The sequence below is a fragment of the Rhizobium sp. Leaf371 genome, assembly GCF_001424045.1.
GTDB lineage: Bacteria > Pseudomonadota > Alphaproteobacteria > Rhizobiales > Rhizobiaceae > Ferranicluibacter.
This window is the reverse complement of record NZ_LMQB01000024.1, coordinates 397233-454903: the sequence shown is the minus strand read 5'-3', so window position 1 is coordinate 454903 and position 57671 is coordinate 397233. Positions and strand designations below refer to the sequence as shown.

Sequence of the window (57671 nt, the reverse complement as noted above, 5' to 3'; positions counted from 1 at the left end):
ACCATCTGACCGCCGGACTTGTCCTGCTTCCACCACCATTGCGGCGGCGGGGTCGAGTCCAGCCAATAGCCGGACAGCAGCTGCGCAGGGTTATCGGCCAGAAGCGCGCGGGCTTCCTCGACCGTATCGAGATAGCGCCAGTGATAGCCGACAGCCGTCACGAGGTTCTTTTCCGCGATGCCCGCCGCAATCTCTTCGGCGAGGGCGATATCGAGCGACACCGGCTTTTCCACGAAAAACGGGATGCCCTGCGCGATCAGATCACGCTCCGGATCGCCATGGGCAAAGGGCGGCACGCAAATGTAGACGGCGTCCACCGCTGCGTTCGCCAGCATGTCGCGGTGGTTGGCGAAGGATTTCGCACCGAAGCGACGGGCCGCCGCGTCGGCACGGGCCGCGTCCGGATCGGCGAAGGCGACCAGTTCGACATCCTGGAAGCTCGCGAGAATGTCGAGATGGCGGTGGGCAATGCCCCCGACGCCGATAAAGCCGAGGCGGGTCTTTTGCATGGAGCGGTCCTTTTGCAGGGATGGGTTCGGCGTGAGGAACGGCCGGTAGACGGAGGCGGTTTCCGCGGCCATTCGCGCGGCGGAAAAGTGGCTGCGAAAATGGTCACGTCCGGACTGCCCGACCATCGCACGTTTTGCGGGGTCGTCGAGCGCCTGAAGGACGGTTTCGGCAAGCGAAGCCGGTTGACCCGGTTCGGCGAAGAACGGGTGCTCGTCGCCGAGCGCTTCCAGGGTGCCGCCGATCCGCGTGGCGACCACGGGCACACCGGCCGACATCGCCTCCAGCACGGCGAGCGGCAGGCCCTCGAACAGGGAGGGCAGAACGAAGAGATCGGCGATCGTCATGAGATCGGCGATGTCGTCGCGGTGCCCGAGGAAACGGACGCAGGCGGCAATGCCCATCTCGCCCGCCAGGTCTTCGACCCGAATCCGCTCTTCACCGGAGCCGACCAGAAGAAGAGCAACCATGGGGTGACGGTGCGCGATCGTGGGCATGGCGCGGATCAGCGAGGCGTGATCTTTCTGGGCGGAGAAGCGGGCGACGGAGAGAAGAACCGTCCGCCCGGCAAGGCCGAGGGTTGCGCGCATCCGGTCACGCGTCACGGCGGGTTCGAGCGGGAAGATACCGTTGCGAACGACGGTCATGCGCGACGGGTCGATATGACCGTCGGCATAGGTCTTCCGCGAGGCTTCCGACACGACGATGTGGTGGGCGAGACCGGCGGTTTCCGTGCGGTACTGCGCCTGCTGGTCCGGGTCGGTCAGGAGATAGGGCAGATGCTCCGTCCGGATGACGGGAATGCCGCCTGCGACGCCGGCGGCCGCAAGCCCGTGTCCTTCCCAGCCGATGCCGGCATGGACATGCAGCAGGTCGATATCCGCGTGTTCGAGCCAAGCCCCCAGTCGATCGTCGGGCGGCAGATCCTTGACGGCGAGCCCCTGTCTTGCCGCCTTGGTCAGGAATTGGCCGGCGCTTTCCGGATCGGCAAGCAGGATCACGTCATGATCCGCCGACAGACCGCGGGCGAGCGCCAGCATATGCTCGCCGAGGCCCGATGGGTCGCGGCTGTCCGTTGCAAGGACGATGCGCGGGCGTCTTGCGGGCTGATCAGGCATGGGGTGCCGGTTGACCCTGTGTCCGCGCGGCGTGCTGGCCGGCTACTTCGGGCGAAAGCGGCGCTGGCCCGCCCATCGTGTGCTCGATCAGCATGCGCATCTGTCGCGCCGTGTCGTCCCACGAGGAGCGGGCCAGAAGCGCGTCCACCGTCTCCAACCAGGAATCGGAAGACTGCCGCAGAGCCAAGGCCTTGGCGCAGGCGTCGATGAAGCTTGCCGCATCATCGCCAATGAAAACGCCGGGCACGTCGCCATAACTGCGGACCACGTCGGTGATGGGCGTGCTGACGACCGGCCGGCCGGCGGCAAGATATTCCGGCGTCTTGGTGGGGCTGATGAACCGCGTCGCCTCATTCAGCGCGAAGGGCATCATCGCCACGTCCCAGCCGGAGAGATAGGACGGCAATTCGGCGTAGCTCTTCTGCCCGAGATAATGAAGATTGTCAGCGCGCGGGAGGTCGTCCTGCGCGATCTTTACCACCGGGCCGAGAAAGACGAACGACCATTCCGGTCGCGCGGCGGCGATGTCGCGAATGAGACCGAGGTCGAGCCGTTCATCGATCACGCCGTAAAAACCGAGTTTCGGACCCTTGATGGCGGCCTGATCGGTTGGTGCCGACTGACCTTCGCGGGCGGTCCGGAAATGGTGGGCATCGACGCTCGATGGGAACGCATGGAGATTGTCGTGGCGGTCGCGCTTTGCCTCGTAGAGGCTGTAGCCACCCGTGAAGACGACATCGGCCCTGGCCAGCAATGCCTGCTCCATGGCCTTCAACTGCGGTGGCGCGAACTTGAAATTCGCCAGTTCGTCCATGCAGTCGTAGACAACGGCCGCCGCGTCCACATGGCGCGCAAAGGCAAACATCAGCGGCGTATAGAACCAGAGGATCGGCTGTCGGCCGCCGTGCAGCGCCAGGAGATCGTCAAGCAGATGTGCGAGCGCGGCTTCGCGCTGTGCTTCGCTCCATCCGTGCGGCACGCGGGGACGGATGGCTTTGACCGCGGTGCCGGCAAAGGGGTGAATTTCGAGATAGGCCAGATGATGATCGGTCGGGATGAACTCTTCGAAGAAAAACACCTGCCGATCGGCAGAGAACCGCTGCATCAGGTGCTGCGGCCGCTGGAGAACGAAATCCCAGCGCAGATGAGAGAAACAGACGATCGGTGCGTCGGTGCAATAAATGCCCTCCGAAACCTTTGAAAACGCACCCAGTAAATTCATCGAGCTCCCTTCCGTCAAGCTTGCAGGAAACTGTGCGACCCTCTCTCGGTTCCGTGGCGAAGCGCTCTTTTTTCGTAAGTCTCCGATATCAGAGATTCCAGCTTCCGGACGGTGTGCGGCCAGGTCCATTGGGCCTGAACGATGGTGCGTGGCGTGAAAGCCGCCGGGTTTTCCAGCATGTCGGCGATGGCCAGATGGAAGTCTTCCGCCGTCGCCGTTCGGCCGGTCTCGGGCGTGATGTATTGACGGCCGCAGGAGAGGGCGCTGTTGGCAAGAACCGGAAGGCCCGCCAGCATGTATTCCGTGAGGATGGCCGGGGCGCCGTCATCGACACCGCAGACGACACCGATGCGCGCCGCGTTCATCAGGCGGTTCACCTCTTTAAAGGGAACGCCGGGCGGCTCGATGAGATCGACCGAGATGCCCCGCTCCGCGATCTGGCGCCGAAAGTCATCGATCATTTCCCCGTAACCGCAGACGCAGAGCGCCCGCACCGAGCGTCGAAGCCTCGCCATGGCGTCGAACAGAATGTCGTGGCGCTTGTAGCCCTGCGCCGCGGCGACATAGATGATGTCGTAGGTTTTCGGAAGGTTTAGCGGATAGAAGGTCGTGTCCGAGGCGAATTCGGGACCGACCGGCAGGATGGCCGTCGCCATATCCGGATGCCGTTCGCGCACGACGTCGGACTGCCATTGTGCGCCGGTGAGGACGAGATCGAAATGTCGGCTCACCTCTGGCGGAATGCGCAGGGCCGGCGCGTCGATCGAATTGTAAATCTTGACGCTGTCGCGGCAGGCCAGAAGGATCTCCTCGCTGACCCCGAGACCCCAGACGCAGAGAATGTGCGGCGCGCCGAAGGCTGCGATATGTCCGAGCATGTCGTTGGACGCGAAGGGCGCCTCCGGGCCGTTCATGCGGAAGACCCGGCGCGTCAGATGGGGGCTCGCGCCGCTGCGCGTCTCCGGCGGGTGGCTGCCGCGCCAATGCGTCCAGATCTCGGCACAGTCAACCAGGCCCGATTTGAGGCAGGCGAGAGGCAGACGCTCGATGTAGCCGCCATCGACCGCGACTGCCTCACGATCCGAAACGATCTGCGGTCTGGCGCCCCGCCGGCCCGATATCCAGGCGTCGCGTGCTTCCTCCACCGTGGGCAAGGCGCCGTCGTCAGACGGCCCGTCCTGGAAGTCGCTGATGACGACGATGCGCCGCGCTGTCATGGCCTGCCTGTCATGAACGGGACTGTCTTCCTGCCTCGGGTTTTTGCTTGCGGCGCCGTATCAATTCGTGACACAGGCCCGACGCGGGCCGCCATAGGGCTGGTAGGTGTCATCGGAGACGCGATAGGACGAATAGCGCTGCTGGCACTGGCGGACATGATCGTCGGTCACCGGATCCGATGACGACATCCGGCCGATGTCGTCGGTGGAGGCGACGTCCATATAGGGTGACATGCAGGTTTTCCGCTCGCCGCTATAAGCACTGTAGCTGTTGTCCTCGGGGCTATAGGAGCGGTACCGGCGCTCGCACCAGGTCTGGTGCTCGGGATTGCTTGCAGCCTGGCTTGCGGCGGTCGCGATGTCCGTCTCGGAGACGGGCGTGCCTGGCTCCGTCTGGTCGATCTCGGCTGACGCGTTGGCCATTGCAACAACAGGCTCTGCAACGGCAAGGCTCTCCGAGGATGCAAGATCGACAGGCGGTGCGGCGGGCGCGCGATCAACGCTGCGCTCGGCCGTCTCGACCCGCTTCGGCTCGGAGGTCCAGAGGTCGGGTGCGTTGAGATTGGCAAGCGCTTCCGTCGCGGGCTTCGCCATCAAGGCGGAAGCGCTCAGGAAACCGGCAATGAAGAGCGTCATGGCGACGGTGAGGAAGAAAGCGAGCGTGGCCGTGGCTTTCATGATGATGCTCCTGACATGCAAAGAAAACGTGGCGATCCTTGAGAGAATCTGCCCGTCAACGCATGTTGCGGCGGAGTGTTCCGACAGCTTTCGCGTGTCGAAAACATCAGATCTGCGTGGTATGAGATATGTGCCGGCGGTCCGCCGCGTTTCTGTGCCGTGGCGGAGATGAAAAGCGGCTGCTCAGACGCTTTTCATATAGAGCACGATCGACGTCGCCATGCTGCTAACCGTCGCCAGCACGACGATGCAGACGAGGACGCCGAAGATGATTTTCGCCCGGCGGGAAGGCGGGGCGTCGTGGTCGAGATCGTGTTGAGGCATGTCCTATCTTTGCCGATGACGCCGCTTGCCGTCAATGGCAGGCGGCGTCATCGCATCGCGACGGATTGGCGCATCTGAGCCTCAGGCGCGCCATCGCAGCAGGATCGTCGAGAGCGGCGGCAGGGTCAGCGACAGGGACTGCGGCTTTCCATGGGCGGGATGATGCTCCGTCCAGGCCTCGACGTTGCCAAGGTTGGAGCCGCCATAGACCCCGGCATCGCTGTTGAACACCTCTTCCCAACGGCCCTCGGTGGGGACGCCGATCCGGTAGCCGTGGCGGGGCACCGGTGTCATGTTCGAGACGGCGAGGATCATCGAGGTTCTGTCCTCGCTCAGGCGCAGCATGCCGAAGATCGAGTGCTCGGCATCGTCCGACACCGCCCAATCGAAGCCCTGGGGATGCAGGTCGCCATATTGCAGGGCCGGCTCCGCGGCATAGAGACGGTTGAGATCGCCCACGAGCCGCTGGATGCCCGCATGTTCAGGCCGGTCGAGCAGATCCCAGACGATCGAGCCGTCGTGGTTCCATTCGGTTTCCTGTGCAATCTCGCCGCCCATGAACAGCAGCTTCTTGCCGGGATGCGCCCACATGAAGCCGAAATAGGCGCGGAGATTGGCGCGCTTCTGCCAGGCGTCGCCCGGCATCTTGCCCAGCATCGAGCCCTTGCCATGCACGACTTCATCGTGGGACAGCGGCAGCATGAAGCGCTCGGAATAGGCATAGACCATGCCGAAGGTCATCTGTCCGTGATTGTAGCGCCGATAGACCGGATCATCCTGCATGTAATGCAGCGTGTCGTGCATCCAGCCCATGTTCCATTTGAAATCGAAGCCGAGGCCGCCGTTCTCGACCGGCTGCGTCACACCCGGCCATGCGGTCGATTCCTCGGCGATCATCAGCACGTTCGGGCAGCGCTGGTGGACGATGCTGTTGAGGTGCTTGAAGAACTCGACGGCTTCGAGGTTCTCCCGACCGCCATGTTCGTTGGGGATCCACTCGCCGGCATCGCGGCTGTAGTCGCGGTAGAGCATGGAGGCGACGGCGTCCACGCGCAGCGCATCGACGTGATATTCCTCCAGCCATTCGAGCGCGCTGGCGATCAGGAAGCCCTTCACCTCGTTGCGCCCGAAATTGTAGATCAGCGTGTTCCAATCCTTGTGGAAACCTTCGCGCGGATCTTCATGCTCGTAGAGCGCGGTGCCATCGAAACGGGCAAGGCCCCAGACATCGGTCGGGAAGTGGGCGGGCACCCAGTCGAGAATGACGCCGATCCCGGAAGCGTGGCACCGATCGACGAAATAGGCAAAATCCTCCGGCGTGCCGTAGCGCCCGGTCGGCGCGAAAAGGCCGAGCGGCTGATAGCCCCACGAGCCGCCAAAGGGGTACTCCATGATCGGTAGAAGCTCGATATGGGTGAAGCCGAGGCGGGCGGCATAGGGGATCAGGCGCTGGCTGAACTCGATCCAGTCCAGCGACCGGTTTCCGTCCTCGGCGATCCGCAGCCAGGATTCGAGATGGACCTCATAGACCGATATGGCCGCTTCCCCGTCGCGGATCTCGGTCTTCCGGCGCATCCAGTCGTCGTCTGTCCAGGGGAAAGGCGAGGCGGAGGCGACGATGGAGGCGGTGGCGGGGGCTGCCTCGCTTGCGCGTGCGATCGGGTCCGCTTTCTGGGCGAGCACATTGCCGGCGGCATCGATGATCTCGAACTTGTAGCGTTCGCCCTTGCCAAGGCGCGGAATGAAAATCTCCCAGACGCCGGCGGAGGGGCGCAGCCGCATCGGATTGCGACGTCCGTCCCAGGCGTTGAAATCGCCGACGACCGAGACGCGCCGTGCGTTCGGTGCCCAGACGGCGAACCGCACGCCCTCGACGCCCTCGACCTCCGTCACCCGCGCGCCGAAGGTCCGGCCAAGGCTGTAATGTGTGCCCTGCGAGAAGAGGTGCAGGTCGAGATCGCCGAGCAGCGGGCCGAAGGCATAGGGGTCCTCCGTCTCCTGCACAGCTTCCGGCCAGGTGATCCGGAGCCGGTAGTGGGGCAGATCGGTCAGCGCCGCAAACAGGCCGCCGGGATGCACGAGGTCGAGACTCGTGGCCACCGCGCCGCTCGTCGGGTCGAGCAGTTCGATCCGAACGGCGCCCGGCATCAGGACGCGCACGATGGTCCGGTCTGCATGGGGGTGAGCGCCGAGCACGGCAAAAGGATCGCCATGGCGGCCCTCGACGAGAGCGGTGATGGCATCGTGGTCGATACCCTGGAGAAGATCGAGGCGTTCCAGCATCAGGAATTACTTTCCGAAAGTCTGCGGACGATGGCCGAGAAGCCAGCGAGCGGGATGGGCAGCCATTTCGGCCGGTTGCGGGCTTCGTAGGCGATTTCGTAAGCCGCCTTTTCCAGAAGGAAGAGGTCGAGGATGCGTGTCCGTATCGTCTCGGACATGCGCAGATCGCCGGATGTTTCGGTGACGGCAAAGTAGCTTGAGAGGAAGGTTTCCTCGGCCTTTTCGATGAAGGCGCGAATGAGCGCGCTTCGCCGATCGTCGCTCGGTTCGGAGATGGCTTCGTGGTCGAGTTCGGCCGTTGCAGCGAGATAACTCAGCGACCGCAACAGGCCTGCCACGTCGCGAAGCGGGTTGGCCTTCGCACGACGTTCGTCGAGATCGCGGGCCGGCTCGCCTTCGAAGTCGATGATATAGGCATCGGCCTCCGCAACGAGGATCTGCCCGAGGTGGAAATCGCCGTGATTGCGGATCATCTGCGTGTCCGCAGCGGCATCGGCCAGCGCTCCGATAGAGGCGAGCAGGGCCTCTCTCCCCTCGACCAGCTTTGCGATCTCGTCGCCAAGGGCCGGGTCGACATCGCTGTGGGCACGGTCGAGGATGGTGAGGCCTTCCGAAATCTGGCCGACCACCTGGCGGCGCAGGGCCTCGACATCGCCTGTGCCGGCATGAAGCGGGGAAAAGGCCTCGTCTTCGGTCGGTTTCGCCAAGGCGACATGAAGTTCGCCAAGGCGTGTTCCGACATTGGAGACGAAGTCCATCAGCGGCGAGAACAGGCCCTCCTGCACATCGGTGGACGCGATATCGCTGACCGAGGTCAGCGTGTCGTCGATCGTGCGGCGCAGGGTGTCGAGCATCCAGGTCCAGGCGTCGCCCTGATTGCGGATGGCGCCCTGGATGATGATCAGCGTCGATCGCGTGCCATCGGGCGCGATCCGGGCGATCTCGCCGAGGAGAGGCGCGGTGTTGGCATAGCCAACGCCGGTCAGGTAGCGCGTCATCTCCACTTCCGGGTGGATGCCCGGAAAGATATGGCGGATGAGCTTGATCATCGCGACATCCCCGACGATCAGGGAACTGTTGGACTGTTCGGCCGACAGCCAGTGGATCGGCAGGTCGTCGCGGACATCGATACCATCGAGCTCATCGCTTCCGACGAACTCCAGCGTGCCGCTGCGGCCCGAGATCTGCGTGCGCTCGCGGAGCCCCTTGAGCACGCCGCGGGCGAAGGCTTCGACCGCGAAGCCGTCGGTCAGGAAGCCGACACGGCGTCCCTGGCGAATTCGCGTCAGCGCCAGCTGCTGGGCAAGGGCCGGCGGGTTCGTATCGTCCCAGGAAATCGCCAGCGGCAGCATGTAGGTTTCGGTGTGCCCTTCGAGTTCCGCCTCGAGTTCGCCGAGCAGGATATCGTGCGGGAAGCCCATCGGCACGGCGCTGACGATCGTCGCGCTGTGCAGCGTCTCGCCCTTCGAGCCGAACCAGCGGCGCTTGGCGAGGTAGGACGGAAGCACGTCGCGCGACAGCACGTTCGACAAGCGTGGCTCGTCCACCACCTCCAAAAGGTCTCGGCGCAGAACCATGGTGGCAAAGTCGGGCAGTTGCTCCGGCGGGTCGTTGCGCCAGGTCGGACCATCGGCTTCGGCCACGAGTTGGAACCAGAAGAAGCCATAGGGCGGCAGCGTCAGGAGATAGGTCAACTGGCCGATGGGCGGAAACGGCGACATGCCTGTCAGTTCGATGGGCACGCGGTTCTCGAATTCGGAGAGATCGAGCTCCACGGCCTGGGGCAGGCGCGAAAGATTGAAGACGCAGAGGATCGTGTCGCCTTCATATTCCCGGAGATAGGCGAGGATCTTGCGGTTGCCCGGCTTCAGGAATCGCTGCGTGCCGCGACCGAAGGCGATGTGCCGACGCCGAAGCGCCAGCATGTGCCGCGTCCAGTTGAGCAGCGAATGGGCATCGGCCGATTGCGCCTCGACGTTGACGGCCTCGTAGCCATAGAGCGGATCCATGACCGGGGGCAGGACAAGACGGGCCGGGTCGGCGCGGGAAAAGCCGCCATTGCGATCCGGCGACCACTGCATCGGCGTGCGCACGCCGTCGCGATCGCCGAGATAGATATTGTCGCCCATGCCGATCTCGTCGCCGTAATAGATGACGGGCGTGCCGGGCATGGAAAGGAGCAGCGCGTTCATCAGTTCGACGCGGCGGCGATCGCGCTCCATCAGGGGTGCCAGGCGGCGGCGGATGCCGAGATTGATGCGCGCGCGGCGGTCCGCGGCATAGATGTTCCAGAGATAGTCCCGCTCTGCATCCGTCACCATTTCGAGCGTCAGTTCGTCATGATTGCGCAGGAAGATCGCCCACTGGCAATTGTCCGGAATGTCCGGCGTCTGGCGCATGATGTCGGTGATCGGGAAGCGATCTTCCTTGGCGATCGCCATGTACATGCGCGGCATCAGCGGAAAGTGGAACGCCATGTGGCACTCGTCACCGCTGCCGAAATACTCATTCGTATCTTCCGGCCACTGGTTGGCCTCGGCCAGCAGCATGCGGCCGGGATGGCTGGCATCGAGTGCGGCGCGGATCTGCTTCAGGATGTCATGGGTTTCCGGCAGATTCTCGTTGTTGGTTCCCTCGCGCTCGATCAGATAGGGGATGGCATCCAGCCGGAAGCCGTCGATGCCGGTTTCCAGCCAGAACCGCATGACGGACAGCAGCTCCTCCATGACGCGTGGATTGTCGAAATTCAGGTCCGGCTGATGGGAATAGAAGCGGTGCCAGTAATAGGCGCCGGCGACCGGGTCCCAGGTCCAGTTGGATTTCTCGGTGTCGAGGAAGATGATGCGCGTCTCGGGAAATTTCTGGTCCGTGTCCGACCAGACGTAGAAATCGCGCTCCGGCGATCCGACCGGCGCATTGCGGGCACGCTGGAACCAGGGGTGCTGGTCCGATGTGTGGTTGATGACCAGCTCGATGATGACGCGGATGCCCCGCTCATGGGCGGCCTCCACGAAGGCGCGAAACTCGTCCATCGTGCCGTAATCCGGGCTGACATCGCCGTAGTCGGCAATATCGTAGCCATCGTCGCGCCGCGGCGACGGGAAAAAGGGCAGAAGCCAGATCGCGGTGACGCCGAGCGAGGCGATATGATCGAGCTTCTCCTGCAGGCCTTGGAAATCGCCGATGCCGTCGCCGTTTCCATCGTGGAACGACTTGATGTGCAGCTGGTAGATGATCGCATCCTTGTACCAGAGCGGATCAGCGGATCCGCTTTCGGCGTGCGTCTGCTGGCGCGTGTCGGTGCCGTCCTGCACGTGGTCGGTGAGCATATCCATAAGCCTTCCTCCCTATCGAACGCGCCAGATGCCGAACGGCATCGACGGCTCGAGACGGATGTGTTGTATTTTGCCCGTCCAGGTGAAGGGCCGGTCGGCAATGAGGTCTTCCATGGGAAGCGATCCGTTGTCGGGAAGGTTCCAGGACCAGAGCGGCACGTCGACATCCGCTTCCTGCGCTGCATGCGGATCGAGACTGATGGCGATGAGCAGGACGTTCTCGCGGCCGGCACTGGCCTTTTCGAAGAACATGACATTGTCGTTCCAGGCCGGAAGCAGCGTCAGGCCGAGATGCGAATGCAAGGCCGGGTTCTCGCGGCGGATGCGATTGAGCAGCCCGATTTCGCCCTTGATATGGCCCGGGCGGTCGTAGTCCCAGGCGCGGATCTCGTACTTCTCGCTATCGGCGTATTCCTTGCGCTTGGCGTCCGGCCGGCCTTCGCAGAGCTCGAAGCCGTTATAGACGCCCCAGAGGCCCGACAGCGTCGCAGCAAGAGCTGCCCGGATGAGATAGGCCGAACGCGGTGCGTTCTGCAGGAAGTCCGGGTTGATGTCGTGGGTGTTGACGAAGAAATGCGGACGGAAGAAGTCTTTGGGCTCCTGCGTCGTGATCTCCCGCATGTACTCCTCCAGCTCCCACTTCGCATTTCGCCAGGTGAAGTAGGTGTAGGACTGGGAGAAGCCGACCTTCGCCAGCCGGTACATGACCTTCGGCTTGGTGAAGGCTTCCGAAAGGAACACGACCTCGGGATGGCGACCGCGAATGTCGGCGATCAGCCATTCCCAGAAGGGAAACGGCTTGGTGTGGGGATTATCGACGCGGAAGAGCTTGACGCCCTGATCGACCCAGTGCTGGACCACATCGCGCAACGTTTCCCACAGCGAAGGGACCGCGTCCTTCGCATAGAAATCGACATTGACGATGTCCTCGTATTTCTTCGGCGGGTTTTCCGCATAGCGAATGGTGCCATCCGGGCGCCAGTCGAACCAGCCGGGGTGATCTTTCAGCCAGGGATGGTCCGGTGAGGCCTGTATGGCGAGGTCGAGGGCGATTTCGAGCCCGTGATCTACCGCAGCCGAAACGAGCCGGCGAAAATCCTCGGGGGTGCCGAGTTCCGGATGGATCGCATCATGGCCGCCGGCCGGCGAGCCGATCGCATAGGGGCTGCCGGGATCGTTCGGGCCGGGGGTCAACGTGTTGTTGCGACCCTTGCGGTTCGTCGCGCCGATCGGGTGGATCGGCGGAAAATAGAGAACGTCGAAGCCCATCTCGCGAATGGCGGGAAGCCGGCCGATGACGTCGTCGAAGGTGCCATGACGGTCGGCATCGCCGCTCTGAGACCGTGGGAAAACCTGGAACCAGCTGGCGAAACCCGCACCCTTGCGTTCGGCATCGACGGGCATGACGGGGGAACGGACGCTGAAGGGCCGGCGATCAGCCCGCGCCATCAGCGCGAAGGTTTCGGGTGCAAGCAGCAGCCTCGTCTTCGCTTCGGCGTCGCCGTCGGCAAGGGTCGCGAGAAGCGTTTTCAGCTCCGGCTGGACGCGCTGCGGCCCGTTTTCGGCGGCGGCCTTGATCAGGTTGATGCCTTCCTGGATCTCCAGCGTCAGATCGAGATGGGCTTCGTGTTTCTTGCCGAGTTCATAGCGGAAGATCGCATAGGGATTGCGCCAGGCCTCCACGACATATTCGTGGCGGCCCATCCGCTTGAGGATGAATTCCGCCTTCCAGCGATCGTTGACGACCAATTGCATGGGGACCTCGGTCCACGCCTGCGTATCGACCGGGCGCCAGAGCAGAACGGCGGCCAGCGGATCGTGGCCGTCGCCGAAGATATCGGCTTCGACCTTCACGACATCGCCGACGACGCGCTTGACCGGGAAGCGGCCCTCGTCCACGGCGGGGACGACCTTTTCGATCGCAAGCCGCGGTGTTGCAGCGGCGGCGCGGGCGTCGATCGCGGCACCCGCCATCAGGATCGGGTTTGAGGCCGAACCTTCGAAGATGCGGAGTTCGCCGGGAGCAAGCCGCACATCGGCATCGAGCGCGCGTTCCGGCCGCGCGGCATCGCAAAGGGGCAGGAAGGCGGACGCCGCTTCCCGGATCGCGTTGAACGGCACGGCGGCACTGCGGCGAAGATCGCGGTTGCAGACGATGACGCGGACCGTCTCCGCCTGCCGCAGGTCTGCATGATCGCCTTGAACGAGAGCACTCACGGTCGTCGCACTGCTGGAGATCAGCGTCGGCGTGCCGCGAGACGGCATCGCAGCGGCCAGTTGGTCGTTGATGGCGCGGATGCTCGCGGTGATATCAAAGGCGCCGTGGGCTTTCATGCCGGACATGCCGCTGCCCTGGCCATGCATCGGATCGAGCGGCGTTGCTGCTCCGAATTCGAAACCCATCGGGACGAGAAGACCCTGTCCGACGGTAGCGGACAGCGCAAGCGTTCGGATCGCCCTGCGCTTCAGGATCTCGCTGCTCTCGGTGCCATGCGCGATTCGTTTTGCAAACGGGGCTTCGGGAAAGGCGATCTGGTAGGCGAAATCGCGTTGCAACGCGTATTCGTCGAGAAGCCAGCGATCCTGCAGGTTCCACCAGGCGAGCGACGAAAAGCTGCCTTCGAAGCCTGCGGCGGCCAGCCCCTTGCGGTCGTCGAACGGCGTTCCCGGCGTCCATGCGAGGAAGCGGACCTGCGGCTGACGCCGGTGAACCTCCGAGATCAGCCGGTGCCAGGCGTCGGCCGGGAAAGCCGTGAGGCCGACGCAGCGGAAGCCGGCGATACCGGCCTTGGCAAGCATCAGGAGGCGTTCCGTCCATGTCGCGATGAGCGCCGCTTGCGACGTTTCGTTCTCTGTGGAAACCGCGCGACTGCCGGAAACCGTTGGCGAGATGCGCGGATCGACGGGCGCGCCGGCGTCCGGTTCGCGATCCGCTTCGCGCCCGACGACGATGTCCAGCATCAGGGAGAGGCCATGTCGCCCTGCGGCGTCGACCAGGGATGAGACGCCCCGTTCGACACTGTCGCCAAGCCCGAGGCCGGGGTTCAGCCTTTCGAAGCTGGCGGTGACGAACAGGCTGGTCGCGTCGCCCTTCTCAAACAGGGGAGCGGAAAGGACGGTGTCGAAACCAAGCGTTGCGGCATGCGCAAAGGCCGCGTCCCACGCCTCCATTCCCCGCAGTTGCAGAGGGTGGATGTAGTAGATCCGCGGCGGCGTGATGACAGGTGTGTCTGCTTCGGCAAGCGAATGAACATTCATGGGCTGTCTCGCGTTGTTTCATCGAGAACCTTCCAAGCCCCGAGCTTGTTCCACGTCGTCTTGCCGAACATGGCAAACGACGGCGCCGCTCGCGTGCGAAATGCCGGCTACGATCGCGGCCGTTCCTCTTCCATGACCGTGGAAATGGCGAGGAGAAGCGGTGCTTCCGACAAGGCTTCGAGCGTACCGGATAGCTTAGGCTTCCAGTTCGGATAGCTGTCGCTCGTTCCCGGAATATTCGTCGGATTCGTCTCGCCGGTCATGTCGGCAAGGCGCACGGCTGCCAGCGCCGAAGCGGTTTTCGCGATGAAGCGGTGGGCATCGACGACAAGCCCTGTCAGGGCCTGATCGGGCGCAGAGCCGGATGGAAGGCGCGTCGGCTGCTCGATGCCGGCCTCGTCCAGTGCGCGGGCAAGGTCCTTCCGCTCGGCTTTCCGCTCTTCCTGGTGGGCCTGCGTGATATCGGGCGGCAGGATGCCGTGGTCGGCACGGGTGGCGATGTCGGCGCCACGCCACCAGCCGGCCATGGTCTGGTGATCATGGGTGGAGATGCAGGCAAGCGATAGCGCCGGATAGGCCTCCGCCGGCTTGAAGCCGTCCTCCGTCCGCTCGTAGGACAGGATGCGGTAGGAAAGGATGCGTGCTTCCGTGAGGTCGTCCTGCAGTCCGTCCGGGAGCACGCCGAGATCTTCGCCGATGACGAGGCATTCGTGCTGTCTGGATGTTTGCGAGAGAATGTCGAGGAGATCCTTCTCCGGATAGGCGACATAGGCGCCGCCATCCGGCTTGAGATCGAGCGGCACGAGGAACAGGCGGCGGAGGGCTGCGGCGTGATCGATGCGAATGGCGCCGGCATAGCGCATGGCTGCGACCACCATACGCTGATAAGGCGAAGGATCGCCGCTGGCGATGGCGGCCGGCTGAAAGGCGGCGAGATGCCAGTCCTGGCCGTCTGCGGCGAAGGGGTCCGGCGGGCTGCCGACGGTCGCGCTGGAAACATAGAGATCGCGCTCGCCCCAGGTCGCCGCACCGTCGAGCGCTTCGCCGACGGCGAGATCGAGATAGAGGCCGATCCGCATGCCTGCGGCTTTCGCCGCTTTCGCTGCGCCATGGAGCTGGCAATGCGCCAGCCATTGCAGCCACATATGGAAGCGGATCTCGTCCTCATGAGCATGCGCGAATGCCACGACATCCGGGCTCTCGGGGTCCTTGAAACGCTCCGGCCAGCCATGCCACCCGGCGCCGAGCCCGCGATCGGACATGGTGGACGACAGAGCTTCGAACAGGGCGTGCAGACGCAGAGGGGTGCCCTCGCGGTCGATGAAGTCCTCGAAAGTCTCCGGTCCGGTTTCGTCGGTCTTTTCCGGCGCCCATTCGGTCCAGATATTGCGCAGCGCCTCAAGCTTCAGGCTGCAGACGCCGACGTAATCGACCAGCGGCGTCTCTCTCAGGCCGGCTGCCCTGCGCTCGATTTCAGGGTCGGCTTCATATCCCGGAACGAGATCGACGGCGATATAGAGAGGGTTGAGGCGCTGTCGGCTGGAGGGCTCATAGGGGCTGCAGCGATCGGGATCGGCCAGAAACGGGGCGTGCAGCGGGGTCAGTCCGATGAAGTCGGCGCCGAGCGGGCCGAAGAGGTGTGCGACGTCGCAGAGATCCTGAAAATCGCCGATGCCCCAATTGCGCGACGAGCGCAGGCCGTAGGGTTCCAGGGTGACCCCCCAGACGCGGTTGTTTTGAAGGAAGGGCGGAAGGTAGGATGCAGGCAGGGGCTCTGACGGGGCGGATCTTTGCTTCGACGCCGTCATGCCCGATGGCGCGGCGCTGTCGGGATCGACGTTCAATGCTGCGAGGATCTTCGTCTTCGTCTCGGTGGAGACCGTGACATCATGTCCGTCGGGGCTCGGTCGCGTTTCGCCGATACCGTGCCGGCGTGCAAACTCGTCGATCGTCTCTCGCGTCATGGATGTCGTCGCCTCTCGCGGAAGTCCTGATAGGGTGTGAGGGAGACCTATGGCGGTCCGACCGGATGGCAAACGGCGACCGGGTGTTTTGGAAGGCCTGTTGCCGGGTCGCTTTGTCGCGGCGGCGGAGCCTGCGCGAACCGCACGCCCGTGCGATCACAGGCTCCTCCGTTGGTGGCCGCGATCAGATCTTTGCCGATTGGCCGGACTGTTTCAGCGAGGCGAAGGTGATGTCGCGCAGATTCGCGTCCAGCCAGCCGCCCATTGCCACCTCTCCGTCGAGATTGGCGCGCAGCGCGGGGGGGCGCATTGGGGAGCCGCCGAGTTCGGCCACCGTGATCTGCGACTTGTAGGCTAAGAGCAGCCAAACCATGGGACGTGCGTTACGTTCCCGAGAGAACGACAGGGCAGGCCATGAGGCCGGCTGAGAAAGCCTCAGTGGCTGGTCGCTGCCTTGGCCTGGCGCATGGCGGCCAGATATTTCTCGCCCGGACGCGAGGCCATGGCGGCGACCTTGATGCGGGTCTGTTCGCGATGGGCCTCGGCCCGCTGACGGGCGGCTTCGCCCTGCGCGATCAGGATCCGGACGCTTTCGCGCAACTCGATCTGCTTATCCATCGCATACCTCATGCTGCTGCGAGATCGGCAACCTCGCCGAACTGGATGATCAGGCGGGGCTCGCTCATGTCGCCGGACTCTTCGTCCACCTTGACGGCATAAGCTGCCACGCCCGGAAAGCGGGCGGACATCGAGGTCGCGATCTTTTCCGCGCTGACCGCGTTCGACGCCTGGCGCATCTCGCCCGGAGCAACGCCGCCACGAACTTTCTTAAAGGGCATGACGATGAACTTTTCTGCTGTTGCCATCTCGATCGTCTCCTGATTTGTTCTCTAAATGTTCTATTTTTTGTCGGAAGTCAAGCGCCGCCGTCAGGTTGTCTTCGGAACCTGGCTCGAAACCCGGCTTGGAACTTTGGCGGCGATCATCCGTTGCAGCTTCGGCATGCCGAAACGGTGTCGGATCGGCATCGCCGCTCATGTGACCGTCGTCCGACCCCGCCGACGACGAGGATGTCGAGAACCGATCCTCCGAGCTCCCAGACCCAGACCCACATCAGACAAGGAACAGAACCCATGGACCAGTCCGTAAAATCGCGCCGCAAGGCTGACCTGAAGACCCCGACAGGACTTTCGCAAGAGGGCGTGAAGGATATTTCCGGCGGTGCATCGGCGCTTCTAGCCGACGTCTTCGCGCTCTATCTGAAGACGAAGAATTTCCACTGGCATATGTCCGGCGCGAATTTTCGGGACTATCATCTGTTGCTCGACGATCACGGCGCCGAATTGCTGGCGATCACCGACCCGCTGGCCGAGCGCGTTCGCAAGCTTGGTGGATCGACCCTGAAGTCGATCGGCGACATTTCGCGCCAGCAGCGGATCAAGGACAACGATGCCGATTTCGTTCATCCGCATGAGATGCTCGCCGAACTGCGCGACGACAATGGCGCTCTGGTGCAGAGCATGCGGGAACTTCACGACGTCTGCGACGAACATAGTGACGTCGCAACCGCGAGCCTGCTCGAAAACTGGATCGACGATGGCGAGAAGCGCGTCTGGTTCCTGTTCGAGATCCTACGGGGCACGAATGCGCGGTAAGGGCTCGAAGCCCTCCGACATGAGAAGGCGCAGGCCTTGCAGCCTGCGCCCCTCATTCCGGATTGTCGGCCACGCCTGGCTGACGGATATTCAGATCCTGCCGTCTTTCAGGCGCGACAGAAGATACTTGCCATAGGTGCTCTTGCCGAGCTTCTTGCCCAGCACTTCCAGCTGGTTGGCGTCGATGAAGCCGTTGAGATAGGCGATCTCTTCCGGGCAGGCGATCTTGAAGCCCTGGCGACGCTCCAGCGTGGCGACGAAGTCACCGGCGTCGAGCAGGCTGTCGGGCGTTCCCGTATCGAGCCACGCATAGCCGCGGCCCATGAGTTCGACATTCAGGTCGCCACGTTCGAGATAGGCCTTGTTGACGTCGGTGATCTCGAGCTCGCCGCGCGGGGAGGGCTTGAGATTGGCTGCGATCTCGATGACGTCGCTGTCGTAGAAATAGAGGCCGGTGACGGCCCAGTTGGACTTCGCCGCCTCGGGCTTCTCCTCGATCGAGAGTGCCTTCATGCTCTTGTCGAACTCGACCACGCCGTAGCGCTCGGGATCGGCGACATGGTAGGCGAACACGGTCGCGCCTTCGGTCCGGGCACTTGCGCGTGCGAAGAGGTCGGTGATGCCGTGGCCGTAAAAGATGTTGTCGCCGAGGATGAGGCAGGACGGATCCGAGCCGACGAAATCCGCGCCGATGATATAGGCCTGCGCAAGACCATCGGGCGAGGGCTGTTCGGCATAGGTGAGGTTGATGCCCCAGGCGCTGCCGTCACCCAGCAGGCGCTGGAAGTTCGGCAGATCGACCGGGGTCGAGATGATCAGAATGTCCTTGACGCCGGCCAGCATCAGCGTGGACAGCGGATAGTAGATCATCGGCTTGTCATAGACAGGCATCAGCTGCTTGGATGTGACGAGCGTCATCGGATGCAGTCGCGTGCCGCTGCCGCCGGCGAGAATAATACCCTTCATCGAAATACTCCTGATAAAATCATGCCTCGAGGATGCGGGCGACGACGATTTCGGTTGCCGGGCGCCAGTCCTGCAGGGTGACGCCGTGGGTGGATGAGAGCTTGCTGCCGTCGAGCCGGGAATTGGCCGGACGCTTCGCCGGCGTCGGATAGGCGCTCGACGGGATGGGGTTGACCGTCGCGGACGGGCCGTCGCGTTCGGCCGACAGGCGGAAGATCTCGGTGGCGAATTCCGCCCAGCTGGCCCGACCGGCATTGGTCAGGTGGAACGTGCCGCGCAAAGCGGCGTCGTCGCTCTTCAGCAGGTTGCCGGCGACGGTAAGAACGGCATCCGCGATGTCGAGCGCCGAGGTCGGGCAGCCCACCTGATCGGCAACCACGTTCATTTCGTCGCGATCGGCTGCGAAGCGCAGCATCGTCTTCACGAAGTTCTTGCCATAGGGGCTGTGCACCCAGGCGGTGCGCAGGATGGCATGGTTCGGCGTGGCCGCCGCCACCGCCTGTTCACCGGCCAGCTTGGAGCGGCCGTAGGCACCGATCGGGGCGACCGGGTCGCTCTCGACATAGGCACCGGTCTTTGTGCCGTCGAACACGTAGTCGGTCGAGATGTGCACGATCGGAATGCCGAGACCGGCTGCCGCCTTCGCCAGAGCACCTGCGGCCTCGCCGTTGATCACCGTGGCGAGCGCTTCCTCGCTTTCGGCCTGGTCCACGGCCGTATAGGCGGCCGCGGAGATGATGATGTCGGGTCGTACCGCCGCAATCGCGGGGCCCAGGGTTTCGGGCGCGGCGAAGTCCACCTCCGGACGCCCGAAGGTGACGATGGCGATATCAGGATGCTCAGCGGCCCGCTCGATGATCGAGCGCACGACCTGCCCCTCCTTGCCGGTGACGAGATACTTCAGGGCCATCACGACGCCTTCGGTTGCGTCTGGATGAGACCGAGGCGGCCGCCGTCATAGCCGTCGCGCAGCGGCTTCCACCACCATTCGTTCTCCAGATACCAGCGCACCGTCTTTTCGATGCCGGTGTCGAAATTCTCGAGCGCTTTCCAGCCCAGTTCCGTTTCCAGGCGCGTCGCATCGATGGCGTAGCGGGCGTCGTGACCCGGACGGTCGGTGACGTGCTCGATCAGCTGGGCATGCGGTGCGCCCTGCGGACGAAGCGTGTCCATGAGTTCGCAGACGCGGTGGACGACGTCGATGTTGCGCCGCTCGTTGCGGCCGCCGACATTGTAGGTCTCGCCGACCTGACCGCGTTCGGCAATCAGATCCAGCGCGCGGGCGTGGTCCTCGACATAGAGCCAGTCGCGGATATTGGCGCCGCTGCCATAGACCGGCAGCTTCTTGCCGTGCATCGCATTGAGGATGATCAGCGGGATCAGCTTTTCCGGGAAATGGTAGGGGCCGTAATTGTTCGAGCAGTTGGAGACGACGATCGGCAGGCCGTAGGTGCGCTGCCAGGCCTTGGCCAAGTGGTCGGACGAGGCCTTGGAGGCCGAATAGGGCGAGCTCGGATCGTAGGGCGTCGTTTCCGTGAAGAGACCTTCGTCGCCGAGCGAGCCATAGACCTCATCGGTGGACACGTGAAGGAAACGAAAGGCGTCCTTCGCGTCGGCGTCCAGCGTGTTCCAATAGGCGCGGGCGGCTTCGAGCATCGTGAAGGTACCGATCACGTTGGTCTGCACGAAGTCGGCCGCACCGGTGATCGAGCGGTCGACATGGCTCTCGGCGGCGAGATGCATCACCCGATCCGGGCGGAACGTGTCGAAGGCTTCCTGGATCGCGCTGCGATCGCAGATATCGGCCTGCAGGAACCTGTGGTTCGCCTGGTTGCTGATGCTGTCGAGAGAGGTCAGCGTGCCTGCATAGGTGAGCTTGTCGATCGTCAGGACCTCGTAGCCCTTTTCGAGGACGAGATAACGAACCACGGCCGAACCGATGAACCCGGCACCTCCGGTAACAATAACGCGCATAATGATCGGTTCCTGACTGGTTTTACGAGTTGGCGTTCGCGCCGGTGTAGATGAAGCTTTCCTTCAGGTCCGCAAGCATCGGCTGAAGAGTGTCCTTCTTCGAGAGAACGGGCGTCTTGGCGACATCGGGCCAGACGATGCCGATGGCCGGATCATCCCAGCGAAGTCCGCGGTCGTGTTCCGCGCTGTAGTAGTCCGTCACCTTGTAGCTGACCTCGGTGGCCGGGACCAGTGTGCAGAAACCATGCGCAAAACCGGCGGGGACCCACAGCTGATGGCCGTTCTGCGCCGTCAGCTCGGCGCCGACATACTGACCATAGGTCGGCGAACCCACGCGGATATCGACTGCGACGTCGTAGATCGCGCCCGCGATGCAGCGCACCAGCTTGCCCTGGGCGCGCGGCTCCAGCTGGAAGTGCAGTCCGCGCACCGTGCCGGCATCTGCCGAAAGCGACTGATTGTCCTGACGGAACTCGACCTTGGCTGCCTGTTCCTCGAACAGGGACTGTCGAAACGTTTCCATGAAGTAGCCCCGGTCGTCACCGATTTTGTTCGGCTTGATCAGGACCACGTCGGAAATCGAGAGGCGCTCAAAATTCATGCGGATTTCCATCTGTCGTTGCTAATATACTTCTATCTGTCGGCGTCACTTGTATCAATCGGACTGTGCATCTTTCAAGACACCCATCCGAAACAGACAGATGCAAGAGATGAGCCATTTCGAAATCGCGCCGATCCAGCCGCGTCTTCGCCCACCAGATGACCATCGAAGACCGGATTGCGCGTTCCGCGTCGCCATGCGGCTGCACTTTTCGACAGCAATGGTCAGCAAGCGGCAAGGTCGCCGCTTCATGGTCGTTTTCCCGTGGGAGAGATTGCGGGCTGCGCTATAGTTTGGCGCGACGTGATTGGAAGAAAGCCGCTGACATGCCGCATCGCAGGGACGCTCGCAACAAGCCGACAGAGGGCAGGAAGGGGCGTGTGACGGAAAGCGCGACCGCTGCCGCGGCAGGGGATCTGGAAGAAGAGCAGTCGCTCGGCCAGCAACTGCGAATGATGCAGCAGGCCTTCGTCGCTTCGCCGTCGCGGCGGATCATCCTTCTTCTGGCTGCCGGCCTTCTCACCGTCATCATTGCCATTGCCATCGGTCAGATCTTCCTCAACCGATGGTACAAGCCATTCTACGACACGCTGGAGCGGCGCGACCTGCCGGCCTTCCTCAGCCAATTCGTCGTCTTCGGTCAGATCGCCGGCGTGATCCTCGTGCTCAACGTCATCCAGACCTGGCTCGGTCAATGGATCAAGATCAAGTTGCGGGAGGGCCTGACGCGGGACCTGATCACAGAATGGATGAAGCCGACGCGGGCCTTTCGTCTTGCCAATGCCGGCTCGCTCGGCATCAACCCGGACCAGCGCATCCATGAGGATGCACGACATCTGACGGACCTGACGGCCGGGCTCGGCATCGGGCTCGTCCAGTCCGGCATTCTTCTCGTCAGCTTCATCGGCGTGCTCTGGTCGCTTTCTGCCGGTTTCGTTTTCCGGTTCGAGGGCTATTCCATCGCCATTCCCGGCTACATGGTCTGGGCCGCCATTCTTTACGCCGGCGTCGCCTCCTGGCTGAGCTGGCTGGTCGGGCGGCCGCTTGTGAAGCTGAACGGCGAGCACTACCAGCGCGAGGCGGCGCTGCGCTTCTCGCTCATGCGCGTCAACGAGCATATCGAGGCTGTCTCGCTCTCGGGCGGGGAGGCGAACGAGAAACGCCGGATCGAGCGCGATCTCGCCTCCGTCCTGGAGATCAGCCGTGGCCTGATGTTTGCGATGACGCGCCTCACCTGGGTCACGGCGGGCTATGGCTGGGTCACGGTGATCGCACCGATCGTCATCGCCGCGCCGGTCTTCTTCGCCGGAAATCTGTCCTTCGGCGGACTGATGATGGCCGTCGGCGCCTTCAACCAAGTGCATGCTTCGCTGCGATGGTTCGTCGATAACATCGAGGCCGTGGCCGACTGGCGCGCGACCCTCCTGCGGGTCTCGGCCTTCCGCTCGGCCATGCTGATGACCGACGACCGCTACGAGAACGACAAGCGGATCGTCTATGCCGAGCCGAATGCCGGCAGCATCGTCATGGACGATCTCGCGGTGGCGTCGCCCTCCGGCAGCGTCAAGCTTGCCGATGCGCATGTCGAGATCAAGCCGGGAGACCGGGTGCTGATCACGGCAAGGACCGATGTCGACAAGAGTTCGTTCTTCCGCGCAGTCACCGGTCTCTGGCCCTGGGGCCGCGGGCGGCTTGCGCTGCCGCCGCAGGACAGCATGGCGTTCATCCCGCGCGCGCCCTATTTCCCGCCGGGAAGCGTGGCGGAAACCCTGATCCATCCGGCAGCATCCGACCGTTTCCCGCGCGAGCAGCTTGCATCCGTGCTGACGCGTCTCGGGCTCGATCGTTTCGTCGCTGCGCTCGATCAGTCGCTGCAGTCTCAGGTGAAGCCGACGGAGGCGGAGTTGCGTCTGCTCGCCATCGCCCGGCTCGGCCTCCACAAGCCGCGGTGGATCGTCATCGAGGAGGTGCTCGATACGCTCGATCCGGAAACCTATCAGCGCGTCGTCACCTTCTTCACGGTGGAGACGGCGAAAGCCGCGATCGTCAATATCGGCCGGATGCAGCCGAACGATGGGTTCTTCAAGCGCGTGCTGCATCTCGAAAACGATCCCGGTGGCAAGACGTTGAAGCGACTTCAGCCGCACAGCCTGCGGACGCGCGGGACGCATCGGGACGGTTGACGGGCTTTTTCGCGCGCCATTAAGGGGACATTGGCGAATTCGCGTTATGCCGGAACGAGGGACCCGAAAGGGCAAACGTCACGGTATCCGCGTCTCTGGCGGATCGGGGGAGGCTCGACGTGGAAGGACCGCTGCAGCATCGCTTCTCCCTCGTGGTCGCCACCCTCGGGCGCGTCGAGGAGATCGAGCGGCTTCTGGTCTCCCTCGTTGCGCAGCAGCGTCGGGATCTCGAAGTGCTGTTCGTCGATCAGAATGGCGATGAACGGCTTGCGCCGCTGCTGGCGCGGTTCTCCAGCGATATCGACATCGTTCACATCCGCTCGACCGAGACGGGTGTCTGTCGCGCGAGAAACCGCGGTGCGACCGCTGCCCGCGGCGCATGGCTGATGTTTCCGGACGACGACTGCTGGTATCCCATCGATTTCTTCCGGTCTCTGGACACCCTGATCGCTTCGGTGCCGGCAGATATCTATAGCGGCCGCCCGACGGACGAGGATGGCCGGACGATCATGGGGCGGTTCGCCGGGGATAGCGTGACGCTGACCCGGGACACGGTCTGGGACACGCTGATGGAGTGGATCGTCGTGGTGCGACGTCCGGTGTTCGAGCGCGCAGGCGGGTTCGATATGGCTCTCGGGCCGGGGTCGGGCACGATCTGGGGCGCGCACGAGATCCAGGACATGGTGCTGAAATGCCTGGAGACGGGGGCGACCGGGCGGTATTTTCCGACGCTGAACGCCCATCATCCCGAAGATCACGGCGATCGGCGCACGCTCGACCATGCGCAGAAGATGTATCGATATGGCGCCGGGCTCGGTTATGTGCTCCGCCGCCATGGCTATGCGATGAGACGCGTTCTGCCGGAATTGCTACGCCCGCTCGCAGGGATCGTCGTCCACGGGTTGAAACGCGATTGGGCCATGGCGCGCCGATCGCGGCATCTCTTTCTCGGGCGCCTGCAAGGATGGCGCACGGCACCGCCCCGAAAGGCCGAGCGATAGGCGGTTTTCGAGCCCATCCGTCCCTCGATTTGACGAGGCAAGATCTCGATGAGCGGGATCGAATATTAACCGGGTTTCGCCTAGACTGCCGAGCCCCGCACGGATGTGCATCCAATCAACGGAACCGAACGCGCAATGTCTGCCGCCAGCTTGGATACCATCCGGATACCGCACCCTGCAGGCCGGCCCGTTACGTTCGAAAACACCGTCGGCCTTTTCACACCGGCGCAAGGTGCGGTCACGCGTGCGGCGGTGCTGTTCGTCAGCCCGTGGGGACTGGAAGAACTGTGCGTGCACCAGGCCTGGCGCGAGCTTGCCGACAGCCTTTCGGCTGCCGGTATTGCCAGTCTGCGCTACGATCATCCCGGCACGGGCGATGCGTTGGATGTTTCCGAGCCCTCGGGCCTCGATCCCTTCGTGACGACGGCGATGGCCGCGGCGGGATGCCTGCGCGATCTCGTCGGGTTCGACCATCTGGTGGTGGTGACGCAGGGGTTCGGTGCCTTGCCGGTCTCAGCGCTGCTGCAGGCGCAGGGCTCCATGTTGCCACCAGCAGGCGTCGCTTTTCTCGCGCCCGTCACCAACGGGCGACGCTATCTGCGCGAGCTTTCGCTCTGGTCCAAGGTCGTCGACGAAGCGCTGGGTCTGCCACAGGGAAGCGGCGGATCGGGCACGTCCATTGCCGGGCTGGTCATGGAGGTGAGCGTTGCCGCCGCGGTGCGCCGTGCGGATGCCAAAGCCTTCAAGCCTTCCGCATCGACACGCTTTTTCATCGCGGAACGCGCGCAATCCGACACCGACGCTGCCTTGTCCCTCCAGTTGCAGGACGCGGGCGCGGATGTCACCCGCGTGGATTTCGAGGGCTATTCCAACCTCGTATCGAACCCGATCATCGCGGAGACGCCGGTTGCGGTCTTCAAGGCGCTGACCGCGTGGATCCTCGGCCTCGATCTCCCCACCGCAACCTTGGGGCAGGGACAGGGGCAGGGGCAGGGCGGACCGTCTTCCGGCGTCCTCGACGGCGGAGACTTCATGGAATGTCCCATGCGGTTCGGTGCCGGAGACCGGCTGTTCGGCATCCTCTGCACCCCGGCGCATTCCATTCCCACGGGCACGGCCTTGCTGCTCGGCACCGGCTACGACCGGCAGTCCGGCTGGGCCCGATCGACCGTGGAGACCGCGCGGATGCTGGCGTCTTCCGGCATCGCGTCGTTCCGCTTCGACGCCGCCGGCGTCGCCGATAGCCCTCCGGTGCCGGACGGAGCGCGACAGGTGCTCTATTCGCCGGGCCAGATCGCCGATGCGCGCGCAGCGCTCGATCGCATCGAGGCCATCGGTCTGCCCGATCCCGTCGTCGTCGGCCGATGCAGCGGCGCCTATCTCGCCTTCAACGCGGCACTGGCCGATCCACGCTGCCGCGGCGTGATCGCGATCAACATCCTGACCTTTGCCTGGGACCCCCGCGACGATGTCGACCAGATGGTCCGCTACAATCCTCGCTCGCTCGCGGACTACAAGCGGCGCGCCTTCCGCGTGGAGACCGCCTACAGGCTAATCTCCGGCAAGATCGACGTCCCGCGCGCGGCCGGCAATATCGTGAAGATCGTCGTGCGCCGCGTCTTTCGGACGGCGGCGCCGGTCATGGGATCGCTGTCCATCGACGCAAGGCTTCGCAAGGCCGTACACCGCGCATTCCGCCAGCTGTGCGAACGTCATGTGCCGATCTTGCTCGTCTATAGCGTCGGCGATATCGGACTGGCGCGGCTGAGGCAGCATTTCGGCCGGGAGGGCAAGCTGCTCGCACGCTATCCGAACGTCTCCCGCCTCATGCTGCCGGATGCAGACCACAATGTGACGCCGCCTGCCGCGCGCGCTCTGTTGCGCGAGCACATCCGCGATGCGATCCTCGCCATCACGTCCCCGAAGCGCAAGGCATCCTGAGCGATCCGGTCTTTGCGACCGTCGATCCAACGACCGGCGATCCCTTCCCTCTCAGACGTGAACGGTGAGGGCGCTGCCGATGGCGGAGATCTCGCCGGTGGGGCGCTCCGGTCTATTCGTCTGCGGGACCAGGTCGATGCGCCGCGCCGCGCCGGGGGCGAGGTGGAACCAGTTGTCGGACGGCAGAAAGCCGGGACAATCGATGTGGACCGACTGAGCGAAACGGTCGGTCGCGATGTCGAGTGCGAAGCCACCCGAACTCTCAACAAGAGCGGCGGTCAGCGTCGCATCGTGAAGGGCGGCCCGGCGGCCGAGCGGGAAGTGGAAGGCATCGGCGATCCATGCGTTGGTTTCCGCCAAGACGAGGCGTGCCTCGGTAACGTCATGCTGCGGGCCGGCGAAACGATAGGCATAAGTCGTATCGAAAAACGCGCCGAACAGGTCGGTTGCCGCAAGACGCAACCTCGATCTCGGCGCAAGCACGGTTTCATGCCGGCCGGAGACGACGGTCTGGCGTCCGCCGCGCCGGCAGGTCAGTTCCAGTCGCACGGGGAGAGCGTGGGCCGTGTCGTTGATGAGGTGGATGTCGAGACCGTTTGTTCCCTCATCGAGGAGAAGAACCTGGACAGGGCGGAAGGCGCGGCGGACGGCGTGCCAGACGGGCTTTGGCAGACCCGTCGCATCGATGAGCCCCCAGCCGGCTCCGGCCAGAAGGTCCTGGAGCTTCCAGACGAGCGCGCCGCCGCAGTCTGATCCCGCCCGCCGCCACTCCGAAAAGGTCGCCTCGACCACCTCGCCGGTCACCGCTTGGGACAGGTCGAGATAGCGTGCGGGGTCCTCCCGCCGCAGCCGCGCGGGGTCGAGGTCGTAGAGACGGCCGAGATAGTGGTCGCGCGTGTCCTCGAAGTCCCAGGACGCATCGCGATCCCGGGGAACGCGCGCCTTCCAGCGGGGATCGTGGACCGGGGCGACCGGCAGATGCGCGGCGAGGGTCACTTGCTCCGGCACGTTGGAAAAGGCGAGGCACTCCGCCGCAAAGCTCACATTTGCGCGGCGCGCATCCTCCAGCGGTCGCTCATAGGCGCCGACGCCGTAGTAATGCCCGACGCCTGCGTTCGGAGAGAAAGGCTGCGCCCCACCGAAGGGGGAATTGGGGATATAGGCGATGTCGGGGCGCTGGTCCGCGACGATGCCGGGAAGGATCGCCTCGGTCAGCGGGCCGGCCCAGACACGCTCTGCAAGGCCCATCATCGCCGCCTGCTGATACATCTCGCTGCCGCCGCAGAAGACGACGAGCGACGGCGAGGCCTGCGTCGCCCGCAGCAGCGTCTCCACCTCGTCTTCGAGTGCGGCGGTAAAGGCCTCGTCCTCGGCCGGATAGTCGAAATTGGCGAGCATCGCGTCCTGCCAGACCATCAGGCCGAGTTCGTCGCAGAGCGAGAAGAAGGCCTTCGTCTCATAGGTCATGGTTCCGCCGATGCGGATCATGTTCATGTTGGCCTCGGCCGCGAGATGCAGCCAGGGCGCATAGGCCTTTCGGTCTCCCGGCAGTGCAACGATGTCCGCATTGGTCCAGACGGCGCCGCGGCAGAAGATGCCGATGCCGTTGATCTTCAGCGCGAAACGCGTGCCATCGGCACCGCGGTCGATCTCCACCCGCCGGAAGCCGGTGCGGCCGAGACCGATGCGATCTCCGTCGAAGAGAAGCTCGACGTCATGGAGCAACGGCTCGCCATGGCTACGCGGCCACCAGGGGGCAATACCGGGCAGATCGAGCGTCGCCTTCGCATGGCCGTTCTCGATCGTGACGGCTGTCTCATGGCCGCCGCAACGGAGCCGCATGGACTGCGTTGCCGTCGTTTCGAAGCGAACCGTGAGGTGGCCCGTGCCGTCGGCATCGAGCGACGCGGCCATGTCCACGGCACGGACGGAATGCTGTTCCGGGCGCAGGAGCGTTACCGGGCGATAGGGCCCGGCCGCTTGGATCTCCGGGCACCAGCCGGGCATGTAGCCGAGCGCGGTGGTCCGCACGCCGCGCAGGCCCGCAGGCACGATCATCTTGGTCCGCCAGCGGGCGCGCTTCAGCTTGCGCGACAGATGCGGCAGAAGGGCGCGGCAGCAGATGGCGAGGCGATCGCCGCTGCCGGTCAGGCGGACGGGGACGTCGTGGCGCGTGAACATGCTGTGCGACGACAGAATCTTCTCGCCGTTGAGGAAGACGTCGGCGACGGTTGCGAGCCCCTCGAAGCGCAGAAGGGCGTCTCCCGGCGCCTCGTCGGCGATGATCGTGAAGAACCAGGCATCCTGCCCGTTCAGCGGCTCTGGCGTCGTGCGGTCGAAAAGGCCTGCCGCTTCCAGCGCTCCGGCCACGGTGCCGGGAACGATGGCGGATATGCCGTCGTCGTCCGCTAAATCCGATGGGTCGGCATGCAGGTCCGGCGGCGTCAGGACGAGGCGCCAGCCTTGCGTCAGGGTGCGTTCATTCACGAGACGGAGGCGGGCGGGAAGCGGTGTCATGATGGCCTGCGGTTTCCTGTCTCTCGGCGTGTCGATGCGGGGTCAGGCGAGCTTGCCCGCTAGCCCCTGCATCAGCGTGTCCCAGGCGTCTGCCGCGGGTGCGAGCGTTCCTGCCAGCGCGTCGAACTTCTTGCGGTTGACGGCGCGCGCGACCTGGAACTGCACGGTCTTGCCGACTTCGGAGATTTTCGTCGCAGCCTGACGTTCGGTCTCATAGCGACCGTCGGTCGCGATCCAGCCGAGATGGGTGGCCAGCAGTTCGTAATTCGCACCGAACTGGCGAAGCGTGTTGAAGGCGTATTTGTGGAAGAAATCGAAGTCGCGGTCGGCCAGAGCCTCGACCTGCGCCGGGAACACGGCGGCAAACGCCCGAAACGGGTTCTCGCGCGGCCGGCGGGCAAAATGGAATGCGAGCAGCGCCTCTGCTTTTTGCCGGATATGCGCCTCGTCCGGCAGCACGGTCGGCAGCTTGGCAAACTCGGTATAGGGCAGAAGCGGCACTGCAGTGGGCGGGCTCAGCGTCTGGAACAGGCCGTCGAAATCGTCGCCTTCCAGATGGAAGAAGCCGCCATTGTGAAAATAGTCGAGGCTGCGGCCGGCCGTGTCCAGCCGGTTGATGCCGATCGTCGTCTTGCCATGCTCGCGGCCGTAGGCGACACCTGCGGTGTCGGGCATGAAGAAGCTGTCCATTTCGACCAGGCAGAGACGGCCGCGGGCGATCTGGGTTTCCAGATGCCGCTCGACCTTGTCGAAGATGGCCAGTTCCGTGCAGGTGATGCCGTAGAGCGCTTCGAGGTCTTCCAGCGGCACCTTGAAGAAGGTGAACTGGTCGCCTTCGAAATCCTGCGTCAGCGTAAAGCCGAGCATGGCTTCCGGCGGCAGGCCGAGCGTGTTCAGGACCTCGATCCAGAGATCGATATAGCAGTTGGTCTCCGGCCACATGCGCTCCCTGTCGTGGAGCGCATGCGGGCGATAGGTCTCGGGCGCGAGGCCGGGGAAGACGGCTTGCATTTTCTGATCAGCCCCAGAGCGTCTTGCGGACGTCCGCCGGCCATTCGTTGACGTCGAGGCCGTGATGCTTGAACAGCGCGAGCGCGATACGCTCGAGACCGAAGCCGACGCAGGCGGTATGCGCCGTTTCGCCGTCTTCCGTCGTCAGGCCCCAGGTTTTGCCGAAATGATCCTGATGGTAGTTGAAGCTCATGCAGGCGGTCGGGCCGGCATTGGCGTTGACAGGGATCAGCAGCTCGAACTTGAGGTTCTGGTTGCGCTGGTTGTTCTTGTACATTTTCCCGGCGCGACCGAAGAAGGGATCGTTGGCGACGTCGATCTCGACGGGCAGGCCGACCGATTCCATCAGCTTGGTGCCGCGCTCCATCCAATCCTGGCGGAAGGCGACGACATCCGCGGGCTTGCCCATGCGAACATATTCGCGCATGCGGAACAGCTGCATACGGGTCGGCTCTTTCGAGGGCTCATGACGGAAGCAATAGGACTGCAGGTCGAACAGACCGCCGCCGGCCGGCAGGGCGCCGCGCTTGGCGATCGTCGGGTAAAGCGGATAGCAGGCGGCGGGCGTCAGGACGATATCGGTCGCCTGCTGCTGTCCGGTCCAGTCCTTGCCTTCCTCCATGCAGGTGAGCAGGCTGACATGGTCGAGCTCGCAACCGCAGAAGGAATGGATGGTGCCGGCCAGCTGCGGAAAGCTCTTCATGTAGCCCGAGCCTTCGAAATGGGCGCGGTTCATGCCGGGCGGGAAGCGGATCGCCTCCGGCTTGTCGACGCCGCCGAGACCGTCGATGACGGCTTCGAAGCGGGTGATGACGTCTTCGAACACGCCGCTGCGGCCGTAGAGCCCGTCGACACCGGTATCGATGAGGAGGCCGGCCGCGAACAGCCGGTCAAGCAAGGAAAGCTGCATATCCATGGTCCGTTACCCCAGAAGGTTGGTTTCGATCTTGTTGACGAGAAGCATGTTCGACGTGTTGGCGAGAATGCGGTCGTTGGAAATCATCAGCTGCGCAGACTGGGCGTCGCGCAGGTGGCGTCCGAGCGAGAACGGGGTGCCGTTCTTGTAGCCCATGATGCCGGTGATCTGCATGGCGTGGTCGATGATCTCGGGCACGGTCTTGGAGACGGCGAGCTTGACGTTGTTCATCGCGACGGAGAAGCCCATGGAGGAGAGCAGCTCCGGCTCGACGAGAGCCGCCTCGTAGCGGGCCAGGCCGGCGGTGACGTTGGCGCGGACCTGTTGCAGGAGGCTCGACGCCTCCGCGAGATGCAGCGCGCCGGGCGGTGTCTGGCCGGGGCTCTTGCGGGCTGCGGCGCGAACGAAGGCCTGTGCCCGGGTCATGGCGTTGACGGCGATGCCATACCAGACGCCGCCCCAGAGCAGGTGCGAGCTTGCCAGCATCGACTGCGCCGCAATCTCGGCGAAGGGCTTCGGCAGGATCTGCTCCTTCGGAGCGACACCTTTGAAAAGGTAGCCTTCCGAACAGGTGCCGCGCATGCCGAGCGTATCCCACTCGTTGGTCCGCTCCAGCGTGTACTGGTCTTTCGTGAAGACCGTCATGACCTGGTCGGTGGTGACGGCATCCGGATGGGCGCGGGAGGTGATGAGGATCGCGTCGGCGTGGCGGCCGTAGGAAATGACCGCCGCATCCTTCTCGAGCCGGCAGCTATCGCCGTCAATTTCGATGGCGCAGATCGAATTGCGCATGTTGCCGCCGATGCCGCCTTCCGTCGTCGCCGAGGCGATGAGAAGCTGTTCATCGACGATGCGGCGCATGAAGCTCTGATGCCAGGGGCTGTCGATGCCGTGGGACACGAGGCTCGACAGCTTGATGTGGTGCATGGCGAAGATCATGGCAGAGGCGGCGCAGGCCTGGCCGAGAACGGTGCAGGCTTCCGCGATCTGCGCGGTCGTCGCGCCCTCACCGCCCAGTTCGATGGGGATCTGGATCGACAGGAGCCGTTCCGAAACCAGAGCATCGACGGCTTCGCGCGGGAAGCGGGCATTGCGATCAACGTCGTCTGCGTGCTGGCCGGCGATGCCCGCCACGCGGCGCGCGCGCTCCAGCAGCGTCGATCCTTGAGCGGTGAGGGAGACGTCCATCAGGCGGCTTCTTTCCCGGCGACCAGCTGGGTGACCGTCTGCTCGATGATCGTGATGGTGGAAAAGGACCGGCGGTTCAGCAGGTTGTCGGGAAACTCGATGTCGAACGTGTCTTCCAGCGCCAGCATCAGCTGGACGGAGCCATGCGACGACATGCCGGCCGCGTAGAGGTCCGCGTCGTCGTCCAGATCGGCTGCCGATGGCAGCGAGGCATATTGGGCAAGCATCTCTCGGATTTGGGTCTTCATGGCATCGCTCCTTCTCAGCGCGGCTTGGGGCATTCGGCTGTGGTGATGCAGACTTACTGGTTGTGGGCTAAAAACGGGCTAAGGAATATAGCTAAAGTTTCCTCAAGCAGGGTCTCATATGGCGCGACCTGCGGACCTGCACGCTTAAGCCCCTGCAATTGCAGTGCTTCGCCTGAATGCCAGCGCCCGCGTTCAGGGCTTGTTAACTATAAGCTGTCAAATCTCAGGACGGAGACCCTCGTGCGGGTGGATCACCGGCCGTCTTGGATCCGGCACGTCTCGACCAAGCGTGTTCGCCGCAACCTGGCGTGGAATGGAAGCCCTATGGACATCGATGTCTTTCAACTTCCGTCGATCGTGATGCGCCGCATCGGCATCGTCATCGTGACGGCGTTGATCTTCGGCGGCCTGGGCTTTGCCTTCGTACTGAGCCAGCCGGCCGTGTTTCGCGCTTCCACGCAGATCCTGCTCGACCCCGAGCGGCTTGCCGCCGTCGGCCAGTCCGCCGGCGACACGGCCGCACCCGCGCAGGCGCAGCAGGCGATCGACAGCCAGATCTATGTCATGCAATCCTTCAGCGTTTTGTCGGAAGCCGCGCGCAAGCTCGAGCTCAAGAACGATCCCTTCTTCCAGGCAAAGGCCGGCCTGATCGGGCGAATTCTCGGGCGGTCTCCTCCGGGCCCCGGCTCCGACGAAGCGGCCGCTGCCGGCGCGGCTGCGGCGCTGGCGCAGAACCTCATCATCACGCGGGCCGACCAGTCGCTGGTCTTCACCATCACGGCACAGCATCCGAATGCGGACCGCGCCGCCGAGATCGCCAACACCGTGTCCGCGATCTACCTCGACAAGGCGAACAAGATCGGGTCCGACAAGAGCCTCAAGGCCAGCATGAGCCTGCAGGTCGAGGCCGAGGCGCTGCGCAAGCGGCTGCTCGAAGCCGAGGACAAGGTCGTAAAATTCCGCACACAGAACGGGCTGATCAGCACCGGCGAAAAGGGTCTGGTGACGGACCAGCAGCTCGAGGATGTCACGCAGCAGCTCGGCAGCGCGCGCGCGGCGCTGGAACAGCAGCAGATCAACTACAATCAGGTGCGGGCTCTCACCACCGGGGATCTCGCCTCGGGTGCGATCCCCGAAGCGCTCCAGCAGACCTCGGTCACGACGTTGCGGACGCGCTATGCGCAGACGCTCGACCGGCTGGCCGAGCTGCAGACCAGCCTCGGCAGCCGCCATCCCCAGCTTCTGACCGCGCAGGCACAGGCCGAAAGCATGCGCCGGGCACTGGAGTCGGAGCTGAAGCGGGTGCAGGACTCGGTGCGCAATACGTTCGAGCGCAGCAAGGCCAATGTCGCGGCGCTCGAAACGCGTTTTGCCGCGCTTCGCAATGCCAATGGCGACAGCGGCGACGCGCGCACGACGCTGGCCCAGCTCCAGAGCGAGGCGGACGCGATCCGCGGCGTCTACACCTCCTTCCTGACGCGGTCGGAAGAATTGAGCCGCCAATACGACATCGGTTCGGGCAATTCGCGCATCATCTCGGAAGCTTTGCCGCCGACGAAGACGACGCGCGCCTCCGCTTTGCTGGTGGCCATCGCCGGCGTCCTGTTCGGGGCTGCCGCCGGTTCGGCCATCGCCGTCGGGCTGGAGATGCTCGATGGTCGCGTGACCTCCGATCGTCAGATCGTCGACATGCTCGGCGTCCCGGTCATCGCGCGCATCGCCCCGCGTCAGACGCTGAAAGCCGGGCCGGCAGACGCCGACGCCGACGCCTGGGATGCCAGCCGGTCCCGCCGCGGGCGCGGTCTGTTCGCGCGGATGCGCGGGCGCTTGCCGATTTCGGATCGGGCGGCTGCCCGATCGCATGCCGCCGAACGCCAGCGCGAAGCCGGCGTTACGCGCGCGGCCTATGTCTTGACCGATGCCGTTGCCGCCGTGCCCGCCCGCATCGTGTTTCTGTCGCCGGGCCTGGAAAAGCCGGACGAGACGCTGGTCGGCGATATCGCGCTCGCGCTCGCCGCGACGGGTGCCGCGGTCGATCTGGCTGCCGCGTCCGTCTCCGCGTCCTCGCCGCTGGCCGGCACGTTGCAGCGTATGCAGACAAGCGGCGTGCCGGCATTCGAGAGCGTCGGCTATCGCCGCCTCGATCGCCATGCCATGCCGCGCCAGCGCAGTCGCGCGTCCGGTTCTCTCCTGTCGGCGGCCGTCCGGCCTGCGCCGGCCGATTTTTCGGTCATCGACGCGACGGGAGAGGAAAATGCCGCGCGGCTGATGGCCTTCGTGAAGGACAGCGATGCGATCGCGATCGTCATCCGGCCCGGACGCGTCGGTCGCTCCGATCTGAAGGATCTCGCGCAGTCGCTCGGGCCGTGGAAGACCAAGCTCGTCGGCGCCGTCGTCGTCGAGGCTGCGGCCTGATGAGCGTCCTGCAGGACGTCTCGGCCCGATACGCCTTGCCGGTCCGCGGCGTGGCGGCAGCGGACGACGATGCCTGGCGGGGCCTCTCTGCGCGTCTTGCGGCCTTCAGCGTCATTGGCGGTCTCGTCTTCAACGCGCTTCTCTGTCTCGTCAATACGCGCGTGATGCGGGTGTCGGACGGACATGTGATGATGTCGGAGATGGTGCTTATCGGCTGCGTCTTCATCGTCGCGCTGGGGCGGCGCACGGCGCCTTACATGCTGCTCGCCGTCTTCATCTCCTACATGCTTTTCCTGTTCACCATGCGCGGCCAGCCCGACCTCAAGGCCGTGCGCGATATCCTCATTCCGATCGGCTTCTATTTCGCCGGCCGGACGCTGCACGACCTCAGGCTCGCCGACCGGCTGGTCTTCATCTCGGCCGCCATCGTGGTCGCCGTCGGTCTGTTCGAATATATGGCGCTCGACGTCTACATCTCCTTCTTCAACGTCATCGGCTATTACCTTGCCCGCGGCAGCGTGACGGTCGATCAGCTCTACGGACAGACGACCGGGCTCTTCATCAGCGGCATGCGGCCGAGCGCGCGCACCATCCTGCCGTTCCTCGGCATGCACCGGGTGTCCTCGGTGTTCCTCGAGCCCGTGTCGGTCGGAAATTTCGGGGCGATCGTCTATGGCTGGTGCCTGTTCCGGCCAACCATGCGCCTGCGGTTCGTGACGCTGTTTCTCGCCCTGACGGTGATCGCCCTCGGAGATGCGCGGTTCGGGCTCTACACCTGCATCCTCATGACGCTGCTTCTGCCGGTCTACCGCTTCATGCCGCGTCTCGCATGGTATGTCCTGCCGTTCATCATGCTGTCGGTGCTGGCCTATTACGGCATTCAGTCGGGAACGCAGGGCGGGCCGAACGATATTGGCGGGCGGTTTCAGGTCACGGCGCATCTCCTGACCTCGCTCGATCTGCGCGTGGTGTTCGGCGCCCAGACGACGACGCAGTTCACGGCGGATTCGGGTCTTGCCTACACGCTCACGAAGTTCGGCCTGTTCGGCTTCATGGGGCTGTGGGGACTGCTCGTCTTCGCGCCGCTGAAGAGCGGCAGGGCTCGCATCTTCCACGGCATGGTCATCGTGTACCTGCTGCTGCTGATGATCATCAGTGATAGCGGCTATTCCATCAAGACGGCGGGTCTGCTGTGGTTCCTGTTCGGCACCATTTCGGTTCTCGACGAGGCCGCGCTCGGGCGCAAGCCGCGAGATGCCTCGCAAGCCGGGCGCGGTCTCAGCGCGGCTTGACGGCGTCGAGCGCCGGGCAGGAGTCCTCCTCGCGGGCCAGTTTGCGCGTCGTCAGGGCTCGCAGCTGCAGCCTGTCGCCGGATTCGGTCGGCTGGACGTTCAACGGTTCGTCCGGCGACCACCAGTCGCCGGCTGCCCAGTAGGTCCAGCCGATCCAGACGTCCTTTGCCTCCGCCATCACGTCGACCATGCGGGCCAGCCCGATCATGCAGTCCGATGTCGCCGATCCGCCGAATTCGCCCAGAAAGCCACGCGTCTTGTTGGCGCGGAACCAGTCGGTCATGGAACGCAGGGCGGCGACCGCGTCGTCACCGCGCGGGCAATCGTCTTTCGTGCCGGAGAAGTCGCCGTCGAGATACTGGTGCACCTCGAACGCCATATTGTTTGCCGTATCCCTGACCTTGATCATCGTCGAGGCATTGGAGGAGCCGCCGATGTCCGCCTGCCAGCTATGCGCGCCCGTCCAGGAGACGCCGGGAACCAGCACGAGGTTCTTCGCGCCCGTCTTGCGGATCGCGGCGATGGCGGCATTGGCCGGCGGAAGCCAGGCGGTGGGGGGCATGTCGAAGGGTTCGTTCATCAGCCCGAAGACCACGCCTTTCTGATTGGCGAAGACCTTGGCGAGACGCGACCAGACATCGGCGAGCGCTGCCTGCGGCACGTCTTTCGTTCCGACGATCTTTTCGTTGTAGCGGGCGTAGTTGTGCAGGTCGAGAATGACGGTCTGCCCGTGCGCGCGCATCGCCTCGACGCTCTCCTTGAGACGGGCGAGTTCCTCGGTGTCGAGCGGACCGTTCAGCCGGCGCTGGATGCGCTCCCAGCGAAACGGAAGGCGGACGGTGTTGAAGCCCTTGCCGGCGAAATAGTCGATCGTTTCCTTGGACGGGTAGGTGTATTCCTTGCCGAAGGTGCCGGGGATGGTACCGAATTCGGCGCCTGCGATATTGACGCCGTTGAAGCAGCCGGCAAGCGCCGGCTGGACCCCGGTCGAGAGGCAGGCTGTCAGCGCGAGCAGACGGGCGGCGCGTCCGGCGAAGGACCGTGTCGATTGCATGATGTCAGTCCTTATCGGGCAGGGGCGGTCGCGTCGAACGATAGGGCAGGGCGGGGTGCCGCGGCAAGGCCGAGCACCGAGCGATAGACGTCGCAATAGCGATCGGCCACGGCATTCCAGCCATAGGCTCTGGCGGCAGACATCAGATCGGCCCGAAGCGCGTCGCCGCGCGTTTCCAGGCGGGCGTAGGCCGCTTCCAGAGCGTCGGCGGTGGCCGAGATGTCGGCGAAGTCGCTGAGCGACAGCTCCGTGTGCCGACCCGCGAGATCGGTGAAGGCGGCGTTGGCGTTGAGCACCGGAAGCAGTCCTGCGCTCATGGCCTCGACGGCCACAAGGCCGAAGCCTTCATAGTCGGAGGCCGAGACGAACAGGGAAGCCTCTGCAAGACGCGTGCGGATTTCGGGATTTGTGAGGCCCTTGTGGAGGGTCACGGCCGTCTCGACGCCCTGCCTGCGCGCCTCGGCCTGCAGCATGTCGACGGTGAGGTCGGAGGGAACACCGATGATGTCGAGGCTCCAGTCCGGGTGGCGGGCCTTCAGCGCGGCCGTCAGTTCGATCAGCAAGGGGAGGCGTTTATTGGCGGAGAACCGGCCGATGGTGACGAGCCGGCGCGTCGGCACGCGGCTCGCGGCATCCTCGAACTTGGCGATATCCACGCCGTTCTCGATGAGGCGGACGCGGCTTCCGGCGATCGGCTCGAAGGTGCGCATATCCGCCTCGCTGCAGCCGATGATCTCGGCATAGCCCTGGGCCGAGCCGCGCGTAATGGTGTTGAACCAGGTTTTCTTCAGAGCTGAAAAGGACTTGGTGTGAAAGAAGCCGCCATGGGTGGTTGCGACCATCGGGCGACGGTGAAGGAAGCGCCCCCAGGAGAGAGCATCGAAGAAGAAGTCGATGGCGTGAACATGGACGAGATCGGCGTCGCGCAAATGCCGGAAAATGGCGGGTGCGACGGGATATCGGGGGGAGCCACGCCAGGGAATGCGGACGATCTCGATGCCGTCGATGGTCTCCTGGTGGGGCAGCCGGCCGCGCTCGGGTTCGGAGAACAGGCTGTCGCAGGTGACGACGCGCACGCGGAAGCCGCGCTCCGGCAGCGAATGGCAGAGATTGGCGACGACGTCTTCGAGGCCGCCGCGATTGGGGAGGAACTGGCGCACGACCTGAACGATCAGGGGTTTTTCGCCATGCGGCGTCATATCGCTGCTCTGTCGCGTCGCCACCGTCAGGCTCCCTGGTTTTCGACGGTCTGCGGCGCACCGACCGCAGGCGGAAAGGTGCGCCCGACGATCGAGGGACTGGTCACGGGCACCGCAGAGCCCGCAGACCGGCGTCGGTTCCATGCGCCCATCGCGACCGCCAGCGTCTGGTTGAAGACCTCCCGTTCCTGAAGGCGCAGGAGGACGATCGCGATCACCATGCTGACGCAGGCGGCGAGGAAGAGGGCCGGGGTCGAGCCCGCGAGAGCAAACTGAAGCACGCCCGCCGCGACGACCAGAACCGCTGACGGAAAAAGTGCGCGGAAAATGCGCCGGGGCATATGGGAGAAGAGAATGAGCAGGCTGCAATCGGCGTAGCCGCGGCAGAGGAAGGCGATGGCGGCGCCGAGAATGCCGAACTGGTGCGTCAGGAGCACCAGCAGCAGGACATAGGGCACCATCTGCGCCACATGGATCTTCGCCGTCATGTCGGGACGACCCTGTCCCTGCAACAGCGTGAAGGGCGCGAAGGTCAAGGCATTCGGCCAGCTGCCCATCAGGAGGACGACGGCGACGGTTCCGGCAATCGCCGTGAAGGATGGGCCCATCCAGAGGTCGAGAAAGGGACGCATGAGAAAGATACCGGCCGCGCAGAGCCCGGCATAGAGGATGCCGCTGACCATCATCGCACGCTCGGAAATGGCGATGGCCTCCGCCCGCGGCAGGCTCGACAGGCGCGGAAACAGCGTGCGCGCGAGCGAGCTGGTAAAGACCTGGCTGCGCATCACGAGGTTCATCGGCACCGAATAATAGGTGACGGCGCTGACGCCGAGCGTCTTGCCGATGATGATCTGGTCGAGCGTATTGAGAACCGGCAGGATGATCGAGGACAGCGTGATCCAGCCGCCATAATTCATCAGGGACCGGACTTTCGCAAACCGGAACCTATCGAAGCGGAAGCCCTGTTCCGTGTAGAGCGCGATCAGCGTCGCCACGACGACGGAGGCCGCGCGGGAGAGGGCGGCGGCCGGAATGATGACCGAGAGATCGGGCGAGATGAGGATGGCACAGAGGACCGGGACGACCTGCCCGACGATCATGCCGCCGATCTGCAGCCCGTTGGCCAAAAGGAAGCGTTCCCGCGATTCGAGGATGCCGATCGAGAAGCCGGAAATCAGAGCGAGCGGCAGAAGACAGGCGATGAACGGCAGCGCCGTGGCGATTTCGGCCTCGAGCTCCGGCGGTACGGTGAAGACGGTGAGCAGCAGGAAATTGCCGGCGAAGTAGAGGAGCACGGCCCCGAGGCTTGCCAGCGCCATGTTGAGGATGAAGGAGGTCGCGACGATTTCGGAGCGTTCCTGCGTGGCGGAAAAGGGAAGGCGCGACAGGGCATTCGTCGAGGCGCGCGACAGGCCGAGGTCGAGAAAGCCGAGATAACCGAGCAGAACCCAGACGATCGACATGACGCCGTAACGGGCATCGCCGATATGGCGCACGAGAATGGGCACCGTCACCAGCGCGATCACGATCGGCGCGATCGCGCCTGCGACGTTGATGGCGAAGTTCACCGATAGCTGCTGCTTGGGCTTTTCCGTCGACATTGGGTCTTCCCGGGTCATTGCCATGATCGAGCCGCATCCCGCCATGTCCACGGCGCGCGGTTCGTCGTTCGTTACGCAGATGTAGAGGTCAAAGACTAATGGATGCTGCAGAGCACACGTCATGTGCGAGAGAGGGTAACCGGCGCGTTAACAAGGAACCTCGGCCGATATGGGGCGCGATTTGCCCTGGCGATTTTCGGCGCGGTCTTGCCTGTTCGACGCCCGAGAGTGACCGGATGGCCGGTTCCTGCTAGCGGATGTCGCGAAGCGGATGGACGGAGGGTTCGCAAGCACGGTAGCTTGCAGCCTGACGGACGAGCGCGTCCGCGGCGATCTGCAAAGGCGAGAGACCCATCCCATGAAGAGCTATGTGCTGACCGTCAGCTGCAAATCCACCCGCGGCATCGTTGCGGCGATCTCCGGGTATCTGTCCACGCAAGGCTGCAATATCGTTGACAGTTCGCAGTTCGACGATCTCCAGACCGGCCTGTTCTTCATGCGGGTGAGCTTCATTTCCGAGGAGGGCGTCAGCGAGGCGGCGATCCAGGAGGGGTTCGGACCGATCGCGGAAACCTTTGCCATGACCTGGCAGATCCACGATAGCGCCAAGCGCATGAAGGTGCTGCTGATGGTGTCGCGTTTCGGACATTGTCTGAACGACCTTCTCTACCGCTGGAAGATCGGCGCACTGCCGGTCGAAATCGTCGGGGTCGTGTCCAACCATTTCGAATACCAGAAGGTGGTCGTCAATCACGACATTCCCTTCCATCACATCAAGGTGACCAAGGACAACAAGGTCGAGGCCGAGGCGCGGCTGATGGACATCGTCGAGCAATCGAATGCGGAACTGATCGTGCTTGCCCGCTACATGCAGGTTCTGTCCGATGCGGTGTGCAAGAAGATGTCGGGCCGCATCATCAATATTCACCACTCGTTCCTGCCGAGCTTCAAGGGCGCCAATCCCTACAAGCAGGCCTACGAGCGCGGTGTGAAGCTCATCGGCGCCACGGCGCATTATGTCACCGAGGACCTGGACGAAGGTCCGATCATCGAGCAGGACATCGCCCGCATCACGCATGCGCAGTCGCCCGACGACTACGTCTCCATAGGGCGCGACGTGGAAAGCCAGGTTCTCGCCCGCGCGGTGCATGCCCATATCCACCACCGCGTGTTCATGAACGGCAACCGCACCATCGTGTTTCCGGCAAGTCCCGGCTCCTATGCATCCGAGCGGATGGGCTGACGGTCGTTCGCGATGGCGGGTTGACAGCCGTGGCCACCTTGCGCTCCCATGCTGGGGACAAGAGGGCCGCTCCGGTCTTGCTGGCACATCTCGACGGATAATCCATGGTCCAGACATCGCCGCCACGGCCCGTCATCCGGCTCGATCTGCCGGGCCCCTCCGGGCTTGAGCGGCTGGGGCGCGGCAAGATCACGCTTCTCGAACATATCCGCGACACCGGGTCGATCTCGGCCGCCGGGCGCGCCATGGACATGAGCTATCGCCGCGCCTGGCTGCTGGTCAGTGCCGTGAATGCGATGTTCGAAGACGATGCCGTGACCTCCCAGCGCGGGGGCAAACAGGGTGGCGGCGCGGCGGTGACGCCGTTCGGCGAGGCGCTGATCGCGCGTTTCCGGGCGATGGAGGACAAGGCGCTTGCGGCCATGGCCGAGGATATCGACTGGCTCGAGACGCATCGCGCCGGGCTCAAGGATCCAGCGCAACCGTCTTGATCACGGCGTGAACCGTCATCCCCGGGACAAGGCCGAGCATCTCGCACGAGACGCTGGTGATGCGCGCCGTCAGCCGCGTGCCGGCGCAGTCGAGTGCGACATCGACCTGATCGTGGCCGGACGGCTCCAGGCCGGTGATGATGCCCTCGATGATGTTCAGCGCGCTCAGGCCTTCCGGGCGACGGGTGGCCAGCAGAATGTCGCGGGCAGCGATCCGCAGGCGAAGGCGTTGTCCGCTTTTGCGCCCGGTGCCGGCCAGCCAGAGCGTCAGGCCGCCGGAGACGACCTTGACGATCCGAGGATCGGGTTGCTCGGACGCGACGATCGCCTCGATCATGGTTCCGGCTTCGCGGCGGCTGATCGCCTCGCTCGAACCCGGCAGGCTCAGCATGTCCGACGCCGTTCCGCTCGCGGCCAGCCGGCCGTTTTCGATCATCAGCACGCGATCGGCGAGCTGCGTCACTTCCGCGACGGAATGGCTGACATAGAGGATCGGGATGTCCGTCTCGTCGCGCAGGCGTTCGAGATAAGGGAGGATCTCGGCTTTCCGCGCGTCGTCGAGGGCAGCGAGCGGTTCGTCCATCAGCAACAGGCGCGGCCGCGCCAGCAGGGCCCGGCCGATCGCCACCCGCTGCTTCTCGCCACCGGAAAGATTGGCGGTTGGGCGTGCGAGCAGCGGCGCGATGCCGAGAAGGTCCACGATGCGCTCGATGTCGCCTGTGTCCGCCGAGACGTTGGAAAACCAGCGCCCGTAGAGCAGGTTCTGCCGCACGCTGAGGTGCGGAAACAGCCGGCCTTCCTGAAACACCGTGCCGAAGCGGCGGCGATGGGGCGGGATCATCGTCCGGCTTTCCGTATCGACGATGGTTTCGCCGTCGAGCCGCACATGCCCTTCGTCGGGACGGATCAGGCCCGCGACAATCCGGATCAGCGAGGTTTTGCCCGAGCCCGAGCGCCCGAAAAGGGCGGTGATGCCGCCTTCGGCGGAGAAGGCGATGTCGAGCGAGAAGGCGTCGAGCCGGTGGCACACGGAAACATCGAGCGTCATGCACCGGCCACCTTGCGGGCGGCGGCGGTGGCGAGCCATTCCGACAAGAGGAGCGCCGCCATGGAGATGACGACCGAGACGAGCGTCAGGCGAAGCGCGCCGCCATCGCCGCCCGGCACCTGCGTGAACGTATAGATGGCGGCGGACAGCGTCTGCGTCTCCCCGGGAATGTTGGAGACGAAGGTGATGGTGGCGCCGAATTCGCCCATGGCCTTGGCGAAGGAAAGGATCATGCCGGCGATGATGCCCGGCAGGATCAGCGGCAGGGTGATGGTGGCAAAGACCCAGCCGGGCGACGCGCCGAGCGTGGCCGCGGCCTGCTCCAGGCGTCCATCGACCGCCTCGATCGACAGGCGAATGCTGCGCACCATCAACGGGAATCCCATGACCGCGCAGGCAAGCGCCGCCCCGGTCCAGCGGAAGGAGAAGACGAGGCCGGTATAGGTTTCGAGGAAAGCGCCGACCGGCCCGCGCCGTCCGAACAGGATGAGCAGCAGAAAGCCCGTGACGACCGGCGGCAGGATCAAGGGGAGGTGCACCAGACCGTTGAGGAGCGAGCGCCCCCAGAACCGGCCACGTGCGAGCGCCATTGCCGCTAAGAGAGCCAAAGGCAGGCTTGAGAGCATGGCGACGGCCGAGACCTTTAGGCTCAGCCGGATCGCCGTCCATTCCGCATCGCTGAGGGCAAGCCAGTCCACGTCGCATTGTCCTCCACGCACTGCGCAATCCGTGACTGTCTGCGCCTGCCTAGCCTTTTCCTATTTGCCGAGAACGGTAAAGCCTTGCACCTCGAAGAGCGGCTTTGCGGCCGGCGAGCGGACGAAATCGAGATAGGCGGCGGCGTCGGGATGTTTGCTCTCCGCCAGGATCGCGATCGGATAGACGATGGGCGGGTGGGACGTTTCGGGGAAGGTGCCGACGATCTTGACCGAGGGGTCGGCGGCGGCGTCCGTCTCGTAGACGATGCCGAGCGGGGCCTCGCCCTTGGAAACGAGGAGCAGGGCGGCACGAACGTTTTCGGCGCCCGCGACATCTTTTTCGACCGATTTCCAGACGCCGAGCTTTTCGAGCGCCGCCTTGCCGTATTTGCCGGCCGGTACCGAGTCGACGGCACCCATGGCAAGCTTGCCGCCGGCAAGCCGCGCCTTCAGATCAAACCCCTGGCCGATGTCGATCGGCTTGGCGTCTGCTGCCGGCGCCACGAGCACGAGGCGGTTGCCGAGAAGCGTCGAGCGGCTGTCCGCGCGGATCAGCGTCTTGTCCGCGACGTAGTCCATCCAGGCGAGATCGGCGGAGATGAAGATGTCGGCCGGCGCGCCCGCTTCGATCTGCTTGGCGAGCGCCGAGCTGGCGGCATAGGACGTGGTGACGGCATGGCCACTCTGCTGCTCCCAGGCGGTGTTGACGGCATCGAGCGCATTCTTGAGGCTTGCGGCGGCAAAGACGGTGACCTTCTCCGCGGCTACCGCCGGCGTTGCAAGCGATGCAACGGCAAGCGCCAGGACCGCCAGCGTGGTTCGTCCGTTTCTCTTCAGTGCTTGTAACATTGGTGTTCCACCCTCTTTGGAAATCGAAATATCTTGACGAATATAACGAGCGACGGCTGGTTGGCTAGCGATATGTTTGCGGAAATACATTGCGACGCCGCTCTTGCGATGACGGCGCGATGATCTATCGTTTGCCCGACGAGAGACCCTTCAAGAACAGGCATGGGACGGGCAGGATGGACGGGACGGTCAGGCTGGAGGAGAGCTGGAAGCAGGCGCTTTCGAAGGAATTCGACAGCGCCTATATGGGCACGCTCAAAAGTTTCCTTCAGGCGGAGAAACAGGCGGGAAAGCAGATCTTTCCTAGAGGATCGGAGTATTTCCGGGCGCTGGACCTGACGCCGCTCGACAAGGTCAGCGTCGTCATTCTCGGGCAGGATCCCTATCATGGGGAAGGCCAGGCGCATGGGCTGTCCTTCAGCGTGCGGCCCGGCGTGCGCATTCCACCCTCGCTCGTCAACATCTACAAGGAACTGCAGACCGATCTCGGAATCCCGCCGGCCCGGCACGGGTTTCTCGAACATTGGGCGGAGCAGGGCGTGCTGCTGCTCAACAGCGTGCTGACGGTGGAGCGGTCGCTGGCGGCCTCCCACCAGAAGCGGGGATGGGAGACGTTTACCGACGCCATCATCCGCGCCGTCAACGATCAGCCGCGGCCGGTCGTGTTCATCCTGTGGGGGTCCTACGCCCAGAAGAAGGCCGCCTTCGTCGATCAGAGCCGGCATCTCGTGCTGCGCTCGGCGCATCCGTCACCTCTGTCGGCGCATAACGGATTCTTCGGCACGGGCCCCTTTTCCAAGGCCAACGCCTTTCTTGAAGCGCACGGGCGGCCGCCGATCGATTGGGCGCTGCCGCCACTCTGAGCCTGTCGCTCGCGCCGGCCTCAGGCCGGGGGGCGGCTTTTGAGGGCGCCGGCCCGACGGGCGACGACGCTTTCGCGCCAGACCGTGAAGATGCCGGCAGCCACGACGATGACGGCACCGACGATCATGTTGACGCTCAGAACTTCGCCGAAGACGGAAACGCCGATGATGCTGGCGAACACCAGTTGCAGATAGGTCAGCGGCTGCACTTCCGAGGCATCGAGATATTCGTAGGCCTTGATCAGGAAGAAGTGGCTGGACGTGCCGGTGACGCAGAGGAGCGCCATCCACAGCCAATCGACCGGGGCGAACCAGGTCCAGTAGAACGGCCCGACCAGCGTGATGGCCACCGCGCCGGCCGCGCCCGTGTAGAAGAAGCTGGTCATCGCCGTATCCTCGCGGCTGACGAGGCGCGTGGTCACCACGTAGAACGCGAAGATCAGCGCCGAGGAGACGGGAACGATGAGCAGCGAGGCCTGTTCGCCGCCGTTCGGATCGAGGATCACGATAACGCCGACAAGGCCGACGAAGATCGCCGTCCAGCGGCGCCAGCCGACGCGCTCGCCGAGAACGACGATCGAAAGAAGCGCGACAAAAATCGGCCCGACCGAGAAGATCGCCTGGGAATGCGCCAGCCCGACGCTGGCGAAGGAGGCGATGACGAGGACGATCTGGCTGACCAGCAGCAGGCCGCGCACTACCTGCAGCACCGGGTGCTTCGTGGTGATCGCGGCTTTCAGGCCGCCGCTGGAGCGTGCCGCCAGGACGACGACGAAGGCGGCGAACGCCCAGTAGCGGATCATCGTGATGAAGACAGGCGGATAGAGGCTGCCCATATGCTTGGAGGTCGCGTCCTGCAGCGTGAAGATCAGGATTGCGGCGAAGACGAAGAGATAGCCCTTGCGCTTGGATGTCATCGGAGTGGTCTTGCCGTGCTCGCCTTGAGACCGTTTGGTCGCGCTCAGGTCTTCGGGATATGACCCGGGGCCGGGCATCCCTGTCTCCTACTGCATATTGTCCCGAGTCGGTATCGATTTCAGGATGAAAACGCCAGCAGGCCCATCGAGGCCGCAGACTGTGCGGCGTCTGCTCTTTCTGTCCGTCCTCCCGGGCCCTCAGTCCTCCCGGAAGGTGCGCTGCATCTGTTCGGTCAGAGGCTTGGCGAGATAGGAGATCACGGTCCGGTCGGCGATCTTGATGTAGGTTTCCGCCGGCATGCCAGGATAGAGCGTGAGGCCCTTGAGAGCGACGAGGCTGTCGGCCTTCGGGCGAATGCGCAGCGGATAGTAGCTGGCGCCCGTCCGCTGATCCGTCACCTGGTCCGGGGCGATATTGGCGACCTCGCCCTGGACGACCGGCGTCGTGCGCTGGTTGAAGGCGCTGAAGCGGATTTCGACCGGCTGACCCAACGTGATCTGGTCGATGTCGGTGGTCGCGATCCGGGCTTCGATCGTCAGCGTGTCGGTCGCGGGAACGACGAGCATCAGCACCTCGCCCGGATTGACCACGCCATCGACCGTGTGGATGGCCAACTGCGAGACCCGGCCGGCCAGCGGCGAGCGGATGTCCAGCCGTTTCAACTGGTCGAGAGCGGCGACGCCCCGATCCTCGTATTCCGCGATGCGTGCCTCGACATCGGTCAGGTCCTTGGCATTCTCCGTCCGGCGGTCTTCGTCGAGCTGGAGGATCTGCAGGTCGATCTCGCTCGATTTTCCGGCGGCTTGCGCCCGGGCGGCGATGCGGGCGCCGCGATCGCCCTCGAGTTGGGCCTGGTCACGCTTCAGCGCCGTGACGCGTTGCATGGAGACGAGGCCCTGCGCATAGAGCTTGTCGACGCCTTCGAGTTCCTGGCTGATCAGCTTCAGGCTGTCGGCGATGGCGTTCAGCTGCACCGTCTGGCCCTCGCTCTCGTCCTTCAGCTGGGCCTTGCGGGAGGCGAGCTGGTTCTTCATGCCGACCAGCGCGCTGCGGCGGCTGTCGAACAGGCGCCGCTCGCTGTCCTCGAAGCCCTTGGACGCCATGTCCGTCGGCACGACCTGCACGATCTTCGGAACGGTGAAGGTGGTTTCGCCGGCCTGCTCGGCGAGAATCCGGGCGCGACGGGCATAGAGCTGGGCCAGCGTGTTCTGCACGATCGACAGATTGGCGCGCACCGTGGTGCCGTCGAGCCGCACCAGAACCTGCCCGGCCTCGACGGTTTCCCCTTCGCGCACGCGCAGTTCGCCGACGATACCGCCGGTGAGGTGCTGGATCTTCTTGACGTTGTTCTCGACCACGACCGTGCCGGGCGCGACGATGGCGCTGGAAAGCTCTGTCGTGCCGGCCCATCCGCCGATGCCGCCGACGAGCACCAGCGCCATGACGCCGACGGCCACGATGTGCTTGGAAAGGGACCGGCGCGACTGGGCCGTAGGAACTGGGGAGGAGGTCTCGCGCGGGCTCATGATGCGGCTTCCTGTCCGTTGCCGACGGCTTTCAGCGTGGGTGGCTGCGCCTGCAATTGTGCCTGGGCGTGAGATTGGAACGGCTGTGCCGCCGCCGGGCGTGGCGTGTCCCGGCGAAGGATCTGCGCCAGAACCTCGTCCTTCGGGCCGAAGGCCTGCATGCGGCCCTCGCTCATCATCAGCACGAGATCGACGCTCGCGAGCGCACTCGGGCGGTGGGCGACGACGATGACGATGCCGCCGCGGGCCCGAACGCCCAGGATCGCTTCGCTCAAGGCCTGTTCGCCTTCGGCATCGAGGTTGGAATTCGGCTCGTCGAGAACGACGAGGAAGGGCTCGCCATAAAGGGCGCGGGCAAGCGCGACGCGCTGGCGCTGACCGGCCGACAGCGACGAGCCGCCATCGCCGATCTCGGTCTCGTAGCCGTTCGGCAGTTTGAGAATGAGGTCGTTGACGCGGGCGGCCTTGGCGGCCTCGACGATGGCGGCCGGTGTGGCATCATCTTCGAAACGAGCGATGTTCTGCGCCACCGTGCCCGAGAACAGTTCAACGTCCTGCGGCAGATAGCCGATATGCTTGCCCAGGCGGTCGCTGTCCCACTGGTCGAGCGCCGCGCCATCCAGCCGGACGGCTCCGCGGAGGGTCGGCCAGATGCCGATGAGCGCGCGGGCGAGCGAGGACTTGCCCGAGGCACTCGGCCCGATGATGCCGAGCGCGCTACCGCTTTTCAGGGTGAAGGTAACGTCGGCAAAGGTCAGGCGTTGGACGCCGGGCGGGCCGCCGGCAATGCCTTCGGCGGTCAGCTTTTCGCGCGGCACCGGCAGTTCCAGCGGCGCATCGCGCTCCGGCAGGGCGGTCAGAAGCTCGCCGAGGCGCTTCCAGCTCTGGCGTGCTGCGACGAAGGAGCGCCAGTTGCCGATCGCCAGTTCCACCGGCGCCAGCGCCCGCGCCGTGAGAATGGAGCCTGCGATGATGATGCCGGGCGAGGCCAGTCCCTCGATGACGAGCACCGCCCCCGTGGCGAGCACCGCCGACTGGAGGATCATGCGCGAGACCTTGGACAGGGCGCCATAGCCGTTCGATACGTCGGAATTGACGAGATTATGGTGCCGATAGGCGTCGTTGCGCTCGCCCCACAGCGTCGACATCCGGCCGAGCATGCCCATGGACTGCATGACTTCGGCATTGCGCTGCGACGACTGGGCGAAGGCGTTGCGAAGATTTCCGGTTTCCGACGCTTTCTTGGACGGGCCCTGGGTTCCGCGGTTGGTGAGGAAGGTGAGGGCGATGAGGATGAGCGAGCCGACGACGGAGACGATGCCGATCACCGGATGGAACAGGAAGCAGATACCGATGTAGAAGGGCAGCCAGGGCAGATCGAAAAAGGCCGCAGGTCCCGCACCCGACAGGAAGGCCCGCACCTGGTCGAAATCGCGCAGCGGCTGCAGGCCGTCGCCGGACGTGCGCATCTTCAGCGGCTGGCGGACGACCGTGCGGTAGATCCGCCCCGTCATCGCCTCGTCGAGGGCGCCGGCAATACGCACCAGCATGCGGCCGCGGATCCATTCGAACGCGCCCTGGAAAGCGTAGAGCAGCAGCGCGAGGATGCAGAGCGCGATCAGCGTGGGGATGCTGCGGCTCGGCAGGACGCGGTCGTAGACCTCGAGCATGAAGAACGAGCCCGTGAGGTAGAGCACGTTGACGAGCGCGCTGGCGACGGCGACGCCGATGAAGGCGCCTTTGCAATCGCGCAGGGCCTGCGCCGGCTCCGTGCCTGAATGTCTGGTCTGTGTCATCGTCACCCCAAATGCCCGCAAGAGCTGTCGTGTCGCCAGAACGCGGCATTCCCCCAACGCCGTCCTGCCATCCCGCGCGCAGAACCGTCACGACCGGTCTCTGCGCTGCCTGGACGCGGTCACATTAGAGACGATGATGTCAATATTTTATCACCAAACGAAATTTTCGACGAATTTTAGCATTTCACGTTTCCCCGGGCCAGCCGCTATAGGAACGGGCCACGGCCGCGGACCCTCGCGGCTCACTGAACGTGCTTGGAAGGAGAAGCCATGCGACGGATCCTGGTGATCGGCATCGGAACGGGCCATCCCGACCACCTGACGCTTGAGGCCGTCCGGGCGATCGGCGACGCCCAGGTGATTTTCGTGCCGACGAAGGGCGAGGACAAGGCCGAGCTCGCCGACGTTCGCCGCAGCATGATCGCGCAGCATGGCGCGCCCGATGCGCGGCTCGTGGACTTCGCCGTGCCGCGGCGGCAGACGGATGGCGTCGGCTATCGTCAGGGCGTCGATCGCTGGCATGCCGCCATCGCAGACATCCATGAGCAGCTTTTTCTCGATCATTTGGCCGACGGGGAAACGGGCGCTTTCCTCGTCTGGGGCGATCCCATGCTCTACGACAGCACATTGCGGATTCTGGAGCGGGTGCGCGATGGCGGGCGCGTGGCATTCGAGGTTTCCGTGCTGCCGGGGATCACCAGCATCCAGCTGCTTGCCGCCCGCCATCGCATTCCGATCAACGATATCGGCCAGCCGGTGACCATCACGCCCGCCCGGCGTCTGTCCGACATCTTCCCTGAGACGGCCCAGGCGGCCGTGGTGATGCTGGATGGCGAAGAGGCTTTCCTGGCGGTGGAAGACGAGGAGACCGAGATCTTCTGGGGCGCCTATCTCGGTCTGCCGCAGGAGATCACGATCGCCGGACGGCTCGGCGCGGTGCGCGCGACGATCGTCGCCGCGCGTGCGGAGGCGCGGGCACGGCACGGCTGGATCATGGATATCTATCTGCTGCGCGCGCCTGCACGGGAATTGACGGCACAGCGCTGAGACAGGCCGCAGCGATGGGCGCTGCGGCCCGGATTTGCACGGCCCTTGCCGCATGCTGTATGACGGCTGATCGAAGGGCGCTGACATGACGATGGCCGGGACAGCAATGCGCAGCAAGGGTGAGACGACAGTGGCGCAAGGTGCGCCGCCGGCGCTGCGGCGGGGTGGCTGCCCGACGCTCGCGAGCCCGATGCAGACCGGCGACGGACTGCTCGCGCGTCTGCGCCCCGCGTCCGGCGTCTTCACGGCGGAGGCGTTCCTGGCGCTTCTGGATGCGGCCGACGCGTTCGGCACCGGCAGGCTCGATATCACCGCGCGGGGCAATGTGCAGATCCGCGGGCTCCGGGGGGAAACGGTCGCGCCCCTATCGGCGGCCATCGCGCGCGCAGGCATTGTGCCCTGCGAAGGCATCGCTGTGGAAATGCCGCCGCTCGCGGGGCTCGACCCGACGGAAATCGCAGATGCGCGCCCGGTCGCCGGCACGCTTTCCGCACGCGTTCGCGACAGCGGTTTTGATCTTGCACCGAAGCTGGCGATCGTCGTGGATGGCGGCGGGCGGCTGCATCTCGATGGTGTCGCGGCCGACATCCGGCTCAAGGCCACCGCCATTGAAGGCGGGGCTTCATGGCATCTGCTCGTTGCCGGACGGGAGACGGGTCGCTCGGGGTCGGCAGACGCGATGATAGAGGCGGCGATGGCGGTCGTCGCGGAGATCGCCGCGTGCGGGCCCGCCGCTCGGGCGCGCGACCTTCCGGCATATGGTGCATCGGCGCCGGTTTCATCGCTTGCAGGGCGCGAAGCTTCGCCGTCGCCGGTGGCTATGTTCGATCTTGGCACCCATGTCGCGCGGGGCGTGGCGCCAGCGTTCGGGCAGGCGGAGGCACAGGTCCTTCGCCGTCTGGTGGTTGCCGCCCTGTCCTATGGTTTCTCGGAGGTGCGACTGGCGCCCGGTCGGGCGCTGCTGCTGGTCGGTCCTGCCGGAAGCGACAGTGCGGCCCTCGTGCCGATCGCCCGGTCGTTCGGTTTTGCCGTCGATGCCGGCGATCCTGTCCTGCGGATCGATGCCTGCGCCGGAGCGGCGGGCTGTGCCTCGGGGCGCATCGACACCCACGCCACCGCAACGCGCCTGATCGCACAGGCGCCGGCGCTGATGGATGGGTCGCTCGACCTGCATGTATCCGGCTGCGCCAAGGGCTGCGCCAGGCCGCGTGCCGCGGATGTCACGCTGGTGGCCGCCGCCTCGGACGGTCAGCCGGGGCTCGGCATCGTCCTTGGCGGACGTGCCGGAGACCCTCTGCTGGCGACAAACCGCCTGGAAGACGTCCCTTGCGCCATCACGGCGCTTGGCCAATGGGTTGCGGAGACGCTAGAGAAGGGCGAATCGGCTGCCGCCTGCCTTCAACGGCTGGGGCCGGCGCGGATCGCTGCCGCCTTCTCCGGGGCTCGCTTCAACGGGATTGACCATGCCGTCTTATGACTACATCCGCGATGGCGATGCCATCTACGAGCGCTCCTTCGCCATCATCCGGGCGGAAACCGACCTTTCGCGGTTCTCGCCCGAGGAGGCGGACGTCGCCGTACGCATGGTGCACGCCTGCGGACTGGTGGAGGCGGCGCGGGATTTCGTCTTTTCGCCCGATTTCGTCACGGCGGCACGCACGGCACTTGGCCGTGGCGCACCCATTCTTTGCGATGCGTTCATGGTGGTGAACGGGGTGACGCGCGCGCGGCTGACGGCCGGAAACGAGGTGATCTGCACGCTGCGCGACCCGGAGACGCCGGCGCTCGCCCGCGAGATCGGCAATACGCGGTCGGCGGCGGCATTACGGCTGTGGGGGGAGCGGATGGGTGGTGCCGTCGTCGCCATCGGCAATGCGCCGACGGCACTGTTCTATCTTCTCGAAATGCTGCGCGACGGCGCGCCGAAGCCGGCGGCGATCCTCGGCATGCCGGTCGGCTTCGTCGGCGCGGCGGAGTCCAAGGATGCGCTCGCCGAGCACGCCTACGGCGTGCCTTTCGCCATCGTCCGCGGCCGGCTGGGCGGCAGCGCCATCACGGCGGCCGCCATCAATGCGCTTGCGAGGCCGGGTCTGTGAGAGCGTCGGGCACGGGAGAGATCGACACGGCCGAGATCAGCGTCGGCGGGGTGGCGCTTGCGGGCGTCAAGGCCGGGCGGCTGATCGGCGTCGGCACGGGGCCGGGCGATCCCGAACTCCTGACGCTGAAGGCCGTGCGGGCGCTCGCCGAGGCCGACGTCCTCGCCTATTTCGCAAAGGCGGGGCGGCGGGGCAATGGACGGACCATTCTCGACGGACTCGGCAAGGCCGATGGCATTGCCAGCCTGTTTGCGCCGGGGCAGATGGAGGGCATCCTGAAGCCCGGCCGTATCGAGCTGCCGCTCTATTATCCCGTGACCGTCGAAATCGACAAGGAGCACGACGACTACAAGGGCCAGATCACCGGCTTCTACGATGCCTCGGCCGCAAGGGTCGCCGCACATCTGGATGCGGGACGGACGGTCGCCATTCTCAGCGAAGGCGATCCGATGTTCTACGGCTCCTACATGCATCTGCACGTGCGGCTGGCGGGGCGCTACGCGGCCGAGGTCGTGCCAGGGGTCACGGCGATGTCGGGCTGCTGGTCGCTCGCCGGCCTGCCCATCGTTCAGGGCGACGATGTGCTGTCCGTCCTGCCCGGTACCATGGACGAGGCGGAGCTTTGTCGAAGGCTCGGCGATACGCAGGCGGCCGTGATCATGAAGGTCGGGCGCAACCTGCCGAAAATCCGCCGTGCGCTTGCCGCGTCCGGCAAGCTCGACGATGCCGTCTATGTCGAGCGGGGCACGATGGCGAATGCGGCGATGACGCCGCTGGCCGACAAACCGACCGATGAAGCGCCTTATTTTTCGCTGGTGCTCGTGCCCGGCTGGAGCGGCCGCATGAAGGACCCCGCCGCATGAGCGGCCGTCTGACCATCGTCGGGACCGGGCCGGGCGATCCGCGGCAGACGACACCGGAAGCCCTCGAGGCCATCGCCGCCGCCAGCCATTTCTTCGGCTACGGACCCTATCTCGACCGTCTGTCGCTGCGCCCCGATCAGAAACGGGTCGCCTCCGACAATCGCGAGGAGCTGGATCGTGCCAAGGCGGCGCTCGATCATGCCGCACAGGGCGCCGACGTCTGCGTGGTCTCGGGCGGCGATCCCGGCGTGTTCGCGATGGCGGCGGCCGTCTGCGAAGCGATCGACCATGGGCCGGCCCTCTGGCGCGACATCGATTTCCGCGTGACGCCCGGCGTGACGGCCATGCTGGCGGTCGCGGCCCGGATCGGCGCGCCGCTCGGGCACGACTTCTGCGCCATCTCGCTGTCGGACAATCTGAAACCCTGGGAGATCATCACGCGGCGGCTCGCCCTGGTGGCGCAAGCCGGGCTCGTGATTGCGCTCTACAATCCCATCAGCAAGGCGCGGCCCTGGCAGCTCGGTGCCGCCTTCGAGGTATTGCGGCCGATCCTGCCGGCGCAAACGCCCGTCATTTTCGGCCGCGCCGCCGGGCGGGCCGACGAGCGGATGCGCGTCATGCCGCTTGGCGAAGCCGATGCGAGCGTGGCCGACATGGCGACCTGCGTCATCATCGGCTCGCCGGAAACGCGGATCATCGCCCGGCCCGGTCGCGACGATCTCGTCTACACGCCGCGCTTCCTGCCCGGAGCGGCCACGTGATCGATCCGGACAAGCGCCTCTTCCACCGTCGCGACCGTGGGCAGGCCGGCCTCGGCCGCGCGTTCGATCAGGATCACCGGGATCTGCAGCGCTCTGGCTGCGGCGATCTTGCCATAGGTGGCGCTGCCGCCGCTGTTCTTGGCGACGATGCAATCGATCCGGTGTTCGACGAGCAGGGCATGCTCGTCGGCCTCATCGAACGGTCCGGTCGCAAGGATGTAGCCGACATCGGGCAGGGCGAGGGGCGGCTCGACGGGATCGACGCTACGAACGAGATAGGCGTGCTGCGGTGCGGCTTCGAACACCGCCGCTTCCTGCCGGCCGATCGCAAGCAGGACACGTCGTGGCGACGCGCCCAGTGCTGCGACGGCGGCATGCACATGATCGACGCAGGTCCAGAGGTCGCCCGGCTGGCGCTGCCAGCTCGGACGTCGAAGGGCGAAGGCGGGGATGCCGGTTTCAAGAGAGGCTTTCGCGGCATTGTCGGAAATACGCGTGGCGAAGGGATGCGTCGCGTCGATCAGGAGATCGAAGCCTTCGGTTCGCAGCGTGTGCGCGAGGCCGTCGGCGCCGCCGAAACCGCCGATGCGGGTCGGGACGGGCTGTGCCATCGGCGCGCGCGTGCGGCCGGCCAGCGACAGCACCACATCGTGCCGCGTGCCCGCAAGCGCGCCGGCCAGCGCGCGGGCTTCCGTGGTGCCACCGAGAATAAGGATATGAAGGCCCATGCGTGACGGCGAAAACGCTTCCCTGACGGCGAAACCCTGGCTGACGATCGTCGGCCTGGGAGAAGACGGTCTAGCGGGTCTCGGCGATGAGGCCAAGCAGGCGATCGCATCCGCGCGGCTCGTCTTCGGCGGCGCGCGGCACCTCGCGCTCGCAGCATCGCTGATCACGGGCGAAAGCTGCCCCTGGTCGAGCCCGTTCGAAACGGCCATCGATGTCGTGGTGGCGATGGCCGGCATGCCGGTTGTCGTGCTCGCCTCGGGCGATCCCTTCTTCCATGGTGTCGGCGTAACCCTGTCGCGCCGCATCGATCCGGCGCAGATGCGCGTCCTGCCCGCACCCTCGGCCTTCAGCCTTGCCGCGGCTCGGCTCGGCTGGGCGTTGCAGGATGTCGTCTGCCTCTCGCTGCACGGCCGGCCGCTCGATCTCCTCCGCCCGCATCTGCACGCGGGAACGCGCATTCTGGCGCTGACGTCCGACGGGGATGGGCCGGGAGCGGTCTCTGCCCTCTTGCGCGACAGCGGTTTCGGCGCCTCCGGCGTCATCGTGCTCGAAGCCATGGGCGGGCCGCAGGAGCGGGTGACGCGGCAGACGGCGGCCCTGTTCGATCTTGCCGACGGCCATTCGCTCAACGTCTGCGCCATCGAGGTGATCGCGGGTGCCGAGGCGCGCATTCTGGCACTGTCGCCGGGGCTCGCCGACGATCTTTTCGAGCATGACGGGCAGATCACCAAGCGGGAGGTTCGGGCGCTGACGCTCTCGGCGTTGTCTCCCCGGCGCGGCGAATGGCTTTGGGATATCGGCGCGGGTGCCGGGTCGATCGCGATCGAGTGGATGCTGGCCGATCCCTCGCTCGAGGCCATTGCCATCGAGGCGCATCCGGAGCGGGCGACGCGGATCGGGCGCAATGCGCGCGCCTTCGGCGTGCCAAGTCTGCGCGTCGTCGAGGGCAAGGCGCCGGAGGTGCTGGCGAGCCTTGCGGGCCAGCGCAGGCCGGATGCGATCTTTGTCGGCGGCGGCGGGAGTGAGCCCGGCGCGATGGCGGCGGCGCTGGCAGCGTTGCGACCCGGCGGGCGGCTGGTCGCCAATGCCGTGACGACGGAGATGGAGGCGGTTCTGCTCGCCTGCCATGCCGAGAACGGGGGAAGCCTGACACGGATCGACATTGCGCGTGCGGCACCCGTGGGCACGATGACCGGCTGGCGGCCCGCCATGCCGGTGACGCAATGGGCTTTCACGAAACCGCTGGCGGATGCGCCGGGTCGTGACGGCGAAGATCTTGGGAACATGCAAGGAGTGCCGGCGTGACGGTTCATTTCATCGGTGCCGGTCCGGGTGCTGCCGACCTCATCACCGTGCGCGGGCGCGATCTGATCGCAGCCTCCCCGGTCTGCCTGTTTGCCGGCTCCATCGTCTCGCGGGACCTGCTCGCCTATTGCCCATCCGGCGCCCGCATCGTGGACACGGCCCCCCTGTCGTTGGACGAGATCGAGGCGGAATATGTGCGGGCGGATGCCGAAGGCGACGATGTGGCGCGGCTGCATTCCGGCGACCTCTCCGTCTGGAGCGCCGTCGCCGAGCAGGTGCGGCGGCTGGAGGCGCGCGGCATCGCCTATACGATGACACCGGGCGTGCCGGCCTTTGCGGCGGCGGCGGCGGCGCTCGGGCGCGAACTGACCCTGCCGGCGCTGGCGCAGAGCCTCGTGCTGACCCGCGTTTCCGGCCGGGCCTCGCCCATGCCGAATGCGGAGACGCTCGCCAATTTCGGCGCGACCGGTGCGACGCTGGCCATTCACCTCGCCATCCACGCTTTGCCGCACATCGTTGCGGAGCTGACGCCGCTCTACGGCGCCGACTGCCCGGTCGCCATCGTCGTCAAGGCGTCCTGGCCGGACGAGCGTGTGGTGCGCGGCACGTTGCGCGATATCGAGGCGCAGGTGGCCGAAAGCCCGATCGAGCGGACGGCGCTGATCTTCGTCGGGCGGACGCTGACGGCGGACGGGTTCCGCGAGAGCGCACTTTACGATGCGGGCTATCAGCGCCGGTTCCGTGGCCGCGACGGACTTTAGATGTCGTTGCCGGAGATATCGATGCCCGGATCCGCCTTCGCGGTTTCCGTTTTCCGCGGGACCTCCGCGCTCTTCTCGGCGCGATCGCGGTAGAGCGCGGACTGGCCGAGCAGCATCAGCGTGACCGGCGTCGTGACGATCATGAAGACCACGATGAGCACCTCGTGGACGATCCAGCGGTTCTGGAGCACGCCGAAGGCGATCATCGAGGACAGGGCGATCAGCAGCACGCCGCCGCTGGTGCAGAGCGTCGGCGCGTGCAGGCGCTCGTAGAAGCTCTGGAAACGGACGAGGCCGATGGCGCCGGCCAACGTGAGCGCCGAGCCCGAGAGCAGGAGCAGGCAGACAGGAATGGCCGCCCAGACGGGCAGATCGACCAGGAACGTCATTCGATCACCTCGCCGCGCATCAGGAACTTGGCGAAAGCGATGGTCGAGACGAAGCCGAGCAAGGCGATCGTCAGTGCCGCTTCGAAATAGAGCACGTTGGCCGTGCGGATGCCGAAGGTCAGAAGCAGCAGCATGGCGGTGATGTAGACCGTATCGAGGCCGAGAATGCGATCCTGCGCCCGGGGGCCCTTGGCGACGCGGTAAAGCGCGCAAACCATGGCCAGAGCGATCATGATCTGCGAGACCAGCACGGACCAGATGATGAGAAGTTCGGTCATTCGAAGATCTCCTTGAGAAGCCGCTCGTAACGATGGGTCACGATGGACTGCCAGTCCTTGCCGTCGGCCGTATCGAGCACATGAATGAGGAGCATGCGGGTCTGGCGATCATATTCGAGCCAGGCGGTGCCGGGCGTCGTCGTGAGGATGCAGGCGAGCAACGCGATGGCATTGTCGTCCTGCAGCTGCAGTTCCACCATGACGAAGGCAGACTGCACGGGCGGCTTCCGGCGCGACAGAACGGCGCCGAGAACGGCGAGGTTGGATTGTGCGATGTCCTTGATGACGGATCCGGCGAGGCGAAAGGCAGCACCCGGCCGGCGCAGGCGCGGTTTGCTCGGT

Annotated in this window: 50 protein-coding genes and 1 pseudogene (2 of these 51 cut by a window edge); 16 read left to right on the top strand and 35 right to left on the bottom strand. The window is 65.0% G+C overall.

Annotated elements, in window-relative coordinates; genetic code table 11:
• The 13 genes and pseudogenes from ASG39_RS16165 to ASG39_RS23925 all read right to left on the bottom strand — a co-directional run.
• Positions 1-1625: the 5' portion of a glycosyltransferase gene (locus tag ASG39_RS16165; protein ID WP_062595963.1), read on the bottom strand. 1630 nt of this gene lie to the left of the window's left edge; only the first 1625 of its 3255 coding nucleotides appear in the window; the start codon lies at positions 1623-1625; the stop codon falls past the left edge of the window.
• Between the two features lie 109 nt (positions 1626-1734).
• Positions 1735-2847, bottom strand: a pseudogene (locus ASG39_RS16160) (glycosyltransferase family 1 protein); the annotation flags it as partial.
• 14 nt (positions 2848-2861) lie between these two features.
• Entirely contained in the window at positions 2862-4064 is a 1203-nt protein-coding gene (locus ASG39_RS16155; RefSeq protein ID WP_062595962.1) for a glycosyltransferase, read from the bottom strand.
• Between the two features lie 60 nt (positions 4065-4124).
• The gene (locus ASG39_RS16150) at positions 4125-4742 is read right to left on the bottom strand and encodes a BA14K family protein (RefSeq protein WP_062595961.1); all 618 of its coding nucleotides are present in this window, start codon (positions 4740-4742) and stop codon (positions 4125-4127) included.
• 183 nt (positions 4743-4925) lie between these two features.
• The gene (locus ASG39_RS23930; RefSeq protein WP_156468161.1) at positions 4926-5066 is read right to left on the bottom strand and encodes a hypothetical protein; all 141 of its coding nucleotides are present in this window, start codon (positions 5064-5066) and stop codon (positions 4926-4928) included.
• A gap of 81 nt (positions 5067-5147) precedes the next feature.
• Positions 5148-7352, bottom strand: a complete 2205-nt coding sequence (gene glgB, locus ASG39_RS16145; RefSeq protein ID WP_062595960.1) for a 1,4-alpha-glucan branching protein GlgB — start codon at positions 7350-7352, stop codon at positions 5148-5150.
• On the bottom strand, positions 7349-10678 hold the full coding sequence (gene treS, locus ASG39_RS16140; protein WP_156468165.1) for a maltose alpha-D-glucosyltransferase: 3330 nt from the start codon (positions 10676-10678) through the stop codon (positions 7349-7351). The genes glgB and treS overlap by 4 nt, the downstream gene beginning before the upstream one ends.
• A gap of 18 nt (positions 10679-10696) precedes the next feature.
• Positions 10697-13942 (bottom strand): maltotransferase domain-containing protein, encoded by a 3246-nt coding sequence (locus ASG39_RS16135; RefSeq protein WP_062595959.1) that lies wholly within the window; start codon positions 13940-13942, stop codon positions 10697-10699.
• A gap of 107 nt (positions 13943-14049) precedes the next feature.
• Entirely contained in the window at positions 14050-15906 is a 1857-nt protein-coding gene (malQ, locus tag ASG39_RS16130; protein ID WP_062595958.1) for a 4-alpha-glucanotransferase, read from the bottom strand.
• A gap of 184 nt (positions 15907-16090) precedes the next feature.
• A complete protein-coding gene (locus tag ASG39_RS16125; RefSeq protein ID WP_062595957.1) occupies positions 16091-16279 on the bottom strand; it encodes a hypothetical protein in 189 nt (62 codons plus the stop codon).
• Between the two features lie 62 nt (positions 16280-16341).
• The gene (locus ASG39_RS16120; RefSeq protein WP_062475557.1) at positions 16342-16524 is read right to left on the bottom strand and encodes a hypothetical protein; all 183 of its coding nucleotides are present in this window, start codon (positions 16522-16524) and stop codon (positions 16342-16344) included.
• Between the two features lie 8 nt (positions 16525-16532).
• Positions 16533-16772: a hypothetical protein gene (locus tag ASG39_RS16115; protein ID WP_062475554.1), complete on the bottom strand. Its 240-nt coding sequence runs from the start codon at positions 16770-16772 to the stop codon at positions 16533-16535.
• Positions 16735-16944, bottom strand: coding sequence for a hypothetical protein (locus ASG39_RS23925; protein WP_156468160.1), 210 nt, complete (start codon positions 16942-16944; stop codon positions 16735-16737). The genes ASG39_RS16115 and ASG39_RS23925 overlap by 38 nt, the downstream gene beginning before the upstream one ends.
• A 95-nt stretch (positions 16945-17039) precedes the next feature.
• Between ASG39_RS23925 and ASG39_RS16110 the strand changes: the two genes are divergently transcribed.
• On the top strand, positions 17040-17561 hold the full coding sequence (locus tag ASG39_RS16110; protein ID WP_062595956.1) for a DNA starvation/stationary phase protection protein: 522 nt from the start codon (positions 17040-17042) through the stop codon (positions 17559-17561).
• A gap of 90 nt (positions 17562-17651) precedes the next feature.
• Here the strand turns inward: ASG39_RS16110 and rfbA are convergent, their stop codons facing one another.
• The 4 genes from rfbA to rfbC are packed head-to-tail and all read right to left on the bottom strand — an operon-like array spanning position 17652 to position 21102.
• Positions 17652-18527, bottom strand: a complete 876-nt coding sequence (gene rfbA, locus ASG39_RS16105) for a glucose-1-phosphate thymidylyltransferase RfbA (RefSeq protein WP_062595955.1) — start codon at positions 18525-18527, stop codon at positions 17652-17654.
• Positions 18528-18546: 19 nt separating this feature from the next.
• Complete coding sequence (gene rfbD / locus ASG39_RS16100) at positions 18547-19431, bottom strand: dTDP-4-dehydrorhamnose reductase (protein ID WP_062596029.1); 885 nt, start codon at positions 19429-19431, stop codon at positions 18547-18549.
• A 5-nt stretch (positions 19432-19436) separates the two neighbouring features.
• A complete protein-coding gene (gene rfbB, locus ASG39_RS16095) occupies positions 19437-20501 on the bottom strand; it encodes a dTDP-glucose 4,6-dehydratase (protein ID WP_062595954.1) in 1065 nt (354 codons plus the stop codon).
• Between the two features lie 22 nt (positions 20502-20523).
• A complete protein-coding gene (gene rfbC, locus ASG39_RS16090) occupies positions 20524-21102 on the bottom strand; it encodes a dTDP-4-dehydrorhamnose 3,5-epimerase (protein WP_062595953.1) in 579 nt (192 codons plus the stop codon).
• A 380-nt stretch (positions 21103-21482) separates the two neighbouring features.
• Here rfbC and ASG39_RS16085 point away from each other — a divergent pair, with 380 nt between their 5' ends.
• From ASG39_RS16085 to ASG39_RS16075, 3 genes are all read left to right on the top strand, one after another.
• Positions 21483-23285 carry an ABC transporter ATP-binding protein/permease gene (locus tag ASG39_RS16085; RefSeq protein ID WP_244481249.1) on the top strand — a complete coding sequence of 601 codons (1803 nt, stop codon included), beginning with the start codon at positions 21483-21485 and terminating at the stop codon, positions 23283-23285.
• 119 nt (positions 23286-23404) lie between these two features.
• On the top strand, positions 23405-24286 hold the full coding sequence (locus tag ASG39_RS16080) for a glycosyltransferase family A protein (protein WP_062595951.1): 882 nt from the start codon (positions 23405-23407) through the stop codon (positions 24284-24286).
• Positions 24287-24421: 135 nt separating this feature from the next.
• A complete protein-coding gene (locus tag ASG39_RS16075) occupies positions 24422-26227 on the top strand; it encodes an alpha/beta hydrolase (protein ID WP_062595950.1) in 1806 nt (601 codons plus the stop codon).
• A 51-nt stretch (positions 26228-26278) separates the two neighbouring features.
• Here the strand turns inward: ASG39_RS16075 and ASG39_RS16070 are convergent, their stop codons facing one another.
• Genes ASG39_RS16070 through ASG39_RS16050 form a run of 5 tightly spaced genes read right to left on the bottom strand, consistent with a single transcriptional unit; the run spans position 26279 to position 32107 of the window.
• Positions 26279-28744, bottom strand: a complete 2466-nt coding sequence (locus ASG39_RS16070) for a glycoside hydrolase family 2 protein (RefSeq protein WP_062595949.1) — start codon at positions 28742-28744, stop codon at positions 26279-26281.
• 42 nt (positions 28745-28786) lie between these two features.
• Positions 28787-29755, bottom strand: coding sequence for a DUF1839 family protein (locus tag ASG39_RS16065; RefSeq protein ID WP_062595948.1), 969 nt, complete (start codon positions 29753-29755; stop codon positions 28787-28789).
• Between the two features lie 7 nt (positions 29756-29762).
• Positions 29763-30671 carry an amino acid--[acyl-carrier-protein] ligase gene (locus tag ASG39_RS16060; RefSeq protein WP_062595947.1) on the bottom strand — a complete coding sequence of 303 codons (909 nt, stop codon included), beginning with the start codon at positions 30669-30671 and terminating at the stop codon, positions 29763-29765.
• A gap of 6 nt (positions 30672-30677) precedes the next feature.
• Positions 30678-31859: an acyl-CoA dehydrogenase family protein gene (locus ASG39_RS16055; RefSeq protein WP_062595946.1), complete on the bottom strand. Its 1182-nt coding sequence runs from the start codon at positions 31857-31859 to the stop codon at positions 30678-30680.
• Entirely contained in the window at positions 31859-32107 is a 249-nt protein-coding gene (locus ASG39_RS16050) for an acyl carrier protein (protein ID WP_062595945.1), read from the bottom strand. Before ASG39_RS16050 ends, ASG39_RS16055 begins: the two co-directional genes overlap by 1 nt.
• Positions 32108-32431: 324 nt before the next feature.
• Here ASG39_RS16050 and ASG39_RS16045 point away from each other — a divergent pair, with 324 nt between their 5' ends.
• Complete coding sequence (locus tag ASG39_RS16045) at positions 32432-34522, top strand: GumC family protein (RefSeq protein ID WP_062595944.1); 2091 nt, start codon at positions 32432-32434, stop codon at positions 34520-34522.
• Positions 34522-35814 carry a hypothetical protein gene (locus ASG39_RS16040; protein WP_062595943.1) on the top strand — a complete coding sequence of 431 codons (1293 nt, stop codon included), beginning with the start codon at positions 34522-34524 and terminating at the stop codon, positions 35812-35814. Before ASG39_RS16045 ends, ASG39_RS16040 begins: the two co-directional genes overlap by 1 nt.
• Here the strand turns inward: ASG39_RS16040 and ASG39_RS16035 are convergent.
• Genes ASG39_RS16035 through ASG39_RS16025 form a run of 3 tightly spaced genes read right to left on the bottom strand, consistent with a single transcriptional unit; the run spans position 35801 to position 39668 of the window.
• Positions 35801-36868, bottom strand: coding sequence for a glycoside hydrolase family 5 protein (locus tag ASG39_RS16035; RefSeq protein ID WP_082477292.1), 1068 nt, complete (start codon positions 36866-36868; stop codon positions 35801-35803). The two genes, ASG39_RS16040 and ASG39_RS16035, sit on opposite strands and share 14 nt — an antisense overlap.
• Before the next feature lie 11 nt (positions 36869-36879).
• Entirely contained in the window at positions 36880-38067 is a 1188-nt protein-coding gene (locus ASG39_RS16030; protein ID WP_062596027.1) for a glycosyltransferase family 4 protein, read from the bottom strand.
• 26 nt (positions 38068-38093) lie between these two features.
• Positions 38094-39668: a flippase gene (locus ASG39_RS16025; RefSeq protein WP_062595942.1), complete on the bottom strand. Its 1575-nt coding sequence runs from the start codon at positions 39666-39668 to the stop codon at positions 38094-38096.
• Positions 39669-40026: 358 nt separating this feature from the next.
• Here ASG39_RS16025 and purU point away from each other — a divergent pair, with 358 nt between their 5' ends.
• Positions 40027-40911, top strand: a complete 885-nt coding sequence (purU, locus tag ASG39_RS16020; RefSeq protein WP_062595941.1) for a formyltetrahydrofolate deformylase — start codon at positions 40027-40029, stop codon at positions 40909-40911.
• 104 nt (positions 40912-41015) lie between these two features.
• Positions 41016-41402 (top strand): winged helix-turn-helix domain-containing protein, encoded by a 387-nt coding sequence (locus ASG39_RS16015; RefSeq protein WP_062595940.1) that lies wholly within the window; start codon positions 41016-41018, stop codon positions 41400-41402.
• Here the strand turns inward: ASG39_RS16015 and modC are convergent.
• The 3 genes from modC to modA are packed head-to-tail and all read right to left on the bottom strand — an operon-like array spanning position 41377 to position 43997.
• Positions 41377-42450, bottom strand: a complete 1074-nt coding sequence (gene modC, locus ASG39_RS16010) for a molybdenum ABC transporter ATP-binding protein (protein ID WP_062595939.1) — start codon at positions 42448-42450, stop codon at positions 41377-41379. The genes ASG39_RS16015 and modC overlap by 26 nt on opposite strands.
• Positions 42447-43148 (bottom strand): molybdate ABC transporter permease subunit, encoded by a 702-nt coding sequence (gene modB, locus ASG39_RS16005; RefSeq protein WP_062595938.1) that lies wholly within the window; start codon positions 43146-43148, stop codon positions 42447-42449. The genes modC and modB overlap by 4 nt, the downstream gene beginning before the upstream one ends.
• A 60-nt stretch (positions 43149-43208) precedes the next feature.
• Positions 43209-43997, bottom strand: a complete 789-nt coding sequence (gene modA / locus ASG39_RS16000; RefSeq protein ID WP_062595937.1) for a molybdate ABC transporter substrate-binding protein — start codon at positions 43995-43997, stop codon at positions 43209-43211.
• Between the two features lie 176 nt (positions 43998-44173).
• Here modA and ung point away from each other — a divergent pair, with 176 nt between their 5' ends.
• On the top strand, positions 44174-44860 hold the full coding sequence (ung, locus tag ASG39_RS15995; RefSeq protein WP_062595936.1) for a uracil-DNA glycosylase: 687 nt from the start codon (positions 44174-44176) through the stop codon (positions 44858-44860).
• A 20-nt stretch (positions 44861-44880) separates the two neighbouring features.
• Here ung and ASG39_RS15990 read toward each other — a convergent pair whose 3' ends face one another.
• The 3 genes from ASG39_RS15990 to ASG39_RS15980 all read right to left on the bottom strand — a co-directional run bounded on the left by ASG39_RS15990 (position 44881) and on the right by ASG39_RS15980 (position 49100).
• Positions 44881-45777, bottom strand: coding sequence for a DMT family transporter (locus ASG39_RS15990; RefSeq protein ID WP_062596026.1), 897 nt, complete (start codon positions 45775-45777; stop codon positions 44881-44883).
• A gap of 198 nt (positions 45778-45975) precedes the next feature.
• The gene (locus ASG39_RS15985) at positions 45976-47304 is read right to left on the bottom strand and encodes an HlyD family type I secretion periplasmic adaptor subunit (RefSeq protein WP_062595935.1); all 1329 of its coding nucleotides are present in this window, start codon (positions 47302-47304) and stop codon (positions 45976-45978) included.
• The gene (locus ASG39_RS15980) at positions 47301-49100 is read right to left on the bottom strand and encodes a type I secretion system permease/ATPase (protein ID WP_082477290.1); all 1800 of its coding nucleotides are present in this window, start codon (positions 49098-49100) and stop codon (positions 47301-47303) included. The genes ASG39_RS15985 and ASG39_RS15980 overlap by 4 nt, the downstream gene beginning before the upstream one ends.
• A gap of 270 nt (positions 49101-49370) precedes the next feature.
• On the opposite strand from ASG39_RS15980, the gene cobF reads away from it, so the two are divergent.
• The 5 genes from cobF to ASG39_RS15955 all read left to right on the top strand — a co-directional run bounded on the left by cobF (position 49371) and on the right by ASG39_RS15955 (position 53867).
• A complete protein-coding gene (gene cobF / locus ASG39_RS15975) occupies positions 49371-50147 on the top strand; it encodes a precorrin-6A synthase (deacetylating) (RefSeq protein WP_062595934.1) in 777 nt (258 codons plus the stop codon).
• 91 nt (positions 50148-50238) lie between these two features.
• Entirely contained in the window at positions 50239-51624 is a 1386-nt protein-coding gene (gene cobG / locus ASG39_RS15970; RefSeq protein WP_162242443.1) for a precorrin-3B synthase, read from the top strand.
• Positions 51611-52243 (top strand): precorrin-8X methylmutase, encoded by a 633-nt coding sequence (locus ASG39_RS15965; RefSeq protein WP_062595932.1) that lies wholly within the window; start codon positions 51611-51613, stop codon positions 52241-52243. Before cobG ends, ASG39_RS15965 begins: the two co-directional genes overlap by 14 nt.
• 50 nt (positions 52244-52293) lie before the next feature.
• A complete protein-coding gene (locus ASG39_RS15960; RefSeq protein WP_062596025.1) occupies positions 52294-53106 on the top strand; it encodes a precorrin-2 C(20)-methyltransferase in 813 nt (270 codons plus the stop codon).
• On the top strand, positions 53103-53867 hold the full coding sequence (locus tag ASG39_RS15955; protein WP_062595931.1) for a precorrin-3B C(17)-methyltransferase: 765 nt from the start codon (positions 53103-53105) through the stop codon (positions 53865-53867). The genes ASG39_RS15960 and ASG39_RS15955 overlap by 4 nt, the downstream gene beginning before the upstream one ends.
• Here ASG39_RS15955 and ASG39_RS15950 read toward each other — a convergent pair.
• The gene (locus ASG39_RS15950; protein ID WP_062595930.1) at positions 53831-54595 is read right to left on the bottom strand and encodes a cobalt-precorrin-6A reductase; all 765 of its coding nucleotides are present in this window, start codon (positions 54593-54595) and stop codon (positions 53831-53833) included. The genes ASG39_RS15955 and ASG39_RS15950 overlap by 37 nt on opposite strands.
• Here ASG39_RS15950 and cbiE point away from each other — a divergent pair.
• Together cbiE and cobM are read left to right on the top strand one after the other, a co-directional pair.
• Positions 54594-55901, top strand: coding sequence for a precorrin-6y C5,15-methyltransferase (decarboxylating) subunit CbiE (gene cbiE / locus ASG39_RS15945; protein ID WP_082477289.1), 1308 nt, complete (start codon positions 54594-54596; stop codon positions 55899-55901). The two genes, ASG39_RS15950 and cbiE, sit on opposite strands and share 2 nt — an antisense overlap.
• A complete protein-coding gene (gene cobM, locus ASG39_RS15940; protein ID WP_062595929.1) occupies positions 55898-56662 on the top strand; it encodes a precorrin-4 C(11)-methyltransferase in 765 nt (254 codons plus the stop codon). The genes cbiE and cobM overlap by 4 nt, the downstream gene beginning before the upstream one ends.
• Here cobM and mnhG read toward each other — a convergent pair.
• The 3 genes in view from mnhG to ASG39_RS15925 are tightly spaced (each overlapping or abutting the next) and all read right to left on the bottom strand, a layout consistent with a single transcriptional unit that may run on beyond the window.
• Positions 56659-57051 carry a monovalent cation/H(+) antiporter subunit G gene (mnhG, locus tag ASG39_RS15935; RefSeq protein ID WP_062595928.1) on the bottom strand — a complete coding sequence of 131 codons (393 nt, stop codon included), beginning with the start codon at positions 57049-57051 and terminating at the stop codon, positions 56659-56661. The genes cobM and mnhG overlap by 4 nt on opposite strands.
• A complete protein-coding gene (locus ASG39_RS15930; protein ID WP_062595927.1) occupies positions 57048-57329 on the bottom strand; it encodes a K+/H+ antiporter subunit F in 282 nt (93 codons plus the stop codon). Before ASG39_RS15930 ends, mnhG begins: the two co-directional genes overlap by 4 nt.
• Positions 57326-57671, bottom strand: partial view of a Na+/H+ antiporter subunit E gene (locus ASG39_RS15925; protein WP_062595926.1) — the 3' portion only. 143 nt of this gene lie beyond the right edge of the window; only the last 346 of its 489 coding nucleotides appear in the window; its start codon lies off the right edge, out of view; it ends in the stop codon at positions 57326-57328. Before ASG39_RS15925 ends, ASG39_RS15930 begins: the two co-directional genes overlap by 4 nt.

Coding starts and splice junctions, on each gene's coding strand:
- ASG39_RS16135 (WP_062595959.1), bottom strand. CDS start 13,942: ATGAATGTTCATTCGCTTGCCGAAGCAGACACACCTGTCATCACGCCG.
- ASG39_RS16120 (WP_062475557.1), bottom strand. CDS start 16,524: ATGGATAAGCAGATCGAGTTGCGCGAAAGCGTCCGGATCCTGATCGCG.
- malQ (WP_062595958.1), bottom strand. CDS start 15,906: ATGACGCGAGAGACGATCGACGAGTTTGCACGCCGGCACGGTATCGGC.
- cbiE (WP_082477289.1), top strand. CDS start 54,594: ATGCGTGACGGCGAAAACGCTTCCCTGACGGCGAAACCCTGGCTGACG.
- ASG39_RS16125 (WP_062595957.1), bottom strand. CDS start 16,279: ATGGTTTGGCTGCTCTTAGCCTACAAGTCGCAGATCACGGTGGCCGAA.
- ASG39_RS16110 (WP_062595956.1), top strand. CDS start 17,040: ATGGACCAGTCCGTAAAATCGCGCCGCAAGGCTGACCTGAAGACCCCG.
- ASG39_RS16045 (WP_062595944.1), top strand. CDS start 32,432: ATGGACATCGATGTCTTTCAACTTCCGTCGATCGTGATGCGCCGCATC.
- mnhG (WP_062595928.1), bottom strand. CDS start 57,051: ATGACGTTCCTGGTCGATCTGCCCGTCTGGGCGGCCATTCCTGTCTGC.
- ASG39_RS16150 (WP_062595961.1), bottom strand. CDS start 4,742: ATGAAAGCCACGGCCACGCTCGCTTTCTTCCTCACCGTCGCCATGACG.
- ASG39_RS15990 (WP_062596026.1), bottom strand. CDS start 45,777: ATGACATCCAAGCGCAAGGGCTATCTCTTCGTCTTCGCCGCAATCCTG.
- ASG39_RS16155 (WP_062595962.1), bottom strand. CDS start 4,064: ATGACAGCGCGGCGCATCGTCGTCATCAGCGACTTCCAGGACGGGCCG.
- purU (WP_062595941.1), top strand. CDS start 40,027: ATGAAGAGCTATGTGCTGACCGTCAGCTGCAAATCCACCCGCGGCATC.
- ASG39_RS16060 (WP_062595947.1), bottom strand. CDS start 30,671: ATGGATATGCAGCTTTCCTTGCTTGACCGGCTGTTCGCGGCCGGCCTC.
- ASG39_RS15950 (WP_062595930.1), bottom strand. CDS start 54,595: ATGGGCCTTCATATCCTTATTCTCGGTGGCACCACGGAAGCCCGCGCG.
- ASG39_RS15965 (WP_062595932.1), top strand. CDS start 51,611: ATGCCGTCTTATGACTACATCCGCGATGGCGATGCCATCTACGAGCGC.
- ASG39_RS16025 (WP_062595942.1), bottom strand. CDS start 39,668: ATGTCGACGGAAAAGCCCAAGCAGCAGCTATCGGTGAACTTCGCCATC.
- rfbB (WP_062595954.1), bottom strand. CDS start 20,501: ATGCGCGTTATTGTTACCGGAGGTGCCGGGTTCATCGGTTCGGCCGTG.
- rfbC (WP_062595953.1), bottom strand. CDS start 21,102: ATGAATTTTGAGCGCCTCTCGATTTCCGACGTGGTCCTGATCAAGCCG.
- ASG39_RS16075 (WP_062595950.1), top strand. CDS start 24,422: ATGTCTGCCGCCAGCTTGGATACCATCCGGATACCGCACCCTGCAGGC.
- ASG39_RS15980 (WP_082477290.1), bottom strand. CDS start 49,100: ATGACACAGACCAGACATTCAGGCACGGAGCCGGCGCAGGCCCTGCGC.
- ASG39_RS16050 (WP_062595945.1), bottom strand. CDS start 32,107: ATGAAGACCCAAATCCGAGAGATGCTTGCCCAATATGCCTCGCTGCCA.
- ung (WP_062595936.1), top strand. CDS start 44,174: ATGGACGGGACGGTCAGGCTGGAGGAGAGCTGGAAGCAGGCGCTTTCG.
- ASG39_RS16115 (WP_062475554.1), bottom strand. CDS start 16,772: ATGGCAACAGCAGAAAAGTTCATCGTCATGCCCTTTAAGAAAGTTCGT.
- ASG39_RS16015 (WP_062595940.1), top strand. CDS start 41,016: ATGGTCCAGACATCGCCGCCACGGCCCGTCATCCGGCTCGATCTGCCG.
- ASG39_RS16040 (WP_062595943.1), top strand. CDS start 34,522: ATGAGCGTCCTGCAGGACGTCTCGGCCCGATACGCCTTGCCGGTCCGC.
- treS (WP_156468165.1), bottom strand. CDS start 10,678: ATGCTCACCGACCACGTGCAGGACGGCACCGACACGCGCCAGCAGACG.
- ASG39_RS16065 (WP_062595948.1), bottom strand. CDS start 29,755: ATGCAAGCCGTCTTCCCCGGCCTCGCGCCCGAGACCTATCGCCCGCAT.
- ASG39_RS15930 (WP_062595927.1), bottom strand. CDS start 57,329: ATGACCGAACTTCTCATCATCTGGTCCGTGCTGGTCTCGCAGATCATG.
- ASG39_RS16070 (WP_062595949.1), bottom strand. CDS start 28,744: ATGACACCGCTTCCCGCCCGCCTCCGTCTCGTGAATGAACGCACCCTG.
- ASG39_RS15985 (WP_062595935.1), bottom strand. CDS start 47,304: ATGAGCCCGCGCGAGACCTCCTCCCCAGTTCCTACGGCCCAGTCGCGC.
- ASG39_RS16030 (WP_062596027.1), bottom strand. CDS start 38,067: ATGACGCCGCATGGCGAAAAACCCCTGATCGTTCAGGTCGTGCGCCAG.
- modC (WP_062595939.1), bottom strand. CDS start 42,450: ATGACGCTCGATGTTTCCGTGTGCCACCGGCTCGACGCCTTCTCGCTC.
- cobG (WP_162242443.1), top strand. CDS start 50,239: ATGGCCGGGACAGCAATGCGCAGCAAGGGTGAGACGACAGTGGCGCAA.
- ASG39_RS16035 (WP_082477292.1), bottom strand. CDS start 36,868: ATGCAATCGACACGGTCCTTCGCCGGACGCGCCGCCCGTCTGCTCGCG.
- rfbA (WP_062595955.1), bottom strand. CDS start 18,527: ATGAAGGGTATTATTCTCGCCGGCGGCAGCGGCACGCGACTGCATCCG.
- modA (WP_062595937.1), bottom strand. CDS start 43,997: ATGTTACAAGCACTGAAGAGAAACGGACGAACCACGCTGGCGGTCCTG.
- ASG39_RS15955 (WP_062595931.1), top strand. CDS start 53,103: ATGAGCGGCCGTCTGACCATCGTCGGGACCGGGCCGGGCGATCCGCGG.
- cobF (WP_062595934.1), top strand. CDS start 49,371: ATGCGACGGATCCTGGTGATCGGCATCGGAACGGGCCATCCCGACCAC.
- ASG39_RS16055 (WP_062595946.1), bottom strand. CDS start 31,859: ATGGACGTCTCCCTCACCGCTCAAGGATCGACGCTGCTGGAGCGCGCG.
- ASG39_RS23930 (WP_156468161.1), bottom strand. CDS start 5,066: ATGCCTCAACACGATCTCGACCACGACGCCCCGCCTTCCCGCCGGGCG.
- ASG39_RS23925 (WP_156468160.1), bottom strand. CDS start 16,944: ATGAGCGGCGATGCCGATCCGACACCGTTTCGGCATGCCGAAGCTGCA.